This is a genomic window from Phycicoccus sp. Root101, assembly GCF_001426245.1.
In the GTDB taxonomy this organism is placed as follows: Bacteria; Actinomycetota; Actinomycetes; order Actinomycetales; family Dermatophilaceae; genus Pedococcus.
Map to the genome: position 1 here is coordinate 458,324 of NZ_LMCM01000001.1, position 56,291 is coordinate 514,614.

At 72.2% G+C, this 56,291-nt stretch carries 56 protein-coding genes and 2 tRNA genes (2 of these 58 running past the window's edge); 17 read left to right on the top strand and 41 right to left on the bottom strand.

All coding sequences use genetic code 11. The annotated features are described in order from the left end of the window. The 4 genes from smc to ASC58_RS02090 all read right to left on the bottom strand — a co-directional run. Positions 1-2,700 carry the 5' portion of a chromosome segregation protein SMC gene (gene smc / locus ASC58_RS02075; RefSeq protein WP_056918212.1) on the bottom strand. The gene continues 873 nt to the left of window position 1, outside the view, so the window shows 2,700 of its 3,573 coding nt (coding positions 1-2,700); it begins with the start codon at positions 2,698-2,700; the stop codon falls past the left edge of the window. Positions 2,701-2,920: 220 nt separating this feature from the next. Further along, positions 2,921-3,229, bottom strand: coding sequence for a chorismate mutase (locus ASC58_RS02080; protein ID WP_200947721.1), 309 nt, complete (start codon positions 3,227-3,229; stop codon positions 2,921-2,923). Between the two features lie 26 nt (positions 3,230-3,255). Beyond that, positions 3,256-3,459: a hypothetical protein gene (locus tag ASC58_RS02085; protein ID WP_056915164.1), complete on the bottom strand. Its 204-nt coding sequence runs from the start codon at positions 3,457-3,459 to the stop codon at positions 3,256-3,258. A 144-nt stretch (positions 3,460-3,603) separates the two neighbouring features. Then, positions 3,604-3,900, bottom strand: coding sequence for an acylphosphatase (locus ASC58_RS02090; RefSeq protein WP_056915165.1), 297 nt, complete (start codon positions 3,898-3,900; stop codon positions 3,604-3,606). Between the two features lie 186 nt (positions 3,901-4,086). Here ASC58_RS02090 and ASC58_RS02095 point away from each other — a divergent pair, with 186 nt between their 5' ends. Beyond that, a complete protein-coding gene (locus ASC58_RS02095) occupies positions 4,087-5,217 on the top strand; it encodes a cell wall-binding repeat-containing protein (protein WP_056918213.1) in 1,131 nt (376 codons plus the stop codon). A gap of 9 nt (positions 5,218-5,226) precedes the next feature. Here ASC58_RS02095 and mutM read toward each other — a convergent pair whose 3' ends face one another. The 7 genes from mutM to ASC58_RS02130 all read right to left on the bottom strand — a co-directional run bounded on the left by mutM (position 5,227) and on the right by ASC58_RS02130 (position 11,173). After that, a complete protein-coding gene (mutM, locus tag ASC58_RS02100) occupies positions 5,227-6,096 on the bottom strand; it encodes a bifunctional DNA-formamidopyrimidine glycosylase/DNA-(apurinic or apyrimidinic site) lyase (protein WP_056918214.1) in 870 nt (289 codons plus the stop codon). 21 nt (positions 6,097-6,117) lie between these two features. After that, positions 6,118-6,966, bottom strand: coding sequence for a ribonuclease III (rnc, locus tag ASC58_RS02105; RefSeq protein WP_056915168.1), 849 nt, complete (start codon positions 6,964-6,966; stop codon positions 6,118-6,120). 38 nt (positions 6,967-7,004) lie between these two features. Further along, a complete protein-coding gene (rpmF, locus tag ASC58_RS02110; protein WP_056915169.1) occupies positions 7,005-7,199 on the bottom strand; it encodes a 50S ribosomal protein L32 in 195 nt (64 codons plus the stop codon). Position 7,200: 1 nt separating this feature from the next. After that, entirely contained in the window at positions 7,201-7,797 is a 597-nt protein-coding gene (locus ASC58_RS02115; RefSeq protein WP_056915170.1) for a DUF177 domain-containing protein, read from the bottom strand. A gap of 113 nt (positions 7,798-7,910) precedes the next feature. Next, on the bottom strand, positions 7,911-10,025 hold the full coding sequence (locus ASC58_RS21315) for an acyltransferase family protein (protein ID WP_200947722.1): 2,115 nt from the start codon (positions 10,023-10,025) through the stop codon (positions 7,911-7,913). Then, entirely contained in the window at positions 10,016-10,561 is a 546-nt protein-coding gene (coaD, locus tag ASC58_RS02125) for a pantetheine-phosphate adenylyltransferase (protein WP_056915172.1), read from the bottom strand. The genes ASC58_RS21315 and coaD overlap by 10 nt, the downstream gene beginning before the upstream one ends. A gap of 51 nt (positions 10,562-10,612) precedes the next feature. Then, positions 10,613-11,173 carry a hemerythrin domain-containing protein gene (locus ASC58_RS02130; protein ID WP_056918216.1) on the bottom strand — a complete coding sequence of 187 codons (561 nt, stop codon included), beginning with the start codon at positions 11,171-11,173 and terminating at the stop codon, positions 10,613-10,615. Positions 11,174-11,335: 162 nt separating this feature from the next. Between ASC58_RS02130 and ASC58_RS02135 the strand changes: the two genes are divergently transcribed. Further along, positions 11,336-11,632, top strand: coding sequence for a hypothetical protein (locus tag ASC58_RS02135; protein WP_056915174.1), 297 nt, complete (start codon positions 11,336-11,338; stop codon positions 11,630-11,632). Positions 11,633-11,701: 69 nt separating this feature from the next. On the opposite strand, the gene rsmD is transcribed toward ASC58_RS02135, so the two are convergent. The 4 genes from rsmD to ASC58_RS02155 are packed head-to-tail and all read right to left on the bottom strand — an operon-like array spanning position 11,702 to position 17,113. Beyond that, a complete protein-coding gene (gene rsmD / locus ASC58_RS02140) occupies positions 11,702-12,277 on the bottom strand; it encodes a 16S rRNA (guanine(966)-N(2))-methyltransferase RsmD (protein ID WP_056918217.1) in 576 nt (191 codons plus the stop codon). Between the two features lie 36 nt (positions 12,278-12,313). Continuing rightward, the gene (locus tag ASC58_RS02145; protein WP_056918218.1) at positions 12,314-13,090 is read right to left on the bottom strand and encodes an alpha/beta fold hydrolase; all 777 of its coding nucleotides are present in this window, start codon (positions 13,088-13,090) and stop codon (positions 12,314-12,316) included. Between the two features lie 52 nt (positions 13,091-13,142). Beyond that, positions 13,143-15,422 carry an ATP-dependent DNA helicase RecG gene (locus tag ASC58_RS02150; protein ID WP_056915177.1) on the bottom strand — a complete coding sequence of 760 codons (2,280 nt, stop codon included), beginning with the start codon at positions 15,420-15,422 and terminating at the stop codon, positions 13,143-13,145. A 2-nt stretch (positions 15,423-15,424) separates the two neighbouring features. Then, positions 15,425-17,113, bottom strand: coding sequence for a DAK2 domain-containing protein (locus tag ASC58_RS02155; protein ID WP_056918219.1), 1,689 nt, complete (start codon positions 17,111-17,113; stop codon positions 15,425-15,427). 165 nt (positions 17,114-17,278) lie between these two features. Here ASC58_RS02155 and rpmB point away from each other — a divergent pair, with 165 nt between their 5' ends. Further along, complete coding sequence (gene rpmB / locus ASC58_RS02160; RefSeq protein ID WP_055814433.1) at positions 17,279-17,473, top strand: 50S ribosomal protein L28; 195 nt, start codon at positions 17,279-17,281, stop codon at positions 17,471-17,473. Between the two features lie 164 nt (positions 17,474-17,637). Here the strand turns inward: rpmB and thiL are convergent, their stop codons facing one another. Continuing rightward, positions 17,638-18,603: a thiamine-phosphate kinase gene (gene thiL / locus ASC58_RS02165; RefSeq protein ID WP_056918220.1), complete on the bottom strand. Its 966-nt coding sequence runs from the start codon at positions 18,601-18,603 to the stop codon at positions 17,638-17,640. A 188-nt stretch (positions 18,604-18,791) separates the two neighbouring features. Between thiL and ASC58_RS02170 the strand changes: the two genes are divergently transcribed. Next, the gene (locus tag ASC58_RS02170; protein ID WP_056915180.1) at positions 18,792-19,025 is read left to right on the top strand and encodes an Lrp/AsnC family transcriptional regulator; all 234 of its coding nucleotides are present in this window, start codon (positions 18,792-18,794) and stop codon (positions 19,023-19,025) included. Between the two features lies 1 nt (position 19,026). Continuing rightward, entirely contained in the window at positions 19,027-19,506 is a 480-nt protein-coding gene (locus tag ASC58_RS02175; protein ID WP_056918221.1) for a DUF3515 family protein, read from the top strand. Positions 19,507-19,759: 253 nt separating this feature from the next. Here the strand turns inward: ASC58_RS02175 and ASC58_RS02180 are convergent, their stop codons facing one another. Then, entirely contained in the window at positions 19,760-20,905 is a 1,146-nt protein-coding gene (locus tag ASC58_RS02180; RefSeq protein ID WP_056915182.1) for a D-alanine--D-alanine ligase family protein, read from the bottom strand. 74 nt (positions 20,906-20,979) lie between these two features. Here ASC58_RS02180 and ASC58_RS02185 point away from each other — a divergent pair, with 74 nt between their 5' ends. Continuing rightward, entirely contained in the window at positions 20,980-22,053 is a 1,074-nt protein-coding gene (locus tag ASC58_RS02185; RefSeq protein ID WP_056918222.1) for a PLP-dependent aspartate aminotransferase family protein, read from the top strand. A gap of 8 nt (positions 22,054-22,061) precedes the next feature. Here ASC58_RS02185 and ASC58_RS02190 read toward each other — a convergent pair whose 3' ends face one another. After that, positions 22,062-23,060, bottom strand: coding sequence for an NAD(P)H-dependent glycerol-3-phosphate dehydrogenase (locus tag ASC58_RS02190; protein ID WP_056915184.1), 999 nt, complete (start codon positions 23,058-23,060; stop codon positions 22,062-22,064). Then, the gene (locus tag ASC58_RS02195) at positions 23,057-23,818 is read right to left on the bottom strand and encodes a lysophospholipid acyltransferase family protein (RefSeq protein ID WP_369796182.1); all 762 of its coding nucleotides are present in this window, start codon (positions 23,816-23,818) and stop codon (positions 23,057-23,059) included. The genes ASC58_RS02190 and ASC58_RS02195 overlap by 4 nt, the downstream gene beginning before the upstream one ends. 106 nt (positions 23,819-23,924) lie before the next feature. Between ASC58_RS02195 and cofC the strand changes: the two genes are divergently transcribed. Then, a complete protein-coding gene (cofC, locus tag ASC58_RS02200) occupies positions 23,925-24,593 on the top strand; it encodes a 2-phospho-L-lactate guanylyltransferase (protein WP_056918223.1) in 669 nt (222 codons plus the stop codon). 20 nt (positions 24,594-24,613) lie between these two features. Beyond that, a complete protein-coding gene (locus ASC58_RS02205) occupies positions 24,614-24,832 on the top strand; it encodes a hypothetical protein (protein ID WP_056918224.1) in 219 nt (72 codons plus the stop codon). Between the two features lie 9 nt (positions 24,833-24,841). On the opposite strand, the gene murA is transcribed toward ASC58_RS02205, so the two are convergent. The 4 genes from murA to leuC all read right to left on the bottom strand — a co-directional run bounded on the left by murA (position 24,842) and on the right by leuC (position 29,502). Beyond that, positions 24,842-26,158 (bottom strand): UDP-N-acetylglucosamine 1-carboxyvinyltransferase, encoded by a 1,317-nt coding sequence (murA, locus tag ASC58_RS02210; protein ID WP_056915187.1) that lies wholly within the window; start codon positions 26,156-26,158, stop codon positions 24,842-24,844. Positions 26,159-26,293: 135 nt separating this feature from the next. Continuing rightward, positions 26,294-27,040, bottom strand: a complete 747-nt coding sequence (locus ASC58_RS02215; protein ID WP_056918225.1) for an HU family DNA-binding protein — start codon at positions 27,038-27,040, stop codon at positions 26,294-26,296. 408 nt (positions 27,041-27,448) lie between these two features. Then, positions 27,449-28,042 carry a 3-isopropylmalate dehydratase small subunit gene (gene leuD, locus ASC58_RS02220; RefSeq protein ID WP_056918226.1) on the bottom strand — a complete coding sequence of 198 codons (594 nt, stop codon included), beginning with the start codon at positions 28,040-28,042 and terminating at the stop codon, positions 27,449-27,451. Continuing rightward, a complete protein-coding gene (gene leuC, locus ASC58_RS02225; protein WP_056918227.1) occupies positions 28,042-29,502 on the bottom strand; it encodes a 3-isopropylmalate dehydratase large subunit in 1,461 nt (486 codons plus the stop codon). The genes leuD and leuC overlap by 1 nt, the downstream gene beginning before the upstream one ends. Positions 29,503-29,644: 142 nt before the next feature. Between leuC and ASC58_RS02230 the strand changes: the two genes are divergently transcribed. Further along, positions 29,645-30,388, top strand: coding sequence for an IclR family transcriptional regulator (locus tag ASC58_RS02230; RefSeq protein WP_056883602.1), 744 nt, complete (start codon positions 29,645-29,647; stop codon positions 30,386-30,388). Positions 30,389-30,542: 154 nt separating this feature from the next. Continuing rightward, entirely contained in the window at positions 30,543-31,136 is a 594-nt protein-coding gene (locus ASC58_RS02235; RefSeq protein ID WP_056915191.1) for a MerR family transcriptional regulator, read from the top strand. A gap of 96 nt (positions 31,137-31,232) precedes the next feature. Here the strand turns inward: ASC58_RS02235 and ASC58_RS02240 are convergent. The 5 genes from ASC58_RS02240 to gltX form a co-directional block, all read right to left on the bottom strand. Beyond that, positions 31,233-31,305 (bottom strand) — tRNA-Glu (locus ASC58_RS02240). Positions 31,306-31,414: 109 nt separating this feature from the next. Further along, positions 31,415-31,486: transfer RNA gene (locus tag ASC58_RS02245), tRNA-Gln, on the bottom strand. Between the two features lie 96 nt (positions 31,487-31,582). Beyond that, positions 31,583-31,795, bottom strand: a complete 213-nt coding sequence (locus ASC58_RS02250; RefSeq protein WP_056915192.1) for a DUF2945 domain-containing protein — start codon at positions 31,793-31,795, stop codon at positions 31,583-31,585. Then, the gene (locus ASC58_RS02255; RefSeq protein WP_056918450.1) at positions 31,795-32,241 is read right to left on the bottom strand and encodes an SRPBCC family protein; all 447 of its coding nucleotides are present in this window, start codon (positions 32,239-32,241) and stop codon (positions 31,795-31,797) included. The genes ASC58_RS02250 and ASC58_RS02255 overlap by 1 nt, the downstream gene beginning before the upstream one ends. Positions 32,242-32,269: 28 nt before the next feature. Next, on the bottom strand, positions 32,270-33,796 hold the full coding sequence (gene gltX / locus ASC58_RS02260; protein ID WP_082552845.1) for a glutamate--tRNA ligase: 1,527 nt from the start codon (positions 33,794-33,796) through the stop codon (positions 32,270-32,272). Between the two features lie 136 nt (positions 33,797-33,932). On the opposite strand from gltX, the gene ASC58_RS02265 reads away from it, so the two are divergent. Next, positions 33,933-34,616, top strand: coding sequence for a DUF2306 domain-containing protein (locus ASC58_RS02265; RefSeq protein WP_157581375.1), 684 nt, complete (start codon positions 33,933-33,935; stop codon positions 34,614-34,616). 53 nt (positions 34,617-34,669) lie between these two features. On the opposite strand, the gene ASC58_RS02270 is transcribed toward ASC58_RS02265, so the two are convergent. Continuing rightward, positions 34,670-35,440: a fumarylacetoacetate hydrolase family protein gene (locus tag ASC58_RS02270; protein ID WP_056915195.1), complete on the bottom strand. Its 771-nt coding sequence runs from the start codon at positions 35,438-35,440 to the stop codon at positions 34,670-34,672. Positions 35,441-35,460: 20 nt separating this feature from the next. Then, positions 35,461-36,414, bottom strand: coding sequence for a GlxA family transcriptional regulator (locus ASC58_RS02275; RefSeq protein WP_056918228.1), 954 nt, complete (start codon positions 36,412-36,414; stop codon positions 35,461-35,463). A gap of 94 nt (positions 36,415-36,508) precedes the next feature. Here ASC58_RS02275 and ASC58_RS02280 point away from each other — a divergent pair, with 94 nt between their 5' ends. Next, on the top strand, positions 36,509-36,688 hold the full coding sequence (locus ASC58_RS02280; protein ID WP_056915197.1) for a hypothetical protein: 180 nt from the start codon (positions 36,509-36,511) through the stop codon (positions 36,686-36,688). 8 nt (positions 36,689-36,696) lie between these two features. On the opposite strand, the gene ASC58_RS02285 is transcribed toward ASC58_RS02280, so the two are convergent. Beyond that, entirely contained in the window at positions 36,697-37,626 is a 930-nt protein-coding gene (locus ASC58_RS02285) for an SGNH/GDSL hydrolase family protein (RefSeq protein ID WP_157581377.1), read from the bottom strand. A 60-nt stretch (positions 37,627-37,686) separates the two neighbouring features. On the opposite strand from ASC58_RS02285, the gene ASC58_RS02290 reads away from it, so the two are divergent. Together ASC58_RS02290 and argG are read left to right on the top strand one after the other, a co-directional pair. Beyond that, positions 37,687-38,631 (top strand): hypothetical protein, encoded by a 945-nt coding sequence (locus tag ASC58_RS02290; protein WP_056918229.1) that lies wholly within the window; start codon positions 37,687-37,689, stop codon positions 38,629-38,631. Positions 38,632-38,745: 114 nt separating this feature from the next. Continuing rightward, the gene (gene argG, locus ASC58_RS02295; protein WP_056918230.1) at positions 38,746-40,173 is read left to right on the top strand and encodes an argininosuccinate synthase; all 1,428 of its coding nucleotides are present in this window, start codon (positions 38,746-38,748) and stop codon (positions 40,171-40,173) included. Positions 40,174-40,263: 90 nt separating this feature from the next. Here argG and ASC58_RS02300 read toward each other — a convergent pair whose 3' ends face one another. After that, entirely contained in the window at positions 40,264-40,944 is a 681-nt protein-coding gene (locus ASC58_RS02300; protein WP_082552847.1) for a response regulator transcription factor, read from the bottom strand. Positions 40,945-41,028: 84 nt separating this feature from the next. On the opposite strand from ASC58_RS02300, the gene ASC58_RS02305 reads away from it, so the two are divergent. Beyond that, a complete protein-coding gene (locus tag ASC58_RS02305; RefSeq protein ID WP_056915202.1) occupies positions 41,029-41,508 on the top strand; it encodes a response regulator in 480 nt (159 codons plus the stop codon). Between the two features lie 99 nt (positions 41,509-41,607). Then, positions 41,608-43,155 carry a PAS domain S-box protein gene (locus ASC58_RS02310; protein WP_056918231.1) on the top strand — a complete coding sequence of 516 codons (1,548 nt, stop codon included), beginning with the start codon at positions 41,608-41,610 and terminating at the stop codon, positions 43,153-43,155. 512 nt (positions 43,156-43,667) lie between these two features. Here the strand turns inward: ASC58_RS02310 and cimA are convergent. The 9 genes from cimA to ASC58_RS02355 all read right to left on the bottom strand — a co-directional run bounded on the left by cimA (position 43,668) and on the right by ASC58_RS02355 (position 55,552). After that, on the bottom strand, positions 43,668-45,248 hold the full coding sequence (gene cimA, locus ASC58_RS02315; RefSeq protein WP_056915204.1) for a citramalate synthase: 1,581 nt from the start codon (positions 45,246-45,248) through the stop codon (positions 43,668-43,670). 276 nt (positions 45,249-45,524) lie between these two features. After that, positions 45,525-46,250, bottom strand: coding sequence for a gamma-glutamyl-gamma-aminobutyrate hydrolase family protein (locus ASC58_RS02320; protein ID WP_056918232.1), 726 nt, complete (start codon positions 46,248-46,250; stop codon positions 45,525-45,527). A gap of 19 nt (positions 46,251-46,269) precedes the next feature. Continuing rightward, the gene (locus ASC58_RS02325) at positions 46,270-47,037 is read right to left on the bottom strand and encodes a 3-oxoacyl-ACP reductase (RefSeq protein WP_056915206.1); all 768 of its coding nucleotides are present in this window, start codon (positions 47,035-47,037) and stop codon (positions 46,270-46,272) included. An 11-nt stretch (positions 47,038-47,048) separates the two neighbouring features. Further along, the gene (locus ASC58_RS02330) at positions 47,049-48,428 is read right to left on the bottom strand and encodes an aldehyde dehydrogenase (protein ID WP_056918233.1); all 1,380 of its coding nucleotides are present in this window, start codon (positions 48,426-48,428) and stop codon (positions 47,049-47,051) included. Further along, positions 48,425-49,792, bottom strand: a complete 1,368-nt coding sequence (locus ASC58_RS02335; RefSeq protein WP_056918234.1) for a glutamine synthetase family protein — start codon at positions 49,790-49,792, stop codon at positions 48,425-48,427. Before ASC58_RS02335 ends, ASC58_RS02330 begins: the two co-directional genes overlap by 4 nt. Positions 49,793-49,812: 20 nt before the next feature. Next, positions 49,813-50,535: a FadR/GntR family transcriptional regulator gene (locus ASC58_RS02340; RefSeq protein ID WP_056915209.1), complete on the bottom strand. Its 723-nt coding sequence runs from the start codon at positions 50,533-50,535 to the stop codon at positions 49,813-49,815. Positions 50,536-50,597: 62 nt separating this feature from the next. Then, positions 50,598-53,063 carry an FAD-dependent oxidoreductase gene (locus ASC58_RS02345; protein WP_056918235.1) on the bottom strand — a complete coding sequence of 822 codons (2,466 nt, stop codon included), beginning with the start codon at positions 53,061-53,063 and terminating at the stop codon, positions 50,598-50,600. Next, a complete protein-coding gene (locus ASC58_RS02350) occupies positions 53,060-53,974 on the bottom strand; it encodes a choline/ethanolamine kinase family protein (protein WP_056915211.1) in 915 nt (304 codons plus the stop codon). The genes ASC58_RS02345 and ASC58_RS02350 overlap by 4 nt, the downstream gene beginning before the upstream one ends. 6 nt (positions 53,975-53,980) lie before the next feature. Beyond that, positions 53,981-55,552, bottom strand: coding sequence for an amino acid permease (locus tag ASC58_RS02355; RefSeq protein ID WP_056915212.1), 1,572 nt, complete (start codon positions 55,550-55,552; stop codon positions 53,981-53,983). A 202-nt stretch (positions 55,553-55,754) separates the two neighbouring features. Here ASC58_RS02355 and ASC58_RS02360 point away from each other — a divergent pair, with 202 nt between their 5' ends. Then, a protein-coding gene (locus tag ASC58_RS02360; RefSeq protein WP_235529056.1) for a M50 family metallopeptidase crosses the window boundary here: on the top strand, positions 55,755-56,291 show its 5' portion. Its footprint extends 201 nt past the window's final position; only the first 537 of its 738 coding nucleotides appear in the window; its start codon is at positions 55,755-55,757; the stop codon falls past the right edge of the window.

Sequence of the window (56,291 nt, forward strand, 5' to 3'; positions counted from 1 at the left end):
CAGCTCGTCCTGCAGGGCGCTCACCTCGCGCCGCACCTGGGCGAGCGCCTGGTCGCGCTCCGTGCGGGCGGTCTCGGCCAGGGCCCGCTGCCGGGCAGCGGTGTCGAGGGTGGTGGCCACGAGCGAGACGGCGTATGCCGCGCCGCGACGGACCGCCTCGGCGACCGTGGCCTCGCGCTTGCGGCGCTCCTGGCGGGCCGCGAGGCGCTGGCGGGCGGCGAGCTCGTTGCGCGCTGCCCCCTCGAGGGACTCCGCGCGCCCCTTGAGGGCCCGGGCCCGCTCCTCCTTGGTGCGCAGCGTGAGGCGCAGCTCGGTCTCGGTGGCGCGGCCGCGGCTGGCGAGCGCCTCGAGTCGGTCGCGCTCGTCGGTGCTGGGGTCCTGGGCCTCGGTGGGCTCTGCGCTGGCCTCGTCGAGCCGCTCGGACAGGGCCGCGAGCTCGACCCGGTCGGCCTCGAGAGCCTCGGTCGCCGTTGCGATGCTGCGCTCGGTGCGCTCGGCCTCGGCCCTGGCAGCCCGGACGGTGGCTCCGAGCTGACCGAGCCGTTCGGCCACGGCGGCCATCTTCGCGTCGGAGTCGTGCAGCGCGTCCAGGGCCACCTCGACGTCGGCGGCCGCGTCCCGGTGGCGCTCCAGGGCGCTCGTGAGGGCGAACCTGGCCTGCTCGCCGCGTCGCGTCGCGTCGGCGACCCGGTCACGGGTCTCGTCGACCGCCGACTGGATCTCGATCAGGCTCGGGGCGTGGCTGCTGCCACCGCGGACGAACCCGGGGGCGAACACGTCACCGTCGGCGGTCACCGCGGTGACCCCCTCGCCCCCGGCCACGAGGGCTGCCGCGAGGGCGGGGTCGTCGACGAGGGCGACCCGGTCGAGCAGCTGCTCCACGGCCGGGCGGACCGTCGCCGGCGCCTCGACGACCTCACGAGCCCACACCGCCGAGCCCTCGAGCGCCGGCCAGGTGGAGGGGTCGCTCGAGGTCGCGGTCTGGCCCACGAGGAACGCGGCGCGGCCGGCGTCGTCGGCGCGCAGCGTGAGCAGGGCGCGGGCCGCGTGGTCGACCGACTCGACGGCGAGCGCGTCACCGGCCCAGCCGAGGGCTGCGGCTACGGCCGCCTCGTGGCCCCCCTTGACCTGCAGGAGTGAGGCGACGGAGCCGACGATGCCGTGCTGGGAGTCTGCGGCGGCGAGCAACGTGGCCGCGCCGTCCTTGCGCGACAGGCTCAGCTCCAGGGCCTCGAGCCGGGCGGCGGCCGTGGTGCGGTCGCGCTCGGCGGTGCGCTCGGCCTCCTTGTGCTTCTCGACCTCGGCCTCGAGCGTCTCGAGGGCGGCCGCGGCCTTCTCGTAGGCGGAGTCCAGGCCCTCCTCGCCCTCCTCGTCCACGGCGACCGAGGCCTCGAGCTGGGTGAACTCGCGCTCGGCGGCGGCTGCCCGCTCCTGCGACTGCTCGACGATGCCGCGCAGGCGACCGATCTCGGCCTCGCCCGCCTCGATCCGGCTGCGGCGGGCGCCGACCTGGCCGGCCAGCTTGGCCAGACCCTCCCGGCGGTCGGCCGCGGCACGGACCAGGCGCTGGAGGCGCTGCTGCTCCGCGGCATACGCCTGCTCGGCCGCGGTGCGCTCGGCGATCGCGGCCTCGAGGGCATTGGCGGCCTCGCGGACGTCGGCGAGCAGCGCCTCCTCCTGCTTGCGCGCCTCGGCGGCCTGGGCCTTGAGCTCGTCGGGGTCGCGACCGGTGGTCTGCTCGTCCTGGCTGTCCTGGGACAGCAAGCGGACGCGTTCGGAGGCGAGCGACTCGGTGGAGGCGAGCTTGTCGCGCAGCTGCTGCAGGGCGAACCACCGCTCCTGCGCCTTCGCCAGCTCGGGCGCAGCGTCCTGCGCCTGCTGCTCGAGGGTGGCGAGGCGGCTGCGCAGCGTGGTCAGGCCCTCCTCGACCTCGGTGCGCTTGGCGATGAGGGCCGACTCGTCGGCGACCTCCTGCTCGAGCGTCGAGGTGAGCTGGACGAGGTCGTCGGCCAGCAGGCGCAGTCGCGCGTCCCGGGCGTCGGCCTGGATGCCGGCGGCCCGACGGGCCGCCTCGGCCTGGCGGCCGAGCGGGCCGAGCTGGCGACGGATCTCACCGGTCAGGTCGTTGACGCGGGTGAGGTTGGCCTCCATCGACTCGAGCTTGCGCAGCGCCTTCTCCTTGCGCTTGCGGTGCTTGAGGACGCCGGCTGCCTCCTCGATGAAGCCGCGGCGCTCCTCGGGGGTCGCGCGCAGCACCGCGTCGAGCTGGCCCTGGCCGACGATGACGTGCATCTCGCGGCCGATGCCGCTGTCGGACAACAGCTCCTGGACGTCGAGCAGGCGGCAGGACGTGCCGTTGATGGCGTACTCCGAGCCACCGTTGCGGAACATCGTCCGCGCGATGGTGACCTCGGTGTAGTCGATAGGCAGGGCGCCGTCGGTGTTGTCGATGGTCAGGGCCACCTCGGCGCGACCGAGCGGCGCACGGCCGGCGGTGCCGGCGAAGATGACGTCCTCCATCTTGCCGCCCCGCAGGCTCTTGGCCCCCTGCTCCCCCATGACCCAGGCGAGGGCGTCGACGACGTTGGACTTGCCGGAGCCGTTGGGGCCGACGATGCACGTGATGCCGGGCTCGAGGCGCATCGTGGTCGCCGAGGCGAAGGACTTGAAGCCCTTCAGGGTCAGGCTCTTGACGTACACGAGCGGGTCGGCTCCTGGGTGAGGTGGCGGGGCAGCGTCTGGATCGCAGTCACCCTACCCGCGGGGGGCGCCCGTCTCCCGGCACGTGCCGCGTCCCTGCGTTGCCTGTGCACCGTGGGGCGGGTGTGACGCCAGTGGCGGCATGGGGCGGCTCAGTGGCGGGCAGGGGCGGCTCAGCGGGCGGCCCGAGGAGCGGGCCGGCGACCAGCACGGCGGCAGGTCAGGACTTGGCGATCGCCTCGTGGTGGTGGATGACCTCGGCGATGACGAAGCCCAGGAACTTCTCCGCGAACGTCGGGTCCAGCCCGGCGGTGTCGGCGAGGTCCCGCAACCGCGCGATCTGGGCCTCCTCGCGCGCGGGGTCCGCGGGCGGCATACCCTCACGGGCCTTGAGCTCGCCCACCTGCTGGGTGCACTTGAAGCGCTCGGCGAGCAGGTGGATCAGGGCGGCGTCGATGTTGTCGATGCTCGCCCGCAGGCGCAGGAGCTCGGCGGACGTCGCCCCTTCGTCGGGGCGGCGGTCGGGCAGGTGATCGGGCAGGTGATCGGGCTGGGTCACCCGGCAATCGTAGGCGCGCCCGCGCCCACGACGTCCGGCTGTCTCACTCGCTCCCGCACGGTCTCGCGCAACGAGTCGTTGTCCCGCTGGAGGCGGTCGACGAGGTGCTCCAGGTCGGCGACACGACGGCGCAGTTCGAGGGTCTCGAGCATCAGTCGCTGGTCGTAGGCGACGCGGTAGCCGACCAGGGCCTTGGCCATGTTGACTCCTAGGAGACGGCTGGCGACCGTCGGGGATCTGCCGGTGGGGGGCCGTCTCTCAGCGTGACAGCCTCGCCAACGCTGGTCAATGGACGAACCCGGGCGCATCGCGACGGAACGCCCGGCGCACCCCTGCGCCGCCCGCTACTTCTCGACGAACCCGTCGATGCCGTCGCGCGGTGCCCCGAACGACGTCACGCAGGTCTGCACGTCACCGGGCCGCAGGTGCTGGGTCGGCTTCTCCTCCAGCATCGCGATCAGCCTGCGCACCTGGTCCTGCTCACCCTGGGCCACGACCTCGACCCGGCCGTCGCCGGCGTTGCGGGCGTGCCCGACGAGCCCGAGCTCCAACGCGCGCGCTCGCACCCACCACCGGAAGCCCACGCCCTGCACCCGGCCATGCACCCAGATGACCGCCCTCGCGGGCCCGTCGTGATCCATCTGCCCCACCTCCACCGCTTCGCCTGGTCCTGCCCGCGTGCTCGTCGGGCCGGTCGTCGACCGACTCCACAGTTGTACCTTGCCGATGCACGCAACCACCACAGCCAGCGCCCCGTTCGTGGCCCGGATCCCCTACGGTCTCCCCCATCGCAGGCGCCCGCAGGGGGCGCCCGGGGGAAGGGACCCATGACTCGTCGAACCACCACCATCACCACCGTCGCGGCCACGGCCTGCGCCCTGGTCGCCTCGGGGGCACTGCTCGGTGCTCCCGCGTACGGCGCCGCGCCGGCCGCCGTGCACCGCGCCGCTCCCGCCGTGGTCACCGGGGCCGGCACGGCAGCAGGAGCGGACTCCGCTGCTGCCGCGGCGACCACGCGTCGGCTCGCGGGAGCCAACCGGTACGAGACCGCTGTCGCCGTGTCGCGGTCCGCGTTCCCCGACACCGGGCAGCCCGTCTTCGTGGCGTCAGGAACGGACTTCGCCGACGCCCTCGCGGCCGGTCCGGCCGGCGGCAGCCTGGGCGGGCCCGTCCTGCTCGTCCCGCCCAACGGCACCCTGCCTGCCGCCGTAGCCGGCGAGCTCGACCGGCTCGACCCGAGCGACATCTACGTCGTCGGTGGCACCGGCGCGATCAGCACCCCCATGGCGACCCAGGTCGGCAGGTACGGCAAGGTCACGCGCATCGCCGGCGCCGACCGGTTCGCCACCGCGGTCAAGCTGATCCCGTTCCACGTGTACTTCGACGCCGCAGACCTGGGCAACGAGGGACCGGGCTCCGTCGTCATCGCCAATGGTCTCTCTCTCGCCGACGGTGTCACGGCCGGCGCACTGGGGTCGCACACCAAGTCCCCCGTCAAGGGCTCACCGCTCCTGCTGACCACGGCGAAGACTCTGCCGAGGTCCACCCGCGACGCCATCAAGTCCTGGGACTTCTCCTTCGTGTACATCGTCGGGGGGACCGGCGTCGTCTCCCCCGCAGTGGAGCGTGACATCCGCGCCACCCTCCCCAAGGCCCACATCGTCCGGCTCGCCGGCGCAGACCGCTACGCCACCGCTGCTGCTGTCTCCCGGTACACCAACCAGAAGGTCCCGGCGCAGGACGTCTACCTGACCAGCGGCACGAGCCTCGCCGATGCCCTGACGGTGGCTCCGCTGGCCTCGTCCGTCCGCGACACCCGGGCACTGCTGCCGACGCGCAAGGACTGCGTCCCCGCCGTCATCCTCGCCGAGGTCAGGCGCCTCCAGTCCCCGCAGCGCACCGCCGTCGGCGGGACCGGCGTCGTCTCCGACGACGCGCTGGCGCTCAAGCCCTGCTGACCTCCGGTGTCAGCCGCGCCGCGCTCGGGGGCGCGGCTGGCACCGCGGGCAGGAGAACGACGACCGGTTCATGAAGGCCTCGCGCCGGATCAGCGTCCCGCAGCGGTCGCACGGACGGCCCTCCTGCCCGTAGGCGTGCAAGGAGCGGTCGAAGTACCCCGAGGCGCCGTTGACGTTGACGTACAACGCGTCGAAGCTCGTGCCGCCCTGCCCCAGCGCCTCCAGCATCACCTCGCGGGCGTGCTCGAGGACCCGGGCCAGCGTCGGCCTGGTGAGGGAGGAGCACAGCCGTTCGCCGTGCACCTGCGCGCGCCACAGCGCCTCGTCGGCGTAGATGTTCCCGACACCGGAGACCAGCGTCTGGTCGAGCAGGGCGCGCTTGACCGCCACGTCCTTGCCCTTCATCCGCCGCATCACGGCAGCCCGGTCGTACGCCTCCTCGAGCGGATCGGGGGCGATGTGGGCCACCGGCTCGGGCACACCCTCGGGCGTGAGGTCGGCCAGCGCCATACCGCCGAACGTCCGTTGGTCCACGAACCGCAGCTGGGGACCCTCGTCGGCGAAGTCGAACACCGCGTGCAGGTGCTTCTCCGCCGGGACGTCCGGCGCCTCGACGAGCAGCTGCCCGCTCATGCCGAGGTGCGCGATCAGGCCCTGGCGGGACCCGTCGGGGGTGCGCAGGACGAGCCAGAGGTACTTGCCGCGCCGCCGCGCCTGCTCGACGTGGTTGCCGGCGAGCCGGTCCGCGAGGTCGATCGGCCCCGGCAGGTGACGGCGCGCGACGCGGGTGCCGCGGAACTCCGCCCGCTCGATGGTCCGGCCCACGACGTGGTCGGCCAGGCCGCGACGGACCACCTCGACCTCGGGCAGCTCGGGCACGGCGGTATGGCGTCCGCTCGCCTAGGAGGGTGAGCCGGCTGCGGCCTCGGCCGCGACGGCCTCGGCCTCGGTGTCCTCGGCTGCCGTTGACCGGGCAGCGGCACCGGCCGCCTCGGCCTTCGCCGCAGCGGTCCTCGCGGCTGCGGCCTCCGCCTCGGCGGCCCTGGCGCTCAACGCACGCCAGGCGAGCTCGGCGGCCTTCTGCTCCGCCTCCTTCTTCGAACGCCCGGTCCCGGCGCCGAGCACCTCGGACGCGACGACCGCGTGCGCGGTGAAGGTCTTCTCGTGGTCGGGGCCCTCCTCCTCGACCCGGTACTCGGGGACACCGAGGGACGTCGCCGCGGAGAGCTCCTGCAGGCTCGTCTTCCAGTCCAGGCCGGCGCCGAGCGTGGCGCTCGCGGCCATCAGCGGGTCGAGCAGGTGGTGGACCAGCGTCGCCGCCGCGTCCATGCCGGCGGACAGGTAGACGGTGCCGATGACGGCTTCCATCGTGTCGGCGAGGATCGAGGCCTTGTCGCGACCGCCGGTGGTCTCCTCACCGCGCCCGAGCAGGACGTGGTCGCCCAGGCCCAGCGTGCGGGCGACGTCGGCGAGGGCCCGCATGTTGACCACGGCCGCGCGCAGCTTGGCGAGCTGGCCCTCGGGCAGGTCAGGGTGCGTGGTGTAGAGCGTGTCGGTGACGACCAGGCCCAGCACCGAGTCGCCGAGGAACTCGAGGCGCTCGTTGTTGGGCAGGCCACCGTTCTCGTACGCGTACGAGCGGTGGGTCAGGGCACGGAGCAGCAGCGGCTCGTCGACGGGCCCACCCACCACCTCGGTGAGGTGCTGGAGGAACCCGTCGACGGGCCGCTGCGTCTCGCTGTCCCCCACGGGGGACGGAGTGGAGCTCAACGGAGAGTCAGACCGACTCAGCCCTGGTGCTCGGTGCGCTCGGCGACCGTGTAGTGACGACCCTTGTAGGTGCCACAGGACGGGCACGCGATGTGCGGCTGCATCTGGGCCTTGCACTGGGGGCACGTGGTCAGCGTGGTCGCCGTCGTCTTCCAGTTCGCGCGACGCGAACGGGTGTTGGAGCGCGACGTCTTCCGCTTCGGGACAGCCACGTCAGTTCCTCTTCTCTTCGATGGTGCTCTGGGTGGTGGTGCTGGCGTCGGCGGTCAGCGCGTTGAGCGCAGCCCACCGGGGGTCGATCACTTCGTGCTGGTGGTCGGGATCATCGGCCAGGTGCACTCCACACTCGGAGCACAGACCCGGACAGTCCTCCCGGCACACCGGCTGGAACGGCAGTGCAGGCACCACCGTGTCCAGGAGCACGGACTCGAGGTCGAACAGGTCCCCCTCGAGCTTGTGCTCCTCGGTCTCGTCGTCGTCCGCCCCCACCTCGCGGTGGTGGGCAGCACGGTCGGCGTAGGCGAACAGCTCCTGGAAGTGACCGTCCACGTCGTGGGCGATCGGGTCCAGGCACCGCACGCAGGCGCCGGTTGCCGTGGCGTGGACCGAGCCGGTCACGAGCACTCCCTCGACCACGGACTCGAGCCGCAGCTCGAGCTCCATCGCCGCGCCCTGGGGCACTGCGACGACCTCCGTGCCGAAGTCGGCAGGTGCCTCGACGGTCCGCTGGACCTGCACCATGGATCCGGGTCGCCGACCGAGGTCCGTGGTGTCGAAGACCAACGGCGATCGGGGATTGAGGTGTTCCATGGCTCCAGCTGTGTCGAGTGACTCGGTCGACCGCCTCGGATGAGACGTAGACCGACGCACGAGGTTACCGGAGCGCGTGCCAGTCTCCCAAATGCACGGAGATCGGCACCGGGTCAGTGCCCGACGGTGCTGGGGTCGCCGGGCCCCGGCAGCCCGTCGAGCGCGGCACCGAGCTGGGCCGCCAGCGACCGCACGTAGGTCGCCGTGAGGTGGTCGCCGGCCCGGTGGATGCTCACGTGGCCGATGGCCACCGGGCACTGGGCCACCGGGCAGATGTACGGCGTCAGGTCGATCAGCGCCGTGCCCGACGCCTGCGCGGCCAGTCGCTGCACCGGGAGTCCGCTGCCGGCGACGGCGGGCTCGCGGTCGAAGGCGCAGCGCGTCAGCTCACGGGGGTGCCGGGCGGTGCAGACGTCGAGGTCGTCCGGGGACAGCGGGCTGTCGCCCAGCACCGCCAGCCTGCTGCCGAGCGCGCGGACCTCCTGCCACCGCTCCCCCAGACCGGCCACGAGGGCGTCGCGGGTGGCCGCACGTCCGTCCCACGCGGTCGCGGCGTACCCGGAGGTGAGGACGAGGTCGGGTGGGTTCGCGCGCAGCGCCTCCATGACGTGGCGGTTCCAGGCGTCGCAGGACGGGTAGGGCTGCCCCGCCTGCTGGGCGTGTCCTGCCGCGAAGGCGCACGCCGACTTGCCGTAGGTGACGATCCGCCACCCGCGACCCGGCGCGAGCCGTTCCAAGGCGGGCAGCCACTGCATGGCCTTGGAGTCCCCGACGAGCGCGACCGCCGTGGTGCCGGCCCGCACGCCGAACTCGCACGGCACCGGGGCCGACGCGAGGCGGTCGACCTGGCAGCGGTCGACGTCGGCCGCGGGCCGGTCGTGACCGGCGAGCTGGGGGTCGGGGGTGAGCCACTCCCAGTCGTCCACGGCATACGTGGCCGGGTCGGTGCCCGGGGGCGTCGACAGAGCCGCGGCCCCCAGCTCCCCCAGGGCCGGTATGGCGCCGGAGACCGGGGTGGTGCGGAACGGCGAGGGGGCGTGCGCCAGGGGCAGGGCGGCGAGCGCGCCGGCGGCGGACAGGGCTGCCCCGAGCACCAGCACCCGTCCGGTGCGGGCGGCGAGCGCCGTGCTGTGGTGGACGGGCTGCTCGAGGTACCGGTGGCTGAGCCAGGCGGGAACGACCGAGGCGAGCACGACGAGCACCTTCTGGGTGCCGGTGAGCCCCTGGGCCGCCCAATCGGCGAGGATCACGGCCGGCCAGTGCCAGAGGTAGAGGGAGTAGGAGAGGCCGCCGATCCAGACCATGGGGCGCGTCCCGAGGACCCGGACCGGGCCCCCGCTCGCCCCGGTCCACCCCGCCCAGAGCACGGCCGCGGCCCCCAGGGTCGGCACGACGGTCCAGGGCCCGGGGGCCGACGCCCCGGCCGGCAGCCGCACGGCGGTGCCGAGGACGGCGGCGAGGCCGAGCCAGCCGACCACGGCCGGCAGGTGCCGCGTCCACGCGGCGCGCGCGGGCTCGGTGTGCGGGCCGGCCTCGCGGGCGGCGCACCAGACCGCCAGCGCGGCGCCGACACCGAGCTCCCACGCCCGGGTCGTGGTGACGAAGTAGGCGCGGTTCGGGTCGACGGCGTTGAGCCACACGGCATACGCGAAGGACGGCACCGCGATCACGGCGAGGAGCAGGCCGACCGAGCGCATCGACGGGCGGCGGCCGAACCGGCGCAGGACGAAGGCGAGGGCGATGAGCGCCACGGGCCACACGACGTAGAACTGCTCCTCGACGGCGAGCGACCAGAAGTGCTGGACCGGCGAGGGGCTGGTGTCGGAGGCGAGGTAGTCGACGGCGCGGTGGGCGAAGAGCCAGTTGACGACGTAGAGGGCCGCCCCGGCGATGTCGCTGCCGATCTCCCGGCGCCGCAGCCCGGGCACGACGAACCACGTCACGGCCGCGGTCACGACCAGCACGAGGACGGCCGCCGGGAGCAGGCGTCGCACGCGCCGCCCCACGAACCGGCTCCACGAGATCGTGCCGGTGCGTACGAGCTCGCGCACGAGGATCCCCGTGATGAGGAACCCGGAGATGACGAAGAAGACGTCGACGCCGAGGAAGCCGTTCTTCAGCGGGAGGCCGGCGTGGTAGGTCAGGACGAGCAGGACGGCGACCGCCCGCAGGCCCTCGATGTCCGGCCGGAAGCGATCCGGCCGGTGGGTCCGTGCAGTCAGCTGGATGCCCCCGGTCGACGCTCCCCGTCGACGGCCAGGCGGGCCACGAGGGCGTCACGGACGCGATCGGTGACCAGCCCGGAGACGTCACCGCCGTAGCGGACGACCTCCTTGACGAGCGAGCTCGACACGTGGCCGAAGGTGGGCTCCCCGGGCAGGAAGACCGTCTCGAGACCGGTCAGGTGACGGTTCATCAGGGCCATGGGCAGCTCGTAGGCGAAGTCCGTCCCGCTGCGCAGGCCCTTGACGACGACCTCGGCGCCGACGGCGCGGCAGACGTCGACGAGCAGCTGGCCACCGAACACCTCCACCCGGACGCCCTCGAGGTCGCCGAGGGCGTCCTCGATGAGCTCACGGCGCTCGTCCGGGGTGAACACGCCCTGCTTCGCGGGGTTGTGCAGCACCGCGACGACGACCTCATCGTGCAGGGCCGCCGCACGCCGGATGACGTCGACGTGGCCCAGGGTCACGGGGTCGTAGGACCCGGGGCAGACGGCACGGCGCGGCGCACCGGTGGCCGGGGTGGGGGCGGGGCTGGTCACAGCGGCACGCTAGCAGCGGGACCCCCGCACCCCCTCCCCGTCAGCGGCGGCTCACTCGTCGTCGTCCTCGTCGTCCGCCGGGAGCAGACCTTCCTTGTGCGCCTTGGCGACGATCGAGCGGACGTTCTCGATCGAACCGGCGCCCTCGTCGAGGAGGCGGTTGCGCTCGGCCGTCCACTTCGCGCCGAGGTCGTCACGGACCTCCTGGGACACGTCGGTGCGTGCGGGGTTGAGGATCGTCTGCTCCTCCTCGCCGATGTGGTGGTTGAGGGCGGTGGCCAGGTCCTCGACCGCGTCGTCGAACTTCTGCGTGTCGGTGCCCTTGCACTCCAGGAGCGCGAGCAGCGCCTCGTTGCCCTCGGCGTGCTCCTCCTCGCCGTGCTCGGCCTCGTGGTCGGTGATGGCGTCCTTGCGCTGGAGGTTCGGGTAGACCTTCGACTCCTCGGCCTCGCCGTGGGCGATGAGCACAGCTGACAGGGCGGCGCGGGCCGCCTCGCGGTCGGCCGTGGCGTCGCGCAGGTCGCGCAGCAGGGACTCGAAGAGGCGGTGGTCGTCGAGGATGAGCTCGACCACGTCACCGGACGTGGGGCGGGGGATCTCGTAGTCCGTCATGGCTCCACCCTTCCTCACCTGCGACGACTCCACACCTCCGGGCCGGCTCCGGAGGTGGGTCCCACCCATCGGACGCGCGGTTTGAGTCCTCCGGCGGCCTGCGAAATGGTGGAGGAGTCCTGACCTCAACGGGCCGAACTCCACCGACAGAGAGGGAGCACCATGCTCACCCTGACCGAGAACGCCAGCACGATCGTCAAGACCCTGGTCGACCAGACGGAGGTCGGCGACGACGCCGGCCTGCGCTTCAGCCAGGAGGACCCGTCCGCGGGCGCCCTCACCGTGACCACCGCCGAGCAGCCCGTGCCCGGCGACGCCGTCGTCGAGAGCGACGGGGCGAAGGTGTTCCTCGACGAGACCGCAGCGGTGGCCCTGGGCGACCAGGTCCTCGACGCGAACGTCGACCAGTCCGGTGCGGTGCAGTTCAGCATCATCCCCTCGGCGGCCCCGACCGCCTGAGGCGCCGACTCCACGCGAGGGGCCCGGGACCAGTCACTGGTCCCGGGCCCTCGTCGTCCGCTGCGCCGCTCAGGCGATCTCGTCCGGCACCCGCGGGCCGGCGAACCAGATCCGCGTCTCGCCGTAGCGCCGCTCCCCCTCGGGCTCCCACTGCGCCGGCCACCGCGGCTCCGGGGTGCGTGCGGAGCGTTCGACCACGACGAGGGCGTCGTCGCTGAGCCAGCCCGGTTCGGCGAGCAGGGCCAGGTCGGCGGCGAGCTCGTCCTCGGTGAGGGCGTAGGGCGGGTCGCTGAAGACCAGGCTGAACGGTTCGCCGGGGGGTGCCGCGAGGACCCTCGCCACCGTGGAGTGGCGCACCACAGCACCGGGGATGCCGATCCCGTCCGCGTTCGCGCGGGTCACCTTCACGGCGCCCTTGTCGGACTCGACGAGCAGCACGGACGTGGCGCCGCGGCTGAGCGCCTCGAGACCGAGCGCGCCCGACCCGGCGTAGAGGTCGAGGACGCGCGCCCCGCCCAGCACGTCGAGGTGCTCGAGCCGGGAGAACAACGCCTCACGCACCCGGTCGCTGGTGGGACGGGTCCCTGCCCCGGGAGGCGTGGACAACCGCTGCCCACCGGCCCGGCCGCTGATGATCCGCGTCACGGCGGCACGGTAACAGCGCCGGTGGTGGCGCCGCGCTCAGGGCTGGTGGACCGTGGGGTCGTCCCGGAGCACGTCGAGCAGCAGGGCCAGGACCGCGTCGGGGCGTTCCAGCGACGGCAGGTGGCCGGCCCAGTCGAGCTCGATCGACTCGGCGCCCGGGATGTCCCGGGCCAGGACCACCGCGACCTCACGGAACAGGTCGAGGTCCAGCGCCCCTGACACGACGACGGTGTCCACGGCGATGGCGGTGGGGTCGACGTCGACCCGTCGCGGCGCCGGTGGCGGGTCCTGCTCGTCCGCGGCGAGCTGCACCTCGAAGGCGTGGCGCTGCATGGCCAGCAGCCGTGCACGGGTGGCGTCGTCGGCGTCGGGTCCCAGGAAGGTGCGGACGTTCAGCGCGCTGGCACCCTCGACGTCCCCGGCCTCGAGGAGCCGGTCCTCCTCGGCGCCGAACTCCTGCACGTCCGCGGTCGGTTCCACCCCCCGGTATGCCGCGCACAGGAGCACGAGGGACGAGACCCTCCCGGGGTGCAGGGTGGCGAGCTCGAGCGCGACCCGGCCGCCGAAGCTCGACCCGACGACCGCGGCGTCGGTGATCCCGAGGTGGTCGAGCAGGGTGTCGAGGTCGTCGGCGTCGGCGTACTCCCCCGGGGGCAGCGGCGTCTGCCCGAACCCGCGGAAGTCGGGTCGCACCACGGTGAACGCGTGGCCCAGCGCCGGGACGAGGTCGTCCCACATCCGGCGGTCCGCGACACCGGAGTGCAGCAGCAGGATCGCCGGGCCCGAACCCAAGACGTCGTGGGAGAGCAGCATCCCGCCACCCTAGGGCGCCCGGAGGCTGCCTGGCTCCCGGATTTGCGCGTCGTCAGCCGCGTTCGAGGAAGGCGGCCTGCTCGGCGTCGAGGCGCTCGGCGACCGCGGCGGAGAGCTCCGGGTGACCGGTCAGCTCGGGGTCGCGGGCGACGAGCGCAGTGGCGTCGTCGCGGGCCTCGAGGATGATCTCCTCGTCCCGGACCAGCGACAGGAAGCGGAAGCTGCCCCGGCCCATCGCCCGCCCGGACCGACCGCCACCGCTCTGCTTCCCGCTGAGGACGTCGCCGGTGCCACGCAGCTGCAGGTCGAGCCGGGCCAGCTCGAACCCGTCGGTGGTGGCGGCGACCGCCTCGAGGCGTTCCATGGAGGTCTCCGTCTCCGACGACGTCATGAGCAGGCACAGCCCGGCGTGCTGACCTCGACCGACCCGGCCGCGCAGCTGGTGCAGCTGGCTGACCCCGAAGCGGTCCGCGTCGACGACGACCATGACGGTGGCGTTGGGGACGTCCACGCCGACCTCGATGACGGTGGTGGACACGAGGACCTGCACCTCGCCGGCGTTGAACGCAGCCATGACCGCGTCCTTGTCCTCCGGCGCCATCCGTCCGTGCAGGACGGCGAGGGACAGTCCTGCGAGCGCAGGGTTCTCACGAAGGGCCGCCTCCACGGCATACACGCTCGCGAGCTCTCGGGGCGCCGTGGCGGTGGGGGCACCGTCGTCACCGGGCTCGGCGTCCGGGTAGTCGTCCTCCGCGTCCAGGGCGCGAGGACCCGAGGAGGAGAGCGGCGCGGTCGGCAGCTCCTCGTCGTCGGCGGACACGGCGCTACCCGCTGACCCGGACTCGTCACCGATGCGGGGGCACACGACATACGCCTGGCGCCCGGAGCGGACCTCCTCGGCGACGCGCTCCCACGTGCGCTGGACCCAGGCGGCGCGCTCGGACGGCACGACGTGCGTGGCGATCGGCGAACGGCCCCGGGGAAGCTCGGACAGGGTCGAGGTCTCCATGTCGCCGAACACGGTCATCGTCACCGTCCGCGGGATCGGCGTCGCGGTCATGACGAGGACGTGGGGCGGCTGGGTTCCCTTCTCGCGCAACGCATCTCGCTGCTCGACGCCGAACCGGTGCTGTTCGTCGACGACCGCCAGCGCAAGGTCCTGGAACTGCACCTTCTCCTGGATGAGTGCGTGGGTGCCGATGACGATGCCGGCGTCGCCGCTGGCGACCTGCAGAAGGTTCGCGCGGCGGGCGGCTGTCGCCTGGCTGCCGGTGAGCAGCGCCACCCGGGTGCCGATGTCGCTGCCGCCGAGCAGCCCGCCCTCGGCGAGGTCGCCGAGCATCGCGGTGATCGACCGGTGGTGCTGCGCCGCGAGGACCTCGGTGGGCGCGAGCAGGGCCGCCTGCCCGCCCGCGTCGACGGCGGCGAGCATCGCCCTCAGCGCGATGATCGTCTTGCCGGAGCCGACCTCGCCCTGCAGGAGCCGGTTCATCGGGACGTCGCGGGCCATCTCCGCGGCCAGGGTCTCGCCGACCTCGCGCTGCCCCGCGGTGAGCTCGAACGGCAGCCGCTCGTCGAACGCCGCCAGCAGCCCCCCTGCCCGGGGCGTGCGGCCGACGGTGCGGTCAGCGGCCTGCCGGGCCCGGCGCTGGGCCAGCAGGGTCTGCAGGACCAGGGCCTCCTCGTACCGGAGCCGGTGGCGGGCACGCTGCACCTCGGGGAAGGCCGCGGGCACGTGGATGCCGCGCAGCGCCTCGAGCCGTCCGGGAAGGCCGTGGCGCGAGCGCAGCGTGGCCGGCAGCGGGTCGGGCACGGACTCGAGGTGGTCGAAGACGATGCGCACGCACTCGGCGACCGACCAGTTCTGCAGCCCCTTGACCTGCAGGTAGACCGGGATCGGGCCGCGGTCGGTGGCCGACGTGCCGAGGCCGCCCTCGACGACCTGGTAGGCCGGGTGGGTCAGCTGCCAGCGGCCGCGGTACATCCCGACCTCGCCGGCGAACACCGCACGCACCCCGGGGAGCAGCGCGTCCTTGTGGCCCCAGGCCTTGAAGAACGCGAGGTCGACGTCGTTGCGCCCGTCGGTGATCGTGACGTTGAGCATCTCGCCGCGACGCTTCTGCATGCGGCGGGTCACCGACGTCTTCACCTCGGCCACGGCGACGACGTACTTGCCGACGTGCAGGTCGGACAGGTCGGACGTGTGCTCGAGGTACCGGCGCGGCCAGAACTCGAGCAGGTCGCCCACCGTCACGAGGTTGCGGTGCTTGGCCAGGGTGCCGGCCGTCCTGGCCCCGAGGACCTTGTCGAGCTTCGTGCTCTCGTCGACCACGCCTACTCGACTCCCAGCAGCAGGGGGTAGTGCGGCTGTCCGCCGTCGATGACGGTGACCTCCACGTCGCGGTGGCCACGCTCGATCCTCGCGCCGAGGTCCTCGACGAGCCCCTCGGGCGCGGCCTCCCCGCCGATCACGGTCACCAGCTCGCCGCCGCTGGACAGCAGCCGTCGGACCACGTCGAGGGCGACCTCCGCGAGGTCGTGGCCGACGACGACGACATCACCGCCGACCGCCCCGAGGACGTCGCCCGCCTCGCAGGGACCGGCGCTCGTGAGCGCCTGCTTGCTCGCGAGGGCCACCGCGCCGTGGCGCGTGGCGGCGGCTGCGTGGCTCATCTCGGCGGCGTTCCGCGCGGCCGAGGCGTTCTCGTCGAAGACGGCGAAGGCCGCGAGCCCCTGCACCGCGGTCCGCGAGCGCACGAGGTGGACGTCGAGGCCCTCCTGCTCGGCGGCACTCGCGGCCGCCCGGGCCGCCATCTCGGTGTCGCGGTCGTTCGGCAGCACGATGACCGACAGTGCGTGCGTGGCGCGGATGGCGTCGAGCAGCTGCCCGGCGGAGGCCCGCAGGCCCGGACCACTGGTCACGACGACGGCCCCCGCCCCCTCGAACACCTCGGCCAGGCCGGGTCCCGCGGCGCAGGCGACCACCGCGACGCCCGACGCCGGGAGGCGGTGGCCCACCTGGTCGGCGAAGTGCGTGACGCGGACGCGGTAGGGCCGCCCTGCGTCCAGCCCTGCCTCGATCGCGGCCCCGACGTCGTCGACGTGCACGTGGACGTTCCAGAGGTCCGGTCCACCGACGACGAGCAGCGAGTCGCCCAGCCCGTCGAGGACCTCGCGCAACGCCGCTGCGCGTTCCTCGTCGCTGTCGCGCAGGAGGTACATCACCTCGAACGCGGGGCCGCCGGGCGTCGCGTCGTGGCCGCTCGTGGGGGCTCCCCCGGTGCGGCCCATCGGCTCGACCGGCCCGCCCTGGCGGCTCCACTCCTCGCGGCGGCGCAGCGACGGGTCCTCGGCGAACGGCTCCATCCGTTCGCCGACGTGGGCCCCGTCCTGGTGCACCACACGTGCCAGGGCCTCGAGCAGCAGGAGGTACCCGGCCGCGCCGGCGTCGACGACCCCCGCGCGCTCGAGGGCGGCGAGCTGGCCCGTCGTGGCCCTCAGCGCCGCCGTCGCCGCGTCGAGCGCCGCCTCGGCGACGGCGGGCAGCCCCGCCTCGACCGCTGCGGCGCCCGCCTCGGCCGCCGCCTTGGCGACGGTGAGGATGGTGCCCTCCTCGGGGTGGGTGACGCTGGCGTACGCGCGGGCGCTGGCCCGCGCCATACCGTCGGCGATGACGACCGGACCGGCCTCGGGCAGGCCGCTCTCGGCGATGGCCTCCGCGAACCCCCGCACCAGCTGGCTCAGGATCACCCCCGAGTTGCCCCGGGCGGTGAGCAGCATCGAGCGGGACAACGCCGAGCACTCCTGCTCCAGGGTCGCCGTCCCGAGGATGCCGGCCTTCTCGTGCTCGGCCCGCACGGAGTCCAGCGCGGCGTCGAGGGTGAGGTAGAGGTTGGTGCCCGTGTCACCGTCCGGGACGGGGAAGACGTTGAGCGCGTCGATCTCCGCCCGGCGCGCCGCGAAGGCCATCCGGGTGAGCACGGCCCACCGCCGCGCATCGACGGCAGACAGGGCTTCGAGCACGGTGGCAGGCTAGTGCCCAGCACCGTCGGGAGCCTCGTTTTGGTCGGAGCACCTGTCCTCGGCTACTCTTGACCGGTTCCCGTGGTCCTTCGTGGTGCTTCATTGCGCCCGCATCCGGCCCGGGACATTCCAAGTCTTGTCACCATCGAATTTCAGGAGAACCCCGTGGCTGCCAACTGCGACGTCTGCGGCAAGGGACCGAGCTTCGGTCACAACATCTCGCACTCGCACCGCCGCACCAAGCGTCGCTGGAACCCCAACATCCAGCGCGTCAAGGCTCTGGTGGGCGACGCGGGCGTGACCCCGAAGCGTCTCAACGTCTGCACCTCGTGCCTCAAGGCCGGCAAGGTCAAGCGCTGACCCTGCCCGACCGGCACTGACCGAAGCCGACCCTCCCCTCGCGGGACGGTCGGCTTCGTCGTTCCCGGGGCTGCTCCCCCGGCCACTCCCCCTGGCGCGCGTCCGGTCGCAGGTCAGCGGGCGCGTCCGCGTCGCCCCGCGGAGGGGTATGGCGCGGGGCCGGGTCAGCCCGCGAAGTGGTCCCAGCCCCGGGGCTGCTGGGACACCCCGTCGAGGGTGACGCCCTCGCCCTCCTCGACCCGACCGAGCGGCCGCCACCCGCCGGGCAGCGGGCCCGCGAACGTCGCAAGGAGGCTGTGCTCCTCACCGCCTGCGAGCACGCACTCGAGCGCGGCCTCGCCGACCGCCTCGCGCAGCACGATCAGGTCCGGCTCGAGGAGCGCCGAGTCGAGGGCGAGGCGCACGCCGCTGGCAGCGGCGATGCGTGAGCCGTCGCGCAGCAGGCCGTCCGAGACGTCGAGCATCGCCGTGGCGCCGGCGGCGGCGGCGGCGGGCCCGGCCGAGACCTCGACGAGGGGCCTTCGGTGGTGGGCCACGCACGTGGCCCGCACGCCCCTCGTCTCGTCGTGAGCGGCGGCGCCCTGCTGCAGGAGCACCAGCCCGGCGGCCGAGCGTCCCAGGCTGCCGTGGACGGCCACGGTGTCGCCCGGGCGGGCGCCGCTGCGCAGCACCGGATCCCGCCCCTGGAGGTCGCCCAGGGCGGTGATCGACACCATGACGGTGCCGGCGGGCGCCGACGAGAGGTCCCCGCCGGCGACGGCCACCCCCGCCGCGTCGGCCAGACCGCCCAGCGTCCGGGCGAACTCGACCGCCCAGTCCGCCGGGGTCGCCGGGTCGGCGACGAGGGTGACGACCAGCGAGGTGGGGACAGCGCCCATGGCCGCGACGTCGGCGACGTTCTGGGTGAACGCCTTGGTCGCGACGTCGGCGGCCGTGGACCACTCGTCGAGCCAGTCGCGTCCGCGCACCATGGCGTCCGTCGTGACCACCACCGGTCCGGTCGAGACCAGCACCGCCGCGTCGTCCCCCGGCCCCACGAGCACGCCCTCGCGGGCGGGGAAGAACGGGAAGATCTCGGCGAGCAGCGACGCCTCCGAGACCTGCGCCAGTGTGCGACCGGCCGTGACCATGACTTGACCTCCTCGTGACAGCCCGGGGAAGACGGCCGGGACACCGGCACGGTAGCGTCTGCCCTGGCCGTGGCTCCGCTGCGGCCTGGTTCTCTCGGGACGACGACGTCCCGGCCAACCGGAACATGACGTGTCGTCGTCGACGTCACGACATGTCCCATCTTCGACAGAAGTTGAGGTGCTCAGTGGTGGTCCAGGCCTACATCCTGATCCAGACCGAAGTCGGCAAGGCGGCGACCGTCGCAGAGGCCATTGCCGGTATCGCCGGCGTGGTCCTGGCAGAGGACGTCACCGGCCCCTACGACGTGATCGCTCGCGTCGAGGCCAACACGGTCGACGAGCTGGGCAAGCTCGTCATCGCCAAGATCCAGGACGTCCCGGGCATCACCCGGACCCTGACCTGCACCGTCGTCCACGTCTGACGTGACCCGCGCCGCCCGTCGGCGCCTGCTCGTCGCTGCCGCCGGCCTCCTCGTCCTCGGGGTGGCCGGCGGCGTGCTGTATGCCGTGCAGTCGCCCGAGCAGGTCGCCGCGCCGGCCCACGTGGCGGCGTGCGAGACCCCGATGAGCCGGATGCCGCCCACGGTCGGCGGCCAGCGTTCCCGCGGGGTCTCCGTCGCGGAGGGCACCGACCCGCGCGACGTCCGCGAGTGGGGCGACCCCGCGATCATCGCGACCTGCGGCTGGCCGGCCCTCGGGCCGACCTCCGACCAGTGCCTCGACGTCGACGGCGTCGACTGGGTCGCGCAGGAGCTCAGTGACGGCGTCCGGTTCACGACGTTCGGGCGCGACCCCGCGATCGAGGTCCTGGTCCCCGACGCCTACGCCCCGGCCCCGCTCCTGCTCCCTGCCTTCAACGACGCCGCCAAGGCCCTCCCCGGCAACAACCGCACCTGCAGCTAGGCGCCTTCGCGCGCTGTGGCGCCCGGTCCCCCACTCAGTGGGCACCAACCGCCGCTCACCGAGCGCCATACCGACACTTCCCGCTCACCGAGATCGGTTGCAGCGGGGAGCGGAGGTGGGAGCGGAGCGGGGTGGGCAGGGGGCACGAAGGCCCGCTGGTGGGTCTGGCGGGAGCGCCGGAGCGAAGCGGAGGCGCGAGTGGACGCGGGCCGAGTGCCCCCTGCCCAGCCCGCGACCGTGCGATGACGAGGGGCTACCGGAGGCCGACGGGACGGGTCAGGGCGAGCTGGAGCAGCTCGTCGATGAGCTCGGGGTAGCCGAGCCCCGTCGCCTGCCACATCTGCGGGTACATCGAGTGCGGCGTGAACCCGGGCATGGTGTTGATCTCGTTGATGACGACGTCCCCGGCCTCGGTGTAGAAGCAGTCGACCCGCGCCAGCCCCTCGCACCCCAGCGCCTCGAACGCCGCCGCCGCGAGCCTCTGCACCTCTGCCGCGATCTCGTCGGGGACCTTGGCCGGGCAGGACAGCACGGCCCCGTCGTCGAGGTACTTCGCCTCGAAGTCGTAGAACTCGTGCCCGCCCTCGGCGGTGACCTCGATCTCGCCGACGTGCGAGACGCGAGGCTCGTCGGTGCCACGGCCCTGGAGGACCGCGCACTCGATCTCCCGGCCGACGATGCCCTGCTCGACGACCACCTTGAGGTCGTGCGTGCGCGCCACCTCGATCGCGCCTTCGAGGGCCTCCGGCGTCGAGACCTTGGAGATGCCCATGCTCGAGCCGGCGCGGGCCGGCTTCACGAACACGGGGTAGTCGAGCGCCGCTACGGCATCCATGGCGGCGGCCTTGTCGCGACGCCACTGCGCGTCGGTCACCACGACATACGGCCCGACGGGGAGGCCGGCCCCCGCGAACAGGACCTTCATGTGGTGCTTGTCCATGCCGGCGGCCGAGGCGAAGACGCCGGACCCGACGTAGCGGATGTCGGCGAGCTCGAGCATGCCCTGGATCGTCCCGTCCTCACCGAACGGGCCGTGCAGCAAGGGGAAGACGACGTCCACCTCACCGAGCGAGCGCGGCACCTCGGCCGCCTCGAGGCTGACCAGGGTGCGGTCGGTGGTGGCCAGCGGGACGACGACGCCGGCACCGTCGGCCGCCACCTCGGGCGTGCGCTCGGACGTCAGCTCCAGCCGCTGCGGGTCACCGTCGGAGAGCACCCAGTGCCCGTCGCGGGAGATCCCGATCGGGACGATGTCGTAGGCGTCGCGGTCGATCGCACGCATCACGCCTGCCGCCGTGGCGCAGGACACCGCGTGCTCGGAGGAACGGCCGCCGAAGACGATGGCGACGCGGGGCTTCTGGGCAGGCTCGCGAGAGGCTGTGGGCTGGTCCGTGGTCATCGCGGACGAGCGTATCCCGCTCACCGGGCGGGCACGGAGCACGGCTCGCGGGCGCCGCCGCCTACGCTGGCCGCGTGAGCCACGAGCAGCTGTCCCCCGCCTCCCGCGTCGTCGCCCTCGGACGCCAGCCCCGGGTGCCCGGCGCCGGCGTCAACGCGCCCCTGGAGTTCTCGTCCACCTACATCGCGGACGGCCCGGTCAACTACGCGCGGGTCGGCAACCCCACGTGGACGGCGTTCGAGGAGGCCCTCGGCTCGCTCGAGGGCGGCGACGCGCTCGTCTTCGCCTCCGGCATGGCGGCGGTGTCGGCTGCCGTCTCCCTCGTCCCCCACGGTGGCGCGGTCGTGGTCCCGCACCACGCCTACAACGGGACGACGGCCCTGCTCGACCAGCTCGCCGCCACCGGGGCGGCCGTGGTCAGGCGGGTCGACCCGACCGACCAGGCCGCGGTGCGCGCGGCCCTCGACGGCGCCGCCATGCTGTGGCTCGAGTCGCCGACGAACCCGATGCTCGAGGTCTCGGACCTGCGCGCGTTGTCCGCGATGGCGAGGGAGACCGGCGCGATCACGGTGTGCGACAACACCTTCGCCACCCCGCTCGTCCAGCGCCCGCTCGAGGACGGGGTCGACGTCGTGCTCCACTCGGTGACCAAGTACCTGTCGGGCCACTCCGACGTCATCCTCGGCGCCCTCGTGACCGCCTCGACCGAAGCCGGCGCGGAGCTGCGTGCGCGGCTGTCGACGGCGCGCCTGCTCGGCGGCGCCATCGCGGGGCCGATGGAGACCTGGTTGGCACTGCGCGGGCTGCGCACCCTGCACGTGCGGCTCGAGCGCGCCACCGCCAACGCCCGTGAGCTCGCGGCTCGCCTCGACGGCCACCCCGGTGTCGAGACGGCCCGGTACCCCGGGTTCGGTGCCATCATCGCCGTCGAGGTGCCGGGGGGTGCGGAGGCGGCCGAGCGGGTGGCCGCGGCCACCACGTTGTGGACCCACGCGACCAGCCTCGGTGGCGTCGAGTCGCAGATCGAGCGGCGCCGACGCCACCCGGCCGAGCCCCACACCGTCCCCGAGAACCTGTTGCGCCTGTCCGTGGGCATCGAGGACGTCGAGGACCTGTGGCACGACCTCGACCGGGCCCTGCGCGGCTGACCGACCGGCTACTCGGCCTCGTTCTTCAGCGCCCGGAGCATCAGGGCGCCGACGACCTCCTTGGGGCTGCGGCCGTCGTGCACCACCGCTGCGACCTGCTCGATGATCGGCACCGAGACCCCGTGGTCGTGCGCGAGCTGGAGGATCGACTCGCACGACTTCACGCCCTCGGCCGTCTGCCGGGTGACGGCGACGACCTCCTCCACGGTCATGCCCTTGCCGAGGTTGAGCCCGAACGTCCGGTTGCGGGACAGGGGCGACATGCACGTGGCGATGAGGTCCCCCACCCCCGCGAGACCGCTGAACGTCACGGGGTCGGCACCGAGCTTCATGCCCAGCCGCGACGTCTCGGCCAGGCCGCGGGTGATGATCGAGGCCTTGGAGTTGTCGCCCATGCCGAGCCCCTCGGCCATGCCGACCGCGAGCGCGATGACGTTCTTCACCGCGCCACCGAGCTCGGCGCCGACGACGTCGGTGGTCGTGTAGGGACGGAAGTACGGCGGGTTCGAGGCCTCCGCGACCATCTCGGCGATGCGCTCGTCGATGCACGCGATGACGCTGGCGGCCGGCTGCTTCTGGGCGATCTCCTTGGCGAGGTTCGGTCCCGAGACCACGACGATGCGGCCGGGTTCGATGCCCCCGGCCTCGGCGATGACCTCGCTCATCCGCTTCGTGGTGCCGAGCTCGACGCCCTTCATCAGCGACACGATCGCGGCACCGGCCGGCAGGGCGTGGGCCCACTCGGCGAGGTTGGCGCGCAAGGTCTGCGACGGAACCGCCAGGACGACGATGTCGGCGTCCGCCGCGGCCTCGAGCGGATCGGCGGTGGCGCGGATGCCGTCGGGCAGCGCGATCCCGGGCAGGTAGTCCTCGTTGCTCCCCGCGTTGATCTGGTCGACCATCTCCTGGCGTCGGCCCCACATGGTCACGGGGGTGCCCCCGTCGGCCAGCACCGCGGCATATGCCGTGCCCCAGCTGCCCGTGCCGAAGACCGCGGCCCTGGTCACGCGCCCTCCCCGGTGCGGCGGTGGAAGTTGCCGGTCTCGGGGAGCCCGTGCTTGCGTGAGTCGAACCGCTCGGCCGGGGCCTTCTCGCCACGGATGCCCTCGAGCTGCACCGTGATGGCGTCGACGATGCGGTCGGTCGCCTGGCGCAGCAACGGCCCCGTCACCGGCTGGTCGTACAGGTCGCTGAGGTCGACGGGCGGGCCCGCGGACATCTGGACGCGCGTGCGCGGGAACAGCCGGGGCTTCTTGGAGTAGGGCGCGAGCATCTCCTGCGGACCCCACTGCGCCACCGGGATCACGGGGCAGCGGGTCGTCAGGGCGATGCGCGCCGCACCGGTCTTGCCGACCATCGGCCACAGCTCGGGGTCACGGGTCAGCGTGCCCTCGGGGTAGACGCCGACGCACTTGCCCTCGTTGACCGCGGCCACCGCCGCGCGGAAGGCGTCCGCCGCGCGACCGGTGTTGCGGTACACCGGGATCTGCTGCGCCCCACGCAGGATCGCGCCCGCCACGGGGATCCGGAAGACCGCCTCCTTGCCGAGGAAGTACGGCGGGTGGCCGTTGTCGTAGAGGAAGTGGGCGAACGTGAACGGGTCGGCGTAGGAGAGGTGGTTGGGGCAGACGATGAACCCGCCCGACGTCGGGAGGTGCTCGGTGCCACGCCAGGTGCGCTTGGTGAGCAGCAGCATCAGGGGACGCACGATCGCCACCGCCAGGCGGTAGGCGAAGGGCAGTGGGCGTGTGCCGCTGGCGGTCACGTGGGGTCTCCGTGGTCAGGATCGGGGGCGACGGTCGAGTGTGCATCCTCTCTGGTCAGGGGGTCGGTGTCGAGGAACCGCGCCACCACCTGCGACGATCGGGGTGATGACGTCCCCCAGCCCCCGACCGCCCGGTCTCCGGTGGTACCTCGTGGTGCCCGTGAAGGGCGGCGCCGGCGCCAAGTCGCGACTGCACCCCCCGGCCGGCGTGGGTCGCGAGGACCTCGCGCTGGCCCTCGCCACCGACTGCCTCTCCGCCTGCTGCGCCGGTATGCCGCCCGCACGCGTCGTCGTCGTCTCCTCCGACCCGCGGGTGTCCGAGGTCGCGCTCGGGCTCGGCGCCCACGTCGTCGCCGATCCCGGTGGGGGCCTCGACGCGGCGGTGGTGGCCGGTCGTGACCACGTCGCCGCGTCGGCACCGGGCGACCCGCTGGCCGTCCTGCTCGGAGACCTGCCGTCGTTGCGGCCCGAGGACCTGGTCGCCGCGCTGGACGCAGCAGCGGCTCACGCGATGGCGGTCGTGCCGGACGCCTCCGGCGAGGGCACGACGTTGCTCACGGCCCTGGACGCGACGGCGCTGCACCCGCGGTTCGGGACCGGTTCGGCGGCGGCGCACGCCGGGGCCGGGCACGTGCGGCTGGACCTCGACCTGCCCCGGCTGCGCACCGACGTCGACGACGACAGGGCACTGACCGCCGCTACGGGCCTGGGTCTCGGTCCCGCGACCAGGGCCGCCTTGTCCGCGGCCCGTCGGGAGGCCCCGGCGCCCAGGTGACGCGGGCTACGCTGCCACCCATGCAGGGCAGCGTGCACAGGTTCGACGAGCAGACCGGGGCGGGCTCCCTCCTGCTCGACGACGGCCTCGAGGTGACCTTCTCCGCGGCGGTGTTCGCGGCGAGCGCCCTGCGGCACCTGCGCCCCGGTCAGCGGTTGAGCCTGGACGTCGGTGACGACGGCCGTGAGGTCACCAGGCTCTGGATCGTCGGGATCGGCGACGACCAGGTGATCGGCTGACGCTGCCGGTCAGCCGACCTCGTAGTCGGCGCCGAGCGCGTCGAGCTTCTCGGAGAACCGCTCGTAGCCGCGGTAGATGAGCTCGATGCCGTGCACCTTGGACTGCCCCTCGGCGGCCAGGGCGGCGATGAGGTAGCTGAACCCGCCGCGCAGGTCCGGCACCGTGATCTCGGCACCGCGCAGCGGCGTCGGGCCGGAGATGACGGCGCTGTGGCGGAAGTTGGCCCGGCCGAAGCGGCACGGGGAGCCGCCGAGGCACTCCTTGTAGAGCTGGACGACCGCGCCCATCTCCCCCAGCGCCTCCGTGAAGCCCAGGCGGTTCTCGTAGACCGTCTCGTGGACGATCGACAGGCCACTGGTCTGGGTCAGGGCGACCACGAGCGGCTGCTGCCAGTCGGTCATGAACCCCGGGTGGACGTCGGTCTCGAGCACCAGCGAGTTCAGGGTTCCCCCGGCGTGCCAGAAGCGGATGCCCTCGTCGTCGATGTCGAAGTCGCCACCGATCTTCCGGAAGACGTTGAGGAAGGGCATCATCGCCTGCTGCTGGGCGCCGCGGACGTAGATGTCACCCCTGGTCGCCAGGGCCGCGCACGCCCACGAGCCGGCCTCGATGCGGTCCGGGATGGCCAGGTGGTCGTAGCCGCCGAGCCGGTCGACCCCGTCGATCTTGATCACCCGGTCGGTCTCGACGCTGATGATCGCGCCCATCTTCTGCAGGACGGCGATCAGGTCGAGGATCTCGGGCTCGACGGCCGCGTTGCGCAGCTCGGTGACGCCCTGGGCACGGACCGCGGTCAGCAGCACTTGTTCGGTCGTGCCCACCGAGGGGTACGGCAGCTTGATGCGGGTGCCCTTGAGTCCGTTGGGGGCGGTGAGCCGCAGGCCCTCCGGCCGCTTCTGGACGTCGGCACCGAACTGGCGCAGCACGTCGAGGTGGTAGTTGATCGGCCGCTCACCGATGCGGCAGCCGCCGAGGTCGGGGATGAAGGCCTCGCCGAGGCGGTGCAGCAGCGGCCCGCACAGGAGCACCGGCACCCGGGAGGACCCGGCGTGCGCGTCGATGTCGGCGACATGGGCCTGCTCGACGTTCGTGGGGTCGAGCAGCAGCTCGCCGTCGCGGTCGGTGGAGTCGATCTTCACACCGTGCAGCTCGAGCAGGCCGGAGACGATCTTGACGTCGGAGATCTCCGGGACGCCCCGGAGGCGGCACGGGTCCTCCGCCAGCAGCGCCGCCACCATGGCCTTGGACACCAGGTTCTTGGCCCCACGGACCTCGAGGTCTCCGACCAGGGGCGAGCCACCGTTCACGGTGAGGATGTTTGCCATGGCGCAAGCATCCCACCACGCCCTCCCCCGCGTGCGACAGAGGTCGGCACCCGTTCGGGAGCCGACCTCTGTCGTGGTGGGTCAGACGCTGGTCAGGCCCGTGGACGGGCCTGGATCAGCACCGGTCAGAACCGGTCAGGCCTTCTTGGCCGTGCGCTTGACGGCGGCCTTCTTGGCCGGGGCCGCCTTCTTCGCGGGAGCAGCCTTCTTGGCCGGAGCGGCCTTCTTGACGACGGCCTTCGTCGCGGGAGCAGCCTTCTTGGCGGGCGCAGCCTTGGTGGCGACGGCCTTCTTCGCCGGAGCAGCCTTCTTGGCCGGGGCCGCCTTCTTCGCGGGAGCAGCCTTCTTGGCCGGAGCCGCCTTGGTGGCGACAGCCTTCTTCGCCGGAGCCGCCTTCTTGGCCGGTGCCGCCTTCTTCGCCGGAGCCGCCTTCTTGGCCGGAACCGCCTTGGTGGCCACAGCCTTCTTCGCCGGAGCCGCCTTCTTGGCCGGTGCCGCCTTCTTCGCGGGAGCAGCCTTCTTCGCAGCCGTCGTGGACTTGGCGGTGGCGGTCTTGGCCGTGCCGGCCGCGGCGCGGGCGCCGGCGACGGCGGCCTTGGGCAGCGAGCGCGGGTTCTTGACGACGTCCTTGAACGCCGAGCCGGCGCGGAACTTGGGGACGACCGTCTTCTTGATCTTCACCGAGGCGCCGGTGCGGGGGTTGCGGCCGGTCCGGGCGGCACGAGCGGCCTGCTCGAAGGTGCCGAAGCCGGTGATGGCGACGCTGCCGCCCTTGGCGACCTCACGGATGATCACGTCGACGACGGCGGTGAGAGCGTCACTTGCCGCCTTGCGGCTGCCGAGCCGGGACTCGAGCTCCTTGATCAGTTCTGCCTTGTTCACGGCTTCCCCTCCACAGGGTTGGTGGTGCCGGACACCCTTGGTCCGGCGAGGTGGGCGGCCGAGCCACTGCCCGACGTGGGTCCGACGTTAGGGCTGTTGGGCGTGCTAGTCCACCACTGCGACGCCCTGATCCATTGTGTCGCAACGGATTCAGCCCCAAACCTGCCCCAGCGGGGCGCCCATTTGCGGGTTCGGGCTGCGCTCGCACACATGGACGGGATCCAGCGCCGAGCGATCGACTGGACCACCGATTGTGTTGTGGTGCAACAGAATCTGCGCCATCCAGCGCGGCACAGGACGGGTCAGCAGCACGCGGAACGGCCCCGGCAGCTGCTGCCGGGGCCGTGTCGCAGCAGGCCCAGTGGGCCCACCCGAGGAAATTTCGTGCCGTGTCGGCGCGCCGCGCCCTCAGGCGCTGGTCGTGGACGGCTTGTAGGACGGCCGGCGCCCCTCGAACTCGGTGACGTCCTGCTCGTGGCGCAGGGTGAGGCTGATGTCGTCGAGTCCCTCGAGCAGCCGCCACCGCGTGTAGTCGTCGACCTCGAACGGGGCGACGATGTCACCGGCGGTCACGGTCCGCGAGACCAGGTCGACGGTCACGGACGCCCCCGGCTCGTTCTCGAGGTACTTCCAGATGAGCTCGATGTCGTCCTGGGACAGCTGGGCCGTGAGCAGCCCCTGCTTGCCGCTGTTGCCCCGGAAGATGTCGGCGAACCGGGACGACAGCACGACGCGGAAGCCGTAGTTCATCAGCGCCCAGACGGCGTGCTCGCGGGACGAGCCGGTGCCGAAGTCGGAGCCGGCCACGAGGACCGACCCGGCGGCATACGAGGGGTTGTTGAGGATGAAGGTCTCGTCGCGGCGCCAGGCCGCGAACAGGCCGTCCTCGAACCCCGTCCGGGTCACCCGCTTGAGGTAGACGGCGGGGATGATCTGGTCGGTGTCGACGTTGCTGCGGTGCAGCGGCACCCCGATACCGGTGTGGGTCGTGAAGGCGTCCATCAGTAGCTCCCCTCGCTCGCGGTGGTGGTCGAGGCGTCCGCGCCCTGGGCGGAGCCGACAGCGGCGTCGACGAGGTCTGCGGGGCTGGACAGCGTGCCGCGCAACGCCGTCGCCGCGGCGACCAGCGGGCTGACCAGGTGGGTCCGACCGCCCTTGCCCTGCCGACCCTCGAAGTTGCGGTTGGACGTCGAGGCGCTGCGCTCGCCCGGGGCCAGCTGGTCGGGGTTCATCCCGAGGCACATCGAGCAGCCGGGGAGGCGCCACTCGGCACCGGCCGCGGTGAAGACCTGGTCGAGGCCCTCCTCCTCGGCCTGCAGGCGCACCCGCGCGGAGCCCGGTACGACCAGCATGCGCACCCCCTCGGCGACCTTGTGGCCCTTGACGACCTCGGCGGCGGCGCGCAGGTCCTCGATGCGGCCGTTGGTGCAGGAGCCGACGAAGACGGTGTCGACCCGGATCTCGCGCAGCGGGGTGCCGGCGGTCAGGCCCATGTACTCCAGGGCGTGACGCGCGGCGGCCTTCTCGTTGTCGTCGCCCATCGTCTCGGGGTCCGGCACCGCGGCGCTGAGCGGCAGGCCCTGGCCGGGGTTGGTGCCCCAGGTGACGAACGGCGTCAGCGTCGTGGCGTCGAGGTCGACCTCGGCGTCGAAGACCGCGTCGTCGTCGCTGCGCAGGGTCTTCCAGTCCGCCACCGCGGCGTCCCAGTCGGCACCGGTCGGGGCGTGGTCGCGACCCTCGAGGTAGTCGAAGGTGGTCTGGTCCGGGGCGATCATCCCGGCGCGGGCACCCGCCTCGATGGACATGTTGCAGACGGTCATGCGGGCCTCCATGGACAGCGCGCGGATGGCGCTGCCGCGGTACTCCAGGACGTAGCCCTGGCCACCGCCGGTGCCGATCTTCGCGATGACCGCGAGGGTGATGTCCTTGGCGGTCACGCCGGGCTGGAGCTCGCCCTCGACGTTGATCGCCATCGTCCTGAACGGCTTGAGGGGCAACGTCTGGGTCGCCATCACGTGCTCGACCTCGGACGTGCCGATGCCGAAGGCCAGCGCACCGAACGCACCGTGGGTCGAGGTGTGGCTGTCGCCGCAGACGATCGTCATGCCGGGCTGGGTCAGGCCGCGCTGCGGGCCGACCACGTGGACGATCCCCTGCTCGGCGTCACCCATCGGGAAGAGCCGGACACCGAACTCCTCGCAGTTGCGGCGCAGGGTGTCCACCTGCGTCTTGCTCACGAGGTCGGTGATCGGGCCGGGGGTCGTCGGGACGTTGTGGTCCTCGGTGGCCAGCGTGAGGTCCGGTCGTCGCACCGTGCGCCCTGCGAGCCGCAGCCCGTCGAAGGCCTGCGGCGAGGTCACCTCGTGGATGAGGTGGAGGTCGATGTAGAGGAGGTCCGGTTCGCCCTCCGCGCGACGCACGACGTGCGCGTCCCACACCTTCTCGGCCAAAGTTCCTGACACGTGTCCCACTCCTCCGTCGCGTCCTGCGTCCTGCTCGCGCGCGTGTTTCGTCGGTGCGCCACGCCGCGCGGATCTCCCACGTTGGCACGCACGACACGCCCTCGGATTTGCGTCTCATCGAATGAGACGGCAATATCATCCCATGGACAACACGAGTGGAGTCGGCGTTCTCGACAAGGCAGCCATCGTCCTGGGTGCCCTCGAGGCGGGGCCGTCGACCCTTGCGCAACTGGTGACCGCGACCGGTCTGGCCCGCCCGACGGCCCACCGACTGGCCGTCGCGCTCGAGCACCACCGACTGGTCACCCGCGACCTGCAGGGTCGCTTCGTGCTCGGACCGCGGCTCGCCGAGCTGGCTGCGGCCGCCGGCGAGGACCGGCTGCTCGCTGCCGCAGGGCCGGTGCTCGGCGCCCTGCGGGACCACACCAACGAGAGCGCCCAGTTGTTCCGCCGCCAGGGCGACCACCGCATCTGCGTCTCCGCCGCAGAGCGTCCGGTGGGCCTGCGCGACTCGATCCCGATCGGCGCGACGTTGTCGATGCTGGCCGGGTCGGCCGCCCAGGTACTGCTCGCCTGGGAGGAGCCCGACCGCCTGCACCGTGGCCTGCACGGCGCCAAGTTCACCGCGACCACCCTGTCCGGCGTCCGCCGCCGCGGCTGGGCGCAGAGCGTCGGCGAGCGCGAGGCCGGCGTGGCCTCGGTGTCCGCCCCGGTCCGCGGACCCTCGGGCCGGGTCGTCGCCGCGGTGTCGATCTCCGGCCCCATCGAGCGACTCTCCCGCCAGCCCGGTCGGCTGCACGCCGCCACGGTGATCGCCGGCGCCAACAAGCTCACCGAGGTGCTGGCCCGCCACCACGCGCAACAGCAGCAGCAGAACCACGCCTGACCCGGCGCCATACCCCTCCCCACACCTCGCGAAGCGGGGGTTGCTCGGCAACACGGCACCTGTTTCCACCGGTGTCGCCGGACAACCCCCGCTTCGCCGTGTCGGCTCCCACGCCCCGGTATGCCGCGGCGCACTGTGGATAGTGTCGCTCCCCATGCGGATCTCCGAGCTCTCCGAGGCGAGCGGTGTCCCGGTCGCGACCCTCAAGTACTACCTGCGTGAAGGCCTCCTGCCGCCCGGCGAGAGCCTGGGCGCCACGAGGGCCGACTACTCCGAGGACCACCTGCGGCGGGTGCGCCTGGTCCGTGCGCTGGTCGACGCCGGGGTCAGCGTCGCCGAGGCCAGGCGGGTGACCGAGGCCTTGGATGACCCACCGCGGTCACGGCACGACCTGCTCGGCCGCGCGCAGTACGCGCTCCCGGCACCGCACGCCGCGACGCCGGTGAGCGACGAGGTCACCGGGCTGCTGGCCGACCTCGGCTGGGTCGTGGGGCCCGACTCCCCCGCGCTGCACTCGCTCAGCGGGGCGATCGCTGCAGCCCGGTCGGCCGGGGTGCCGCTGCCCACCGACGCACTGACGGGGTACGCGCGGGCCAGTGAGGCCGTCGCCGCAGTCGACGTCTCGAACGTGCCCACCGACGACCTCGCCTCGGCCCTGCACCGGGTCGTGGCCGGCACCGTCCTCGTCGACCCGGTCCTGGCAGCCCTGCGCCGTCTCGCCCAGGAGCACGTGAGCAGTCGGGGCTGACGGCGCGGGCGCCGAGCTGCCCGGCCGGTCCAGGCCGTGCGATGTCCCGGACATGCGCGAAGGCCCCCGCCCTGGTGGGCGGGGGCCTTCTGCGAGTAGCCCCGACGGGATTCGAACCCGCGCTACCGCCTTGAGAGGGCGGCGTGCTAGGCCGCTACACAACGGGGCCCTAGCTGGTTTCGCCCGGCGCCTTGCGGCTCCGGGCAGCGGAGAGAACCTTACCGAACAGTGAGGGAATTCTCCGAATCGGCGTGTGTCCCAAGGGACTTGCGCCTGAGCTGGGGTACCAGGACTCGAACCTAGAATGACGGTACCAGAAACCGTAGTGTTGCCAATTACACCATACCCCAAGGGGGTATCACGCCCAGCGCGCCCGAAGGCCTTCAGGGAGTGAACCGAGAAGCGATACTACCGGTCTGCCCCACCCCGCCCAAATCGGCTCCCGATCAGGACTCGCGCAGCTCGCTGCGGAGCTTGAGGACGGTCGTCCCGTCCTCCTGCTCGATGACGTAGGCGGGGTCGTCGTCGCTGCCGTTGCGCGTGATCTGCGACCCCTTGACGGTCCGGGTGACCGAGTCGTGGTGCACCTCGGCGATCGTGCCCTCGGCCACTCCCTGACCCCAGGACCACGAGACGTTGCTTCCCCTGCGCAGGGCCATCAGGACCCGCCTTCTCGAACGGGCTCACGGCCATCGGCTTCCGCGACCACCTTGAGGGTCCGCAGGGTCTCCTCGATGCCCCGTCGGTTGCGTCCGGGGAAGCCCAGCGCCTCGATGAGGAGCCGCTGCGGCGCGGCATACATGGAGTAGTCGAAGGACTCGGTCACGCGGGTTCCGTCGCCCTCGGGCTCGAGCTCGTAGCGCCAGCGGTGACCGCCGAAGTGGCGCCAGGCGATCCGTCGGCCCTCCTCGAACTCCACGACCCGGTTGCTGATGCGGTACGGCAGCCCGGCGAGCTTCATGTCCACGCCGAAGGTGGCGCCACGGCTGAGGCGCTCGGGGCCGGACACGGTGTCGCGCACCGAGCCCGACCCGTCGATCCTTGCGTGCTGGCGCGGGTCGGCGAGGATCGCGAAGACGACCTCGGGCGGCGCCTCGACCACGATCGACGACGAGACGACCCGGCCGGGCCGCTCATGCGGACAGCTCGTCGCGCAGGCGGGTGAGCCGGGCGAGAGTCGAGGCCTTGCCGAGGATCTCCATGGACTCGAACAGCGGCGGGCTGATCCGCTGCCCCGAGACCGCGGTGCGCAGCGGGCCGAACGCGAACTTCGGCTTGATGCCCATGCCCTCGACGATCGCCGCGCGCAGCGCTGCCTCGATGGCGGCCGCGCTCCACCCGCTCTCGGAACCCAGGAGGCCGGTGGCGGTGTCGTCCACGGCACCCAGAGCCGTGACGGCGGCGGAGAGGACCTCTCCCGCGTCGTCCTTCAGCTGGGAGCGCGCGTCGTCCGCGATCTCCAGGGCGTCGTCCGCCACGTAGAAGGGGCCGACCAGGGCCGCCGCCTCGGTCAGCAGGGCCATGCGCGTCTGGATCAGCTCGGTGACCTTCTCGAGTCGGGCGAGCTCGCCCAGGCTCGGGTTGCCCGACAGGACGCCGGCCCGTTCGAGGTACGGCAGCAGCCGGGACGCGAGCTCGCGGACCTCGAGCCCGCGGATGTGCACACCGTTGAGCCACTCGAGCTTCTTGAGGTCGAAGATCGGGCCGACCGGGTTGACCTTGCGCCAGTCGAAGTCGGCGGAGAACTCCTCGAAGCTGAAGACCTCGACGTCCTCGCCACCCTCGCCCTCCTTCGGCGGATAGGCAAGCAGGGCAAGGAAGTTCACGAGGGCCTCGGGCAGGTAGCCCTCCTCGCGGAACCACGTCAGGCGCGCGGCGGGGTTCTTGCGCTTGGAGATCTTCGACTTGTCGGTGTTGCGCAGCAGGGGCATGTGCGCCCACTTCGGCGGCTCCAGCCCGAGCCAGCGGTAGAGCAGGATGTGCTTGGGGGTGCTGGAGATCCACTCCTCGCCGCGGACGACGTGGGTGATGCCCATCTCGTGGTCGTCGACGACGACGGCGAGGTGGTAGGTCGGGAACCCGTCCGCCTTGAGGATCACCTGGTCGTCGGGGCGCGGAGCGGAGACCCGGCCGCGGATCAGGTCCTCGAACTGCAGCTCGACGTCGTCGGGGACGAGCATGCGGACGACGGGCGTCTCGGAAAACCCGGGCAGCTCGGCTCGCTCCTCGCGCGTCTTGCCGTGGCACAACCGGTCGTATCCGGTCGGCAGCTTGGACTTCTGCTGGATCTCGCGCATCGTCGCGAGCCGCTCGGTGGAGCACCAGCAGTGGTACGCACGGCCCTCGGCCAGGAGCCGCTCGACGTACGGGCGGTAGGTGTCCAGCCGCTCGGACTGCCGGTACGGCGCGTACGGGCCGCCGACGTCGGGGCCCTCGTCCCACTGCAGCCCCAGCCAGTGCAGCGTGTCGAAGACCTGCTGCTCGCTGTCCTCCCGGAAGCGCGCACGGTCGGTGTCCTCGATGCGCAGGACGAACGCACCGCCCTGCTGCCGCGCGAACGCGAGGTTGAACAGCGACATGTAGGCGGTGCCGACGTGCGGGTCACCGGTCGGTGACGGGGCGACGCGGAGGCGGGGGGCGGTGGGGGTCTGCTCACTCATGGTGGACCTGATTCTAGGGAGCCCGACCGCGAGCGCCTCCTCGGCGGTCGGGGGCGTCGGTCGAGCAGCCCCTCCCCCGTGCACCGATCACGGGCGAACCGTGGCTTTTCGGCCCGGATCGGCCCAGACTGCCTCCGTGGGGACGACGGCGGAGCAGGGACGACAGGCACCGGTGCGGCCGCTGGGCGTCGTCATCGCCGTGCTCGTGACGATCATCATGGTCTTCTTCGCGCGCCGGCTCGCCACCGACGTCCCCCACATCGTGGCCGGGACCGTCCCGGACGACGACCTCACGGAGAAGTACGTCGCCCACCCCTGGCTCGCCTACGGCCACATCGTGCCGGGCGTCGTGTACCTCCTCGGTGCGCCCCTCCAGCTCTCGCACCGGTTCCGCAGCCGCCACTACCGGCTGCACCGCAGGCTCGGCCGGGTCCTGCTCGGCTGCGCGCTGCTCTCAGGCGTGCTGTCGGTCGTGCTGGGGGTGGTGTTCGCGTGGGGCGGCGGCGCGGAGACGACCGCGACACTGGTGTTCGGGTCGTGGTTCGTGGTGGCCCTGCTGCTCGCCTTCCGGGCGATCCGCAGGGGTCAGGTGCCGCAGCACCGCCGCTGGATGGTCCGGGCCTTCGCCGTGGGGCTGGGCGTGGCGACGATCAGGATCTGGGTCGGCCTCTTCACGGGCATCCAGATCGGTCTGCTGGGGATGGGCGACGAGACCATGCCCGTCCGCGCCACCTTCGGCATCGCGTTCTGGCTGGGCCTGTCGATGCACGTGGCCTTCGCCGAGTGGTGGCTGCGACGCACCCCCGACCTCGACGGGTGAGCCCTGGCAGGTGACCGGTATGGCGCGGGGCCGGCCCCGCGCCATACCTCGCCTCAGCGGCGGACGAACGGGTTGGACAACGTGCCGATGCCCTCGATCTCGACCTCGACGCGCTGGCCGCCCTCGACCGGGCCGACCCCCGCGGGGGTGCCGGTGAGGATGACGTCGCCGGGCAGGAGGGTGAACGCCTTGGAGGCGTGGGACACCAGGGTCGCGACGTCGTGGACCATGTCGGCGGTGGTGCCGTCCTGGACGAGCTCGCCGTCGCGGCGGGTGCGGATCGACAGGGCGGACGGGTCGAGGTCGGTCTCGATCCACGGGCCGATCGGGCAGAACGTGTCCATGCCCTTGGCGCGGGCCCACTGGCCGTCGCCGCGTTGCAGGTCGCGGGCGGTGACGTCGTCGGCGCAGGTGTAGCCGAACACGACCTTCGACACCTCCTCGGGCTCGATGTCCTTGCAGAGCCGGCCGATGACGACGGCGAGCTCGCCCTCGTAGTGGACCTCGGAGGTGAGCGACGTCAGCACGACCGGCTCACCGGGGCCCACGACGGCGGTGTTGGGGATGAGGAACATCAGCGGCTCGGCCGGCGCCTCACCACCCATCTCCTTCGCGTGGTCGGCGTAGTTCTTGCCGATGCCGATGACCTTGCTGCGCGGGATGACCGGCGCGAGGAGGCGTACGTCCTCGACGAGGTGGGTCGCCCCCGTCAGCTCGATCTTCGTGTAGAGGGGGTCGCCGGTGATCTCGGCGATCTTCTCCCCAGCCCCGTCGACCAGTCCGAAGACCGGGTCCTCACCCGTCGTGAATCTCGCGATGCGCATGGGACCGAGCCTATCGGCGGTCAGCGCGCGGAGAACTCCCGGCGGTACCGCTGGGGGGAGGTGCCCACGACCGACTGGAAGTGCGTGCGCAGCAACGCCGCCGACCCGAACCCGCTGTGCGAGGCCACCGAGTCGACGGGCAGGTCGGTCTGCTCCAGCAGCTCGCGGGCGCGCAGCACCCGCTGCTGGACGATCCACCGGTGCGGCGTCGTGCCGGTCTCGGCGACGAAGCGACGGGCGAACGTGCGCTCCGACATCATCGCCAGGCGGGCGAGGTCTGGGACGGTGTGCGGTTCGTCGAGCTTCTCGGTGATGTGGTCCAGGACCGGCTGGATGCTCTCGCAGCTGGTCTCCGGCAGCGGTGACTCGACGTACTGCCGCTGACCGCCGTCGCGCTGCGGCGGGACCACCATGCGTCGGGCGATCCGCGTGGCGACAGCCGACCCGAGCTCGCGCCGGACGAGGTGCAGGCACGCGTCGATGCCCGCCGCGGTGCCGGCGCCGGTGATGATCGAGCCCTCGTCGATGTAGAGGACGTCCATCGAGACCCTCGTCCGCGGGAAGCGACGGGCGAACTCCTGCGCGTAGCGCCAGTGCGTCACGGCACTGCGGCCGTCGAGCAGACCGGTCTCCCCCAGGACGAAGGCGCCGGTGCAGATGGACAGGATGGTCGCTCCCCGCCAGTGAGCCTCCCGGATCGTCTCGAGCAGGGGCTCGGGATAGCTGTCGCGGACCCCGCCGGCCGGGATCACCACCAGGTCGGCGTCGACGGCGTCGGCCCAGCCGTGGCGCGGGACGAAGTGGCCGCCGCTGGTCGTGGCGACGGGTTGCCCGGCCTGCTCGCCACAGGTGATGAAGCTGAACGGCGGGACGCCGTCATCGGTGCGGTCGAGCCCGAAGACCTCGCAGGCCACGGACATCTCGAACATCGCCATGGGGTTCGTGGCCAGGGCCGCGATCGTCGTGAGCGCCATACCGGCATCATGGCACGATCACTGGCAGAAATCATGCAGACCTCGTCAGTTCTGCCACTCGTGGCGGGATACGGCCGAGCGAATGATTACTGACATGACCATCATCCTGCTCCTGGCCTTCGTCGCCACCCTCGTCGTCGCCCTCGAACGGCACCACCGCCGGACCTGGGCCCTCCCCCACGCCCCCCACGGCGCGGACTCCACCATCGCCTTCACCGACCTCGACCACGACGTGGACCGCGTCCTGCACGACGTCGAGGCCCACCGCGCCTGACGGGCTCGTCAGCGCAGCTGCTTCGTGACCGCGCCGGCCATCACGGCATACCCGAGGTCGTTGGCGTGGAAGTCGAACCGTGGCGGAGCCATCCACGTCCACTGGAGGATGCGCGCCAGGTTGGTGGGCAGCCTTCCGAGGTCCTTGACGGTCGTCGGTGTCGTCACCGTCGTCTGGAACGCGGTCGCCACGTCGGCGACGCGGGCGTCGACGCGCTTGGCACTGCTGGAGATCGCAGCGTTGACCTTGGCCAGCTCCTTGACCGACTGCTGGCCCAGACCCGCGTCGCCCAGCAGGTCGAGGACGAGGAACGGGTCGTAGTAGTTGAGGACCACGACCTCGGCGCGCGGCGCGGCAGCGCGAAGACGACGCGTGATCTGCGGCAGGTTCTCGGACAGGGTCGCGAGCGCCGGCTTCGTGCAGGACGGCTTCAACCCACCGAACCCGCACCGGGCCACGTCGTTGCCCCCGATGTCCACGGTCACGAGGTGCACGTCCGCCGCGTGACTGCGCAGGAACTTCTCCGCCTCCGCGAGCTGGCTGCCGGCGTCGTAGCGGCAACCGCCACCCTCGAGCATCGACGTCGTCGTCTCTCCCGAGCAGGCAAGGTTGACCAGCTCGGTCGGGCCGTCGCGCTTCTCGACGGCGGTGCGCACCGCGCCGACGTAGCCCGCCGCCCGGTGGTCGGCGCCGTTCTGGAAACCGGCCGCGAGCGAGTCGCCGAGCGCGACGTAGTACCCGGTGCCGGCGGCCGGTGCGCTCCTCGTGGCAGTGGCGCCGGGCGGCTGCGTCGAGGCGGTGCCGCCCGGTGACGACGACGCAGCCGACGGGCTGGGTCGTCCCCCGCCCGCCCCACCCGTGGTGAGGCCCACGACGGCGCCTGCCCCCAGCAGCAGCGCGAGCGCGGCCAGCGCCGCCGCCAGGGTCCGTCTGCTCATGGTCACCACGGTGCCACGCCCGGCTGGGAACCGGTCCGTCCGGGTTACCCTGCTGCGGCGATGCAGACCACTTCGACGCCGAGCCGGGCCCTGTCCCGAGCGCAGTGGCAGGCCCTCGAGGCCGACCACGAGCGCCGCGCCGACGACGCCACAGCCGGTCACCGCGCACGGAGGGGCGAGCAGGTGGCCCACCCGGTCGAGGACTTCCTGTTCACCTACTACCCGTTCCGCCCGGCCCTCCTGCGCCGCTGGCACCCGGGCCCGGGGGTCCGACTCGAGGACGCGGCAGCGCTCCCCCGGGCGCAGTGGAAGCACTACCGCGCGGAGGGGGCGGACCTGGAGCTGGACGTCGCGGCATACGTCGAGGCACGGGGCCGGACGCTGGAGTTCGTGCGGGACCTGATCACCGCCACCGCCACCAGGCCGGCACAGCTCGGGTGCTTCGGGCTGCACGAGTGGGCGATGGTCTACCAGCAGACCCCGGAGCAGGTGCGGCACGCCGACTGGCCGCTGCGCCTGGGTGCCGACGCCACCGACGACGTGGTGCGGGGCCAGCAGATCCGGTGCACCCACTTCGACGCGTTCCGGTTCTACACGCCCCCGGCGCGCTCGCTCAACCTGCTCCAGCCGACGCGCGAGACCCAGGTCGCGCTCGAGCAGCCGGGCTGCCTCCACGCCGGCATGGACCTCTACAAGTGGGCGATGAAGCTCGCCCCCGCCATCCCCGGCGACCTCGTCCTCGACTGCTTCGACCACGCCCGGGCGATCCGCGAGCTCGACATGCGGGCCTCCCCCTACGACCTCAGCGCCCTGGGGTACGAACCCGTGCGGATCGAGACCCCCGCCGGACGGGCCGAGTATGCCGCCGCGCAGCGCGGGTTCGCCGACCGCGGCCAGGCCCTGCGGGGCCGGCTGGTCGGCGCCATCGACGCGGTCACCGGCGCGGTCACCGACGCGGTCCCGGATGAGGCCACGGGCGCAGCCCCGGGCGCACCTCCCGCCTGACGGCAGGGCTCGCGACCAGCAGTGGGGACCGGCTGGGGCCTCGACCCCGGAGGCACCCGCCCGCGTGCTGGTCCGCTTCGTGGCACCGGACGCGGTGGCCCTAGTCTGGACGCCGTGTCCAAAGTTCTGACGTCCTTGCCCGTTGGTGAACGTGTCGGGATCGCCTTCTCAGGCGGTCTGGACACCTCTGTCGCAGTCGCCTGGATGCGCGAGAAGGGGGCGATCCCCTGCACCTACACCGCCGACCTCGGCCAGTACGACGAGCCTGAGATCGACACGGTCCCCGACCGCGCCGGGCAGTACGGCGCCGAGCTCGCCCGCCTCGTGGACTGCCGCCGCCCCCTCGTCGAGGAGGGACTGTCCGCGATCGCGTGCGGGGCGTTCCACATCCGCAGCGGCGGCCGCACGTACTTCAACACGACCCCGCTGGGCCGCGCCGTGACGGGCACCCTGCTCGTGCGCGCCATGAAGGACGACGGCGTCGACATCTGGGGCGACGGCTCCACCTACAAGGGCAACGACATCGAGCGGTTCTACCGTTACGGCCTGCTCGCGAACCCGTCGCTGCGCATCTACAAGCCGTGGCTCGACGCCGACTTCGTCACCGAGCTCGGTGGCCGCAAGGAGATGTCGGAGTGGCTCACCGCCCGCGACCTCCCCTACCGCGCGAGCACCGAGAAGGCCTACTCCACCGACGCCAACATCTGGGGGGCCACCCACGAGGCGAAGACCCTCGAGCACCTGAACGAGAGCCTCGAGATCGTCGAGCCGATCATGGGCGTGCGGTTCTGGGACGAGTCGGTGTCCATCGCCGCCGAGGACGTCACCGTGCGGTTCGAGCAGGGCCGCCCGGTCGCCATCAACGGCAACGACTTCGGCGGCGACGCGGTCGCCCTCGTCGACGAGGCCAACAAGGTGGGCGGCCGCCACGGCCTCGGCATGTCCGACCAGATCGAGAACCGCATCATCGAGGCCAAGAGCCGCGGCATCTACGAGGCTCCCGGCCTGGCTCTGCTCCACATCACCTACGAGCGCCTCCTCAACGCGATCCACAACGAGGACACCATCGCGAGCTACCACGCCGAGGGCCGTCGCCTCGGACGCCTCCTCTACGAGGGCCGCTGGCTGGACCCGCAGTCACTCATGCTGCGCGAGTCGCTCCAGCGGTGGGTCGCCTCCGTGGTCACCGGCGAGGTCACCCTCCGCCTGCGTCGCGGCGAGGACTACTCGATCATCGACACGACCGGCCCGGCGTTCAGCTACCACCCGGAGAAGCTCTCGATGGAGCGCACCGAGGGGGCGGCGTTCGGTCCCGTCGACCGCATCGGCCAGCTCACCATGCGCAACCTCGACATCGCGGACTCCCGCGCCAAGCTCGAGCTGTATGCCGCGCAGGGCCAGCTCGTGGCCGGTCACCAGGCGCTCGTGGGCGACCTCGAGCCCGGCGGCGCCAAGGCCATCTCCTCGAATCCGGCTGCGGCACAGGCAGACTCGGACGACAACGCGCTCGACCGCGCAGCGATCGAGTTCGGCACCGACTGATCCCGTCCCACCGGCACAACGCCGGTTGCGCGGCATACCGCGGGAAACCATCGCGCGGGACGTCCCGCAACCGGCGTTCTGCGTGGGGCCTCAGCCGGGCGGGTCCAGCAGCCCGCGCTGGATGGCGATCGACATCGCCTCGAGCTTGCTGTGCGCGCCGAGCTTCGCGGACAGGTTGGAGACGTGGTTGCGCACCGTGTTGACGCTCACCGTCAGCTCGGCGGCGATCGCGGCGTTGGACAGGCCCTGGGCGAGCATGCCGAGCACCTCCTCCTCGCGTCGGGTGAGCGTCGGCGTGGGCGCACTCACGCGGGTGAGCCTCGGGAGCAGGCGGGCCAGCATCTCGGAGGAGATCGAGGCCTCCCCCTGGGCTGCGGCGCGGACGGCCGCCGTCACCTCGGAGAGGCTGCGGGTCTTGGAGAGGAACCCCGCCGCGCCGGCCTCGAGCGCACGGACGAGGACGTCGTCGGAGCTCGACCCGGTCAGGACGAGGATGTTCATGCTCGGACGGAGAGCCTTGAGGTCCCTGATCGCGTCGACCCCGTCACCGTCCGGGAGGCGTCGGTCGAGCACCAGCACGTCGGGTGCGGTGGACACCACCCGGGACCGCGCCTGGGCGAGACTCGAGGCGAGTCCGACCGAGACGACGTCGGGTTCGTCGTCGAGGACGCGGGCCAGGCTCGCGGCCATGACCTCGTGGTCGTCGACGATCAGCACCCTGATCGGCTGTTCCGGGCGCGGCTGCTCCATCACGCCATGATCTTCGCTCATGTCCCCTCCTCGCCGCGCCTAGTATCCATGCACTAGGTGCCGCGGCGCGCGCGCACCGCCAGATTGCGCCTGTCGAGCGGGATCATGGACGTCCTGACGACCGCCGCGGTCGCCCTCATCCCAGGACAGGCAGGGGTCGTGTCCACCGTCCGTGTGCTCATCGCCGACGACCACCCGCAGATGCTCGCCGCGATGGTGCACGTGGTGGAGTCCGACGGGCGGTTCACCCTGGTGGGAACAGCGGCCAACGGTCCGGACGCGCTGCGCCTCGCCCAGGAGTTCCCCGTCGACGTCGCCCTGCTCGACGTGCGGATGCCGGGTGGTGGCCCGGAGGCAGTCACCGCGTTCCACGCGATGGACCCCGCCCCCGCCGTCGTCGCGGTCTCCGCCGAGACGTCGATGAGCACCGTGGCAGCCATGGTGCGGGCCGGCGCGGTGGGCTACCTCGCCAAGGGACGCATCGGCGAGAGCCTCCCCGACGTGCTCGCCCAGTGCGCTGCCGGCGAAGTCGTGCTGGCTACGGGTTCCGGCGCCGGAGCCATGCGCATGCTGCTGGGAGCCTGAGAAACCGACACCGACCCGTGGTGCCGGTCCGCCACCATGCCTACGATGGCGCCCGAGGGGCTGGGTGGACCGGCGCGGACGACGTGAGGGGAACGCCGGATGGCGCACGACGCAGGGCTGTCGAACGAGTCCGACGCGGCCATCGGCCCCCAGGTGGTCTTCGGCATGGACCGGACGGGGCGGTGCACGCTCTCGGTCGGGCCCGGCCTCGACGTCCTCGGGCTCAAGCCCAACGAGCTGGTCGGCCAGAACCTCTACGAGGTGTACCGCGACGACGCGGTGGGGCTGAGCGCCCTCGACACCGTGCTCGCGGGACAGCGGTTCGTCCACGAACGTTCCCACCAGGGGCGCCGGCTGGCACTGCACCTCGAACCGATCCTCGACGCCGAGGGTGTCCTGACGGGGGCGGTGGGCATCGCCACCGACGTCACGGAACAGCGACGCGCCGAGAGCGTGGCGCTCGAGGAACGCCGGCGCTCCGCCGAGCTCGCGGGTCGCCTCATCCGGTTCCAGGCGCTCGTCGAGGCCTCGCCCGACTTCATCGCCATCGCTGCCCTCGACGGCACGGTCTCCTACGTCAACCCCGGTGGCCGCACGCTGATCGGCATGGCCCTGGACGCGGACGTCACGACCACCACCATCTCCGACTACCTCACCCCGGAGGGCCTGGTGCTCTCGCTCGAGATCGAGCAGCCCGCGGTGGTCCGGGACGGGCACTTCGAGGGTGAGACCACCCTGAAGCACCAGGACGGCCACGCGATCCCGGTCGCCGTGGCGAGCTTCCTCATGTTCCACCCCGGTACCGGAGAACCCTTCGCCCTGGCCACGGTCCAGCGCGACATCAGCGAACGGGTGGCGGCCGACCAGGTCATGGCCGACCTCATCGAGCAGCGCACCGCCCTGCTCACCCGCCTGGTCGACGCCCAGGACGCCGAGCGCAGCCGCATCGCCGCGGACGTGCACGACGACCCCGTGCAGGCGATCGCCGCCGTCGACCTGCGGATGGGGCTGCTCCGGCGCCGGCTGCGCGAGCAGGCGCCGTCCCTGCTCCCGGAGCTCGACGGACTGCAGGAGACCCTCTCGGGTGCCACCGAGCGGCTGAGGTCCCTGCTGTTCGACCTCGAGCCACCGTCCTTCGCCCACTCCGGTCTCGCTGGAGCGCTGAGGCGAGCGACGGACGAGATCTACGAGGGCACCTCGGTCCAGGCCCGCGTGGACGGGACCGACGAGCCGGTGATGCCCGAGGCGACCCGAGCGGTGGCCTACCGCATCGTCAAGGAGTCCCTGGTCAACGTCCTCAAGCACGCGGGCGCCGGCACCGTCCACGTCACGGTCGACTCCCTCGACGCTGGTCTGCACGTCACCGTCCTGGACGACGGCGTCGGGCCCGGCGAAGCCGTCTCGGCCCCCGCCCACCGCGGCGTGGCCGGCATGCGCGACAGGGCGACCCTGGCAGGCGGATGGTGCACCGTCGCGGACGGACCCCGGGGCGGCACGCTCGTCACGCTCTGGCTGCCGGGCCCGGAGGTCACCACGACGTCAGCACCCGGGCTGGGCGCCGGGCTGGGGCTCACCGAGGCGGCCAGCCGCAGCACCACCAGCCTGGGCTTCGCGCACGGGATGGATGACGGCCACAGCGACGCCTGACCGCGGTCCGGCGTCCCGCGACCGCTGGACCGCGGGACGGTGAGGCGCAGCGCTGGTGGGTCAGTGCCCTTGCACTAGTGGAGATGCCCCCGCGGCACCGGGTTCGGCGGGCAGCGCTGAGGCATCGTGGGAGCACGTCGACCGGCCCGCGTCCCCTGAGGGCCGGTCGGCGCTCGACATCCGCGGTTCCTGCACCCCCCAGCACGAGCCCCTGGTGTCGATGCACTAGTCGAAATGCGACACCCGCATCGGTTCGTCCCTTGCGGACTGGACCAGACTGGTGCCACGAGCCCCGGTGATCCCCCCACGTCACGTGCACCGGAGCTCGTCGTGACGAGCACCGATCGGCCCCTCCAACCCCCTGCGCCGGGGCCGACCGGTGCTCGTCCCATGTCCGGTACCTCTGTGGCCCCAGCCGGACCCGCCGCCCCAGCCGGACCCGCGGCCCCAGCCGGAGTCCCGGCCCGGCCCGGACCGGACCGTCAGGAACGGGGCACCAGCGGCGCGAGGGCCTACCTCACCGGGACGCCGGCACGCACCAGGCCATAGGTCACGCCCTCGACGAGCGCCTGCCACGAGGCCTCGAGGATGTTGCCGGCCACGCCGATCGTCTCCCAGGACGTCGTTCCGTCCGAGGTCTCGATGAGGACGCGCGTCACCGCGTCGGTGCCGTGGGCCGCGTCGAGGATGCGGACCCGGAAGTCGATGAGCTCGAGCTTGGCCAGCTCCGGGTAGGCAGGGCTGAGCGCCTGGCGCAGGGCGTGGTCGAGCGCGTTGACCGGGCCGTTGCCCTCCCCGGTGGCGACGACGCGTTCCCCACCGGCAAGGACCTTGACTGTCGCCTCGGACAGCGCGTCCTCGTCGCCCCGGGCGTCGGTGATGACGCGCCACGACTCGACCGCGAAGAAGTCGAACCCCTTGCCTTCCACCTCGCGACGCAGCAGCAGCTCGAACGACGCGTCCGCCGCGTCGAAGGTGTAGCCGCGCAGCTCGAGGTCCTTGACCTTGGCGAGCACCCGGCTGAGCAGCTCGTCGTCGCCCGACAGGTCGTACCCCAGCTCGCGGCCCTTGAGCTCGATGCTGGCGCGACCGGCCATGTCGGACACCAGCATCCGCATGTCGTTGCCCACGTGCACGGGGTCGGTGTGCTGGTAGAGGTCGGGGTCGATGCGGATCGCGCTGGCGTGCAGCCCGGCCTTGTGGGCGAACGCGCTCGCCCCGACGTAGGGCTGGCGGCTGTAGGGCGGGACGTTCGTGATCTCGCTGATGGAGTGGGCGATCCGGGTCGCCTCGCGCAGCCGGTCCGTCTCGAGCAGGGGCAGCCCGCGCTTGATCTGCAGGTTGCTCACGACGGTGAGGAGGTCGGCGTTGCCGGTCCGCTCGCCGTACCCGTTTATCGTGCCCTGCACGTGCGTCGCACCCGCGTCGACGGCCGCCATGGAGTTGGCGACGGCACACCCGGTGTCGTTGTGGCAGTGGATGCCCACGCGTGCCGAGGTGCTCGCCACGGCGTCGGCGACGACGTCGGCGATCTGGTCGGGGAGCATGCCGCCGTTGGTGTCGCACAGGGCGACGACCTCGGCGCCGGACTCCATCGCGGCGCGGACGACCTCGAGCGCATAGGCGCGGTCCGCGGCATACCCGTCGAAGAAGTGCTCCGCGTCCAGGAACACGCGCCGTCCCTCACCGGCGAGGAACGACACCGTGTCGCGCACCATCTCGAGGTTCTCCTCGAGGGTGGTGCGCAGGGCCGTCTCGACGTGGCGCACGTGCGACTTCGCCACGAGGGTGACCACGGGCGCACCCGAGTCGACGAGGGCGCGGACCAGCGGGTCGGTGGCCGCGCGACCGCCGGCCCGCCTGGTCGCGCCGAACGCGGCGAGGGTGGCGTTGCGCAGCCGCAGCTCCTGCTGGGCACGGGCGAAGAACTCGGTGTCCTTCGGGTTCGCGCCCGGCCAGCCACCCTCGATGAACCCGACCCCGAGCTCGTCGAGGTGCACGGCGATGGCGAGCTTGTCCGACACGGAGAGGTTGAGCCCCTCCTGCTGCGCCCCGTCGCGCAGGGTCGTGTCGTAGACGTGCAGGTCGCTCATCGTGGTGGTTCCCGTCGGGTCATCGGTGGTGTCGGGTCGCTGGTGCCGTGTGGTCCTGGTGGTTCATTCTCCCCCGTCGCGCCTCCGGGGCCGGGGATGGTGGCCGGACGGAGGTCCTGACAAAGCAAAAGACCCCCCGGGTGTGGGAGGTCTGCGCGACGAGGAGGTCTCGTCGCGCTAGTCGATAATCACCATGGTGGTCGCCATGTGCCAGGAGGTCACGGGACCACTGTGGCACGCGGTGTCCGCGGGTTGAACCCCCGGTCCGTATGCCGGTCAGGCCCGTTCGGCCCGCTGGTCCCGGGCGGCAGCCACGAGCGCGTCGAAGAGCCGCGGGTCGTCCCCCATCTCCGGGTGCCACTGGACGGCGAGCCGGAAGGGGGAGGCGGGGTCCTCCATCGCCTCCAGGGTCCCGTCGGCGGCCCAGGCCGACGGCACGAACCCGGGGTGGGTGAGCACGGACTGGTGGTGGTAGCTCGGGACCTCGGTGGTCTCGCCCAGCAGCTGCCGGAGCCTGGACCGCTCCACGGTCGTGACGGGGTGGGTGCCGTACACGCCATCGCTCGGGGAGTGCTCGTCGTGCCCGACCCGGTCGGGCAGGTGCTGCTCGAGCTGCCCGCCCGCGGCGACCGCCATGACCTGCATCCCCCGGCAGATCCCGAGCTGCGGCAGCCCGCGGTCGTGCGCCGCCAAGGCGAGTGCGAGCTCCATGGCGTCACGGTCGGCGCGGGGGTCCTGCACCTTCGGGTGCCGCTCCTGGGCGTACCGGGTCGGGTCCACGTCGGCACCGCCGGCGATCACCAGGGCGTCCAGGCGGGCGAGCACCTCGTGGGCGACCTCGAGGTCGCCGTCGGGCCGCGGTGGCACGACGAGGACGACCGCACCGGCCTGCTCGAGCTTCTCCACGTAGGCGTGCGGGACCGTGGCGCTGGGCTGGTCGCGCCAGGGCCCCCGGGTCACCGGTTCGACGTAGCAGGTGAGCCCCACCACCGGCCGGGTCATCGGGGTCGGTCCTGCCCGGTCACAGCGGCGTGACGTAGGCGCCGCTGATCCCGCCGTCGACGAGGAACTGGGACGCGGTGATGAAGCTCGACTCGTCGCTCGCGAGGAACAGCACCGCCGCGGCGATCTCGTCGGGCTCGGCGAACCGGCCGACCGGGATGTGCACCATCCGGCGGGCCGCCCGCTCGGGGTCCTTGGCGAAGAGCTCCTGCAGCAGCGGCGTGTTGACCGGTCCGGGACACAGGGCGTTGACCCGCACGCCCTCGCGGGCGAACTGCACCCCGAGCTCGCGCGACATGGACAGCACACCACCCTTGCTGGCGGTGTACGAGATCTGGCTGGTCGCCGCGCCCATCACCGCGACGAACGACGCGGTGTTGATGATCGACCCCCTGCCCTGCTCGAGCATGTACGGCAGGGCCGCCTTGCAGCACAGGTAGACGCTCGTGAGGTTGACCTCCTGGACCCGCTTCCACGCGTCGAGGCCGGTGGTGAGGATGGAGTCGTCGTCGGGCGGGGAGATGCCCGCGTTGTTGAAGGCGACGTCCACGCTGCCGAAGCGCTCCTTGGCGGTCGCGAACAACACCTCCACCTGGGCGGGGTCCGTCACGTCGCAGTGGACGTAGGCGCCGCCGAGCTCGGCGGCGATCGCTTCGCCCGCGTCGTCGTCGAGGTCGCCGATGACGACCTTGGCGCCCTCCTGGGCGAAGCGTCGGACGGTCGCCAGACCGATGCCGCTGCACCCTCCGGTGACGACGGCGACCTTGCCCTCGAGCCTGCCTGCCATGGGTGTGCCTTTCAGGATTCGGTGGAGATGAAGACGTTCTTGACGTCGGTGAACGAGTCGAGGGCGTCGGGTCCGAGCTCGCGGCCGAGGCCGGACTGCTTGAAGCCGCCGAACGGTGTGGAGTACCGGACGCTGCTGTGGGAGTTGACCGAGAGGTTCCCCGCCTCGACGCCGCGCGCCACCCGCAGGGCCCGCCCGACGTCACGGGTCCAGATCGAGCCCGAGAGCCCGTATGCCGTGTCGTTGGCCTTCGCGACCGCGTCCGCCTCGTCGTCGAAGGGCATCACCGCGACCACCGGCCCGAAGACCTCCTCCTGCCAGACCCGGTCGGTGGTGGCCCTCGGCAGGACGACCGTGGGCGGGTACCACCAGCCGGGCCCGTCGGGGGCGCTGCCGCGGAAGGCGACGTCCACGGGTTCGGACGACTCCTCGACGTAGGAGCGAACCGTCTCCCGCTGCCCGCTGCTGATGAGCGGTCCCATCTCGGTCGCCTCGTCGCCGGGTGCGGCGACGACGACACCACGGACGGCGGGCTCGAGCAGCTCCATGAACCGGTCGAACACGCTGCGCTGCACCAGGATCCGGCTGCGCGCGCAGCAGTCCTGGCCGGCGTTGTCGAAGACGCCGTACGGTGCCGTGGCCGCAGCCTTCTCGAGGTCGCTGTCCGCGAACACGATGTTGGCGCTCTTGCCACCGAGCTCGAGGGTGACCCGCTTCACCTGGTCGGCGGCCCCACGCATGATCCGCTGGCCCACGGCCGTCGAGCCCGTGAAGCAGACCTTGCGCACCGCCGGGTGGGTCACGAAACGTTCGCCCACGACCGCTCCGCGCCCCGGGACGACCGTGAACACTCCCTCGGGCAGCCCCGCCTCGAGGGCGAGCTCGCCCAGCCGGATGGCGGTGAGAGGGGTCAGCTCCGCGGGTTTGAGGACGACGGTGTTGCCCGCTGCCAGCGCCGGCGCGAAACCCCAGCCGGCGATCGGCATGGGGAAGTTCCACGGGACGATGATGCCCACGGTCCCGAGGGGCTCCTTGAACGTGACGTCGAGCCCGCCTGCCACCGGGATCTGGCGTCCGAACAGGCGCTCGGGGGCGGCGGAGTAGTAGGTCAGCACGTCGCGGACGTTGCCGGCCTCCCACCGGGCGTTGCCGATCGTGTGCCCCGAGTTCTCGACCTCGAGCAGCGCCAGCTCCTCGAGGTGGTCGTCGACGGACTGGGCGAAGCTGCGCAGCAGGCGGGCCCGGTCGGCGGGCGCCACCGCGGCCCAGGCAGGTGCCGCGGCGTCGGCGGCCGCGATGGCGGCGTCCGCCTCCTCGATCCCGGCCAAGGGAACGCTGGTGACGACGGACTCGGTGGCGGGGTTGACGACGTCGTGCAGGACCTGGCTCACAGCCGCTCGAACCCCCTGATCCGCTCCCAGTCGGTGACGGCACCGTTGTAGGCCGCGAGCTCGACCTCTGCCGCGTGCGCGTAGTGCTCGACGACGTCGTCGCCGAGAGCGGCACGGGCCACCTCGGAACCGAGGAACAGGTCACGGGCCTCGTGCAGCGTCGACGGGACCCGGTCCTTGTCGGAGGAGTACGCGTTGCCGGCGAAGGCCTCCTCGAGCGGGATCTCCTCCCGTATGCCGTGCAGCCCCCCGGCGATCATCCCCGCCACCGCGAGGTAGGGGTTCACGTCGCCGCCCGGCACGCGGTTCTCGACCCGGAGCCCGTGCCCGTGCCCGACCACGCGCAACGCGCAGGTGCGGTTGTCCGTCCCCCACGCGACAGCCGTCGGGGCGAACGAGCCGGGCTGGAAACGCTTGTAGGAGTTGATGTTCGGGGCGTACAGCAACGTCATCTCCCGCATCGTCACCTGGAGCCCCGCGACGAAGTGCTCGAACAACGCGGACCGGCCACCTTCCCTGCTGTCGTCGGCGAACACCGCGCCGCCGTCGGTGCCGCGCAGCGACAGGTGGATGTGGCAGGAGTTGCCCTCGCGCTCGTCGAACTTGGCCATGAAGGTCAGCGACTGCCCGTGCCGGTCCGCCAGCTCCTTGGCCGCGGTCTTGTAGACGACGTGGTTGTCGCAGGTCCGGATGACCTCGTCGTAGAGGAACGCGATCTCGTGCTGGCCGGGGTTGCACTCCCCCTTCGCACTCTCCACGGTGACGCCGGCGGCATACATCTCGTTGCGGATCTCGCGCAGCAGCGGCTCCACCTTGGTGCCGCCCATGATCGAGTAGTCGACGTTGTAGCGGTTGGCTCCGGTGAGCCCCTGGTAGCGCTGGTCCCAGGCGCGCTCGTAGGTCTCCTCGAAGACGATGAACTCGAGCTCGGTGCCGGCCAGCGCGACGAACCCCATCTCCGCGGCGGCATCAACCTGGGTGTGCAGGACCGACCGCGGCGACGGGCGGACCAGCCCCCGCCCGTCCAGCCAGGACAGGTCGCACTGCACCGTGGCGGAGTACGGCTGTCCGGGCGTCCGGCGCAGGGTGGCGAGGTCGAGGTCGAACATCATGTCGCCGTAACCCTGTTCCCAGGAGCTGATGGCGTACCCGTCCACGGTGTTCATGTCGACGTCGACGGCGAGCAGGTAGTTGCACCCCTCCGTGCCGTGCCCGAGCACGGAGTCGAGGAAGAACTGCCCGTGGATCCGTTTGCCCTGCAGGCGACCCTGCATGTCGGTGAAGGCGACGACGACGGTGTCGATGCGGCCCGAGGCGATGTCCTGCCTCAGCTCGTCGACCGTCAGGGTGGGTGGGTGCGTCACGGTGCCTCCTTGGTCGTCCGTCAGCCCAGCAGTCCGCGGAGCAGGGCGGCGGTGGCGTCGCAGTGCTCTTCCATCGTCGCCCGCGCCTGCTCGGCGTCGCCGCCGAGGATCGCCGCGACGACGGCGTCGTGCTGGTCGTTGGAGTGCGCGATGTTGGGGGGCAGCACCGGGATCGCGGACAACAGCTCGTGCAGGGCGGACTGGGCCCTGGTCACGGCCTCGATGAGCATCGGGGACCCGGACAGGGTGGCGACGGCGAGGTGCAGGCGGCTGTCAGCCAACCGGTGGGCCGCGTTGTCGGGCGCCTGACGTGCCGCCTTGGCGCTCTCGAGCAGCCACGCCCGCTGGTCGGCCGAGAGGGCCCGGGTGGCAGCGAGCGCGGCAGCACCGGGCTCGACGACCCGGCGGAAGTCGAGGGCGTCGGTGAGCGCGGCACCTGTCCGGACGTGCGGGTTGCCGGTGCCCGGCTCCGACCCTGCGTAGGTGATCACCGTGCCACCGCCGCGGCCGCGGCGGGTGGTCACCAGGCCGGAGTCGCGCAGGGCGGCGATCGCCTCCCGGAGGGTGTTGCGGCTGACGCCCAGCCGCTCGGCCAGCTCGCGCTCGGGCGGGAGCTGCTCCCCGTCGGTGAAGACCCCCAGCCGGATCGCGGTGGCCAGCTGCTCGACGGTCACCTCGAACGCGTTGCCCGAGGCTGCCCGCAGGACGACCAGCGGGAGGGAGGTGTGGGGGGCGGCGCTCACGCTCCGATCCAATACCCCGGCAGCATCCGCGTCAATGGTCTGCGAAAGGACCTTTCGGCGAGTCATGGCTTCACCCGCCCCAGCTTCAGCCCCTCCGGGTCGTACGGGGCGCGCAGCATCGCCCTCACCGGGAACCGTTGGCCTGCAAGGTCGACCTCCCACGCGCCGCCCGTCAGCCAGGCCGCGGTGACGGGACCCCCCTGGCGGTCGGCGACCAGGGCCAGTCCCACGGAGGAGCCGACCGCTGCGCCCCACGCCGCGCTGGTGACCTGACCGACGGGGACGCCGTCGCGCAGGACGAGCTCGCCACCCCAGAGGTACGCATCCGGGTCGGTGACGACCAGGGAGACCACACGACGCCTTGGGGGCTCGGCTCGCGCTCGTTCGACCGCGCCACGTCCGAGGAAGTCGTGGTCGGCACCTCTCTTGCAGGCGAACGTGAGGCCGGCCTCGACCGGCCCCAGGTCGGTCGTGAGCTCGCGCCCGAAGGCGCGGTACCCCTTCTCCAGCCGCAGCGCCTCGATCGTCCAGTACCCGGCCGGCACGACCCCGAGGTCGGCACCGCACCCGAACAGGTCGTCGTGGACACCGAGGGCCAGCTCGGTGGGGACGTAGAGCTCCCAACCCAGCTCACCGACATACGTGATGCGGGTGGCCCGGACCGTCGCGTGGCCGAGCCGGATCTCACGGCTGGTCGAGAAGGGGAAGCCTGCGTCCGACAGGTCGTCGTCCGTGAGCCGCTCGAGCAGCGTCCGCGACAGCGGCCCCATCACCCCGAGGACCGCCCACGCGCCGGTCACGTCCACCACCTCGACCCGCGAGCCCCGGGGGACGTGGCGTCGGATCCAGTCGAGGTCCCGGACGGTGGTCGCGGCGCTGCTGACGACGAGGAACTCGTGCGTCGTCAGTCGGGTGACGGTCACGTCGGCCTCGTAGGTGCCCCTTGTGTTGAGCATCCCCGTGTAGACCGTGCGCCCCGTGGGAACCGCGACGTCGGCGGTGCACAGCCACTGCAGGGCCGCCTCCGCGTCGGGGCCGGTCACGAGGTACTTCGAGAAGGAGGTCTGGTCGAACACCGCGACCGACGACCGGGTGGCCAGCTGCTCCGACACGGACCAGTCGACCCAGGCCGGCCTCTCCCACGAGTACTCCACCACCGGCGGGACCCCTTGCGGCGCAAAGACGTTGGCCCGCTCCCAGTGGTTGCGCGAGCCCAGGCAGGCGCCCCGCTCGACCAGCCGGTCGTGCAGCGGCGACCGCTTCTGCGGGCGCCCCGTCTCAGGCTCGCGGTTCGGCCAGGGCACGGCGTAGTGCAGCCCCAGCACCTCCACCACCCGCTCCCTCAGCCAGGAGTGGTTTCCGGCCAGCGGGGAGAACCGACGGATGTCGGCGCTGATGAGATCCATCGTCGGAGCCCCCTCGGCCACCCACTCGGCGAGCGCCCGACCGGCCCCACCGGCCGAGGCGATCCCGACCGAGTTGAACCCCGCCGCGACGAAGAAGCCGGCCAGCTCGGGTGCCTCGCCGATGATGAACTGGTTGTCGGGGGTGAAGCTCTCGGGCCCGTTGTAGAACTTGCGGACGCCCGTCTCGGCGAGCACCGGCAGCCGGTGCACCGCGCTCTCCATGAGCACCTCGAAGTGCTCCCAGTCCTCGTCGAGGAGCGCGAACTCGAACGGGTGCGGGATCTGGTCCGGCGGCACCCACGGCTTGGCCTGGGGCTCGAACCCACCGACGAGGAGGCCACCGACCTCCTCCTTGACGTAGGTCCAGCCGTCCGGGTCACGCAGGATCGGCAGGTCGCGGTGCACCCCGTCGACCTGGTCGGTGACGACGTAGAAGTGCTCCGCGGAGTGCAGCGGCACGTTCACACCCACCATCGCCCCCACGGCGTTGGCCCACTGCCCCGCACAGTTGACGACGACCTCCGCCTCGACGTCACCGTGGTCGGTGCGCACGCCCGTCGCCCTCCTGTCACGCGTGTCGACACCGGTCACCCGCACGCGTTCGCGGACGACCACCCCGAGGTTGCGGGCGCCCCTGGCCAAGGCCTGCGTGAGGTCGGTGGGGTTCGCCCGCCCGTCGCCCGGCAGCCAGAGCGCGCCCTGCAGGTCCTCGTGGCGCATCAACGGGTACCGCTCGTGGGCCTGGTCCGCGGTGAGCAGCTCACAGTCCAGGTCGTATGCCGCGGCGCTGGCCGCGGTGCGGCGCAGGGCCACCATCCGGTCGGGGGTGCGGGCCACGGTGAGGCCGCCGCAGGTCCGGTAGCCGGTGCCCAGACCGGTCTCTGCCTCGAGCCGGGCGTAGAGGTCGGTGGAGTACTGCACGAGACGGGTGCCGGCCTCGCTCGCCCGCAGCTGCCCGACCAGCCCGGCTGCGTGCCACGTCGTCCCACCCGACAGCGAGCCCTGCTCGAGGAGCAGCACGTCGGTCCACCCGAGGTGGGCCAGGTGGTACGCCACGCTGCACCCGATGACTCCCCCACCGATGACGACCACCCTGGCCCTGGTCGGCAGGTCCCCCGTCACGGCGTTCCCTGCGGCACGGGTGGGGCGGCGGCCGCGTCGAGGAGGGCGCCCAGACGCGGGTCCGCGAAGCCGGCCAGGGCCAGGGCAAGGCGCTCGGTCGTGAACGCCTCGAAGTCGTGGTCGACGTCGGAGACGCCCTGCTGGATGACCCCCCAGAGCGTCCAGGCCCACCGGCCGGCCAGGCCCCACAGCTCGGCCCGCGCGAGCAGGCGTCCGTCGAGGCGGCCGTAGTAGCTCTCCACCAGCTCCTCGAGGTGGTCGTGGTCGAGCTGCGACTCGTTGACGAGGTTGCCCAGCTCGAAGGCGGGTTCGTTCATCCCGGAGTACTCGTAGTCGATCAACCGCAGGTCGCCACCGTCGTCGATGATGTTGGCTGCCAGCAGGTCGTTGTGGCATGGCACGAGCCCCTCGGGGAACGTCCGCAGCGCCGCCTCGAGCCGACGTGCGGCAGGCTCGAGCGCGGCATACCCCTCGGGGAGGGGAAAGCCTTGGGCTGCGACGATCTGCGCATATCGGCGCTGGACCTCGAACATGTCGAAGCGGGAGGCGAAGGCCGGTCCCGAATGGAGCCGCCGCAGAGCGGCGGCAAGGCGTGGCAGGTTGGCACCGATGTCGGCCGCAGTGCAGGTCCGGCCCGGCAGGTAGCCCACCACGAGCACCCCTCGTTCCGGGAGGTAGTCCACGACGGGCGCGCCGACCCCCACCGAGGCGGCAGCCACGCTGTTGTGCCACTCGTGCTCCCGGTCGACCGCGAGCAGCTCGGTGCTGGCCGGCGAGATCCGGACGACGACGTCGAGGGTCGCCGTCCGGACCCGGTAGTTGTGGTTGGTCAGGCCACCGGGGAGCTCATCGACCCGGCGCTCCTGACCGGCCAGGCAGGGGATCTCGTCGAGCCACCGGTCGACTCGCACGGTCCGTCAGCGGAACGTCTCGGCGACGTCCGCGTCGACCGTGTGCTTGGGTCCGGTGAACCACTTCTTGGCCGAGACGTGCCAGAACACCCACAGCAGGGCCAGTGCGCCGAGGACCACGATCGGGGTGTAGTTGACGAACTTCCACGCGAAGTCCTTGTCGAACGGGTTGCCGGAGTTGACCGTCGGAAACATCGCCACGATCGAGGTGACGACGATCTCGACGATCGCCAGAGGCGCCAGCCAGCGCCACTTCGTGCCGAGGTTCCACGAGCCCTGCCGGAAGGAGCTGCCCGCACGCCACCGGTAGTAGATCGGGATGGCGAAGGCGACGTAGAGACCGACCACGCCGATGGAGACCACGGCGAAGAACGCGATGGGCACGTAGGTCGGCGACGCATCCGTGCCGATGTTGACCTTCACGAGGGCCGGCAGGGTCAGCACGACGGCGATGACCGCCGAGAGGATGACACCGTTGACGGGCACGCGCTTGGCGCTCAGCTTCGACCACAGACGTGACCCCGGGACCGCCCCGTCACGGCTGAACGCGAACAGCATGCGGGTGGTCGAGGTCATGCAGGCGGTGGTGCAGAAGAACTGGCCGGCGGTCGAGATGAGCAGGATGGTGCCCGCCCACGGGCTCGACAGGGCCTGGTTGAAGATCGTCGCGACCGCGCCGCCACCCTTGGTCACCCCGGCCTCGTCCTGGACCGCGAAGAGGAAGGTGAGCAGCAGGATCCAGCCACCGACCGCCGAGTAGGCGATCGACTGCCAGATCCCCTTGGCCGCCGTGTCGGCCGCCCCGTGCGTCTCCTCCGAGAGGTGCGCGGAGGCGTCGTACCCGGTGATCGTGTACTGCGTGAGGATCGCCGAGATCGGCAGGATGTAGAACAGGAAGCCCAGACCGTGGGTGCTCCCGCCGTTGAACCCGGTGTTGTTCACCGTGTGGGTGAACACCGACGAGACGCTCGCGTGGTGGTCGGGGACGAACCACAGGATGAGTACGACGGCCAGGGCACCGAACACGTGCCACCAGACCGAGATGTTGTTGAGCACGGCCAGCAGGTGCGCCGAGAAGATGTTGACCAGGGACACCAGGATGAGCACGACGATGAAGTACATGAAGACCCGGTTGAGGTCACCCGGCGTGTACCCGCTGTCGAAGGCGCCGAGGGTCAGGTCGAAGAAGGTGGCACAGCCGTAGGCGACCGACGCGTCGATGGCGAGCAGCCCGATGAGGTTGAGCCACCCCGTGTAGTAGCCGGCCTTGACCCCGCCCAGCTTGCTCGCCCACCAGTAGATCCCGCCCGAGGTGGGGTAGGCCGAGACCAGCTCGGACATGCAGAACCCGACGGTCAGGATGAACAGGCTGATGATCGGCCAGCCCCACGCGATCGCAGCCGGTCCGCCGTTGTTCCAGCCGACCCCGAAGGTGGTGAAGCACCCGGCCAGGATCGAGATGATGGAGAACGAGATCGCGAAGTTGGAGAACCCGGACCACGACCGATCCAGCTCCTGCTTGTACCCGAGCTCCGCGAGGCGGCGCTCGTCGTCCGACAGTTCGCTGACACTGGCCATCTCGGCTCCTAGTCTTCGGTACGAAGTTGGGCCGATGCTACTGCCGCCGTGTCCCGCCGACCAGACCCTCATGGCGTGGATTCGTGGGTGATGCAGCGTGCCAACGGTTGCGACCTGTCGCAGTTGCCTTTGTTTGGCACGTTCGTGAACCTTTGGACCCACCCTCCGCCGCAGGCACAGGGTCGCCGGGCAGGATGACCGGGTGCACGGGACCACGCAGACCACCGGCAGCAGCCGATCCGACCTGTGGACGCAGGTCGTGACGCGGCTGCACACCGATGCCGCCTCCGTCCCGGGCGGGGCGAGCGTGGTGGTGGTGCTGGCCCTCGTCCTGGCCGTCGTCACCGTCCCGGCGTGGTGGACGCAGGCCAGGGTCGTCGTCACCGTCGTGCACGAGCTCGGTCACGGCCTCGTGGGCCGGCTCTTCGGACGCCGGTTCACCGGACTGGTGCTGCGCGGCGACATGTCCGGCCATGCCGTCACGGTCGGACCCGCCCGCGGGGTGGGACGGGTGCTCTGCACCTGGTCCGGCTACCCGGCGCCCGCGGTGGTGGGGGCGTTCTCCCTGTTCTCCGCCGGCGCCGGCTGGGCTCCCCCGCTCCTCGCGGCGACCTCAGCCGTCCTGGCGCTGTCCCTGGTGCGGGTGCGGTCCGCCTACACGGCCGTGGTGATGCTCGCCCTCACGGCCGTCACCGGCGCGCTCTGGTGGTGGGCCGCACCGGCCGTGCAGGGCGGGATC

Coding starts and splice junctions, on each gene's coding strand:
- ASC58_RS02085 (WP_056915164.1), bottom strand. CDS start 3,459: ATGGCCAAGGCCCTGGTCGGCTACCGCGTCGCCTACGACCAGCGACTG.
- ASC58_RS02090 (WP_056915165.1), bottom strand. CDS start 3,900: ATGGATCACGACGGGCCCGCGAGGGCGGTCATCTGGGTGCATGGCCGG.
- ASC58_RS02095 (WP_056918213.1), top strand. CDS start 4,087: ATGACTCGTCGAACCACCACCATCACCACCGTCGCGGCCACGGCCTGC.
- ASC58_RS02115 (WP_056915170.1), bottom strand. CDS start 7,797: ATGGAACACCTCAATCCCCGATCGCCGTTGGTCTTCGACACCACGGAC.
- ASC58_RS02130 (WP_056918216.1), bottom strand. CDS start 11,173: ATGACGGACTACGAGATCCCCCGCCCCACGTCCGGTGACGTGGTCGAG.
- ASC58_RS02135 (WP_056915174.1), top strand. CDS start 11,336: ATGCTCACCCTGACCGAGAACGCCAGCACGATCGTCAAGACCCTGGTC.
- ASC58_RS02145 (WP_056918218.1), bottom strand. CDS start 13,090: ATGCTGCTCTCCCACGACGTCTTGGGTTCGGGCCCGGCGATCCTGCTG.
- thiL (WP_056918220.1), bottom strand. CDS start 18,603: ATGGTCACGGCCGGTCGCACACTGGCGCAGGTCTCGGAGGCGTCGCTG.
- ASC58_RS02180 (WP_056915182.1), bottom strand. CDS start 20,905: ATGACCACGGACCAGCCCACAGCCTCTCGCGAGCCTGCCCAGAAGCCC.
- cofC (WP_056918223.1), top strand. CDS start 23,925: ATGACGTCCCCCAGCCCCCGACCGCCCGGTCTCCGGTGGTACCTCGTG.
- ASC58_RS02205 (WP_056918224.1), top strand. CDS start 24,614: ATGCAGGGCAGCGTGCACAGGTTCGACGAGCAGACCGGGGCGGGCTCC.
- murA (WP_056915187.1), bottom strand. CDS start 26,158: ATGGCAAACATCCTCACCGTGAACGGTGGCTCGCCCCTGGTCGGAGAC.
- leuD (WP_056918226.1), bottom strand. CDS start 28,042: ATGGACGCCTTCACGACCCACACCGGTATCGGGGTGCCGCTGCACCGC.
- ASC58_RS02230 (WP_056883602.1), top strand. CDS start 29,645: ATGGACAACACGAGTGGAGTCGGCGTTCTCGACAAGGCAGCCATCGTC.
- ASC58_RS02235 (WP_056915191.1), top strand. CDS start 30,543: ATGCGGATCTCCGAGCTCTCCGAGGCGAGCGGTGTCCCGGTCGCGACC.
- ASC58_RS02250 (WP_056915192.1), bottom strand. CDS start 31,795: ATGGCCCTGCGCAGGGGAAGCAACGTCTCGTGGTCCTGGGGTCAGGGA.
- gltX (WP_082552845.1), bottom strand. CDS start 33,796: ATGAGTGAGCAGACCCCCACCGCCCCCCGCCTCCGCGTCGCCCCGTCA.
- ASC58_RS02270 (WP_056915195.1), bottom strand. CDS start 35,440: ATGCGCATCGCGAGATTCACGACGGGTGAGGACCCGGTCTTCGGACTG.
- ASC58_RS02275 (WP_056918228.1), bottom strand. CDS start 36,414: ATGGCGCTCACGACGATCGCGGCCCTGGCCACGAACCCCATGGCGATG.
- ASC58_RS02280 (WP_056915197.1), top strand. CDS start 36,509: ATGACCATCATCCTGCTCCTGGCCTTCGTCGCCACCCTCGTCGTCGCC.
- ASC58_RS02285 (WP_157581377.1), bottom strand. CDS start 37,626: ATGAGCAGACGGACCCTGGCGGCGGCGCTGGCCGCGCTCGCGCTGCTG.
- ASC58_RS02290 (WP_056918229.1), top strand. CDS start 37,687: ATGCAGACCACTTCGACGCCGAGCCGGGCCCTGTCCCGAGCGCAGTGG.
- ASC58_RS02300 (WP_082552847.1), bottom strand. CDS start 40,944: ATGAGCGAAGATCATGGCGTGATGGAGCAGCCGCGCCCGGAACAGCCG.
- ASC58_RS02305 (WP_056915202.1), top strand. CDS start 41,029: ATGGACGTCCTGACGACCGCCGCGGTCGCCCTCATCCCAGGACAGGCA.
- ASC58_RS02310 (WP_056918231.1), top strand. CDS start 41,608: ATGGCGCACGACGCAGGGCTGTCGAACGAGTCCGACGCGGCCATCGGC.
- cimA (WP_056915204.1), bottom strand. CDS start 45,248: ATGAGCGACCTGCACGTCTACGACACGACCCTGCGCGACGGGGCGCAG.
- ASC58_RS02320 (WP_056918232.1), bottom strand. CDS start 46,250: ATGACCCGGCCGGTGGTGGGGCTCACCTGCTACGTCGAACCGGTGACC.
- ASC58_RS02325 (WP_056915206.1), bottom strand. CDS start 47,037: ATGGCAGGCAGGCTCGAGGGCAAGGTCGCCGTCGTCACCGGAGGGTGC.
- ASC58_RS02355 (WP_056915212.1), bottom strand. CDS start 55,552: ATGGCCAGTGTCAGCGAACTGTCGGACGACGAGCGCCGCCTCGCGGAG.